The following is a 57,118-nucleotide window of genomic DNA, read 5'->3' on the forward strand; positions in this document are numbered from 1 at the left end:
GGCGTAGAAGGTCGAGCGGGCGAGTTTGCGGGCGCTGCGCTCCACGTAGCGCAGATGGGTGGAGAGGTCGGGGTGGCCGCCGGGGTGGAAGGCCCGGTAGGTGCCGGGGACCTGGCCGGGGCCGGTGGCGAGCTTGGGCAGCCAGCGGGCGTAGAACCCGGCGGCGCGGGCTCCCGCCTTCGCCTTGTCGCCGAGTGCCTTCTCGGGGTCGATGAGGTCGCCCGCCACCGAGAGGTGGGCGTCGACGGCCTCGCGGGCGATCAGCAGGTGCATGATCTCGGTGGAGCCCTCGAAGATCCGGTTGATGCGCAGGTCGCGGAGCATCTGCTCGGCGGGGACGGCGCGTTCGCCGCGGGCGGCCAGGGACTCGGCGGTCTCGAAGCCGCGCCCGCCGCGGATCTGGACCAGTTCGTCGGCCATCAGGCAGGCCATCTCGGAGCCGTAGAGCTTGGCGAGGGCGGCCTCGATGCGGATGTCGTTGCGGTCCTCGTCGGCCATCTGGGAGGCGAGATCGACCACCGCTTCGAGGGCGAAGGTGGTGGCGGCGATGAAGGAGATCTTGGCGCCGACCGCCTCGTGCCGTGCGACCGGCCGGCCCCACTGCTCGCGGACGCCGGACCACTCGCGGGCGATCTTCAGGCACCACTTCCCGGCGCCGACGCACATGGCGGGCAGGGACAGCCGGCCGGTGTTGAGCGTGGTCAGGGCGATCTTGAGCCCGGCGCCCTCGGCGCCGATGCGCTGCGAGGCGGGTACCCGTACCCGGTGGAAGCGGGTCACTCCGTTCTCCAGGCCGCGCAGGCCCATGAAGGCGTTGCGGTGCTCGACGGTGATGCCGGGCGAGTCGGCCTCGACGACGAAGGCGGTGATCCCGCCGCGATGGTGCTCGGACTTCGGGACGCGGGCCATCACGACGAGCAGGTCCGCGACGACCCCGTTGGTCGTCCACAGCTTCACGCCGTCGAGCACGTACGCGTCGTCCCCGTCCGGGACGGCCGTGGTGGCCAGGCGCGCCGGGTCCGACCCCACGTCGGGCTCGGTGAGCAGGAAGGCGCTGATGGCGGTGGTGGCGCAGCGGGGCAGGTAGGCGTCCTTCTGCTCCTGCGTGCCGAACATCTTCAGCGGCTGGGGCACGCCGATCGACTGGTGGGCGGAGAGCAGGGCCCCGATGGCCGGGCTCACCGAGCCGACGAGGGCCAGCGCCTTGTTGTAGTAGACCTGGGTGAGACCGAGGCCGCCGTACTTGGGGTCGATCTTCATGCCGAGGGCGCCGAGCTCCTTGAGACCGCGCACGGTCTCGTCGGGGATCTTCGCCTCGCGCTCGATGCGGGCCCCGTCGATGCGGGTCTCGCAGAACTCCCGCAGCCGGGCCAGGAAGGCCTCGCCCCGCCGGACGTCCTCGTCGGCGGGGAGCGGGTGGGGGTGGATCAGGTCGAGCCGGAAGCGTCCGAGGAACAGTTCCTTGGCGAAACTGGGTTTGCGCCAGTCCTGTTCCCGGGCCGCCTCAGCGACCTGCCGTGCCTCGCGCTCGGTCACCTTGGGCTGTGTTGCGGACATGAGGGGACTCACCTCGCCGCCGGAGTCGGGGGTCCACCGGCACTACCAGCCGGTGCTACCTGTGAGTCGTACCCTGTCCGGCCCGCCGGGAAAAGCCGGGCCGTCCGAGCGAGCGAAATCCGGCCCGTCGGCGCGCCTACGCCCGGGCGAGTGAGCCGAAGGGGCGCGCCGGCGGAGGACGGCGAGCGCCCGCAGGAACCGCGAGGAACGAGCGGTTCCGAGGACGCACGGCGTCCTGGAGCCAGCAGAAGCGCCCCGGAGGCGAACCGAGCCGGGAAAAGAAAAGGGGACGGCCGGAGCCCCCGCACAGTAGGCTCCGGCCGTCGGCTTTTAGGCCGTACGAAATCAGATGTCGAGGCCGGTCAGGACCAGGACCCGCTCGTACGTGTAGTCGTCCATCGCGTAGCGGACGCCCTCGCGGCCCACACCGGACTGCTTGACGCCGCCGTACGGCATCTGGTCGGCGCGGTAGGACGGCGCGTCGCCGATGATCACACCGCCGACCTCGAGCTCGCGGTGGGCGCGGAACGCGGTCTGGACGTTGCGGGTGAAGACGCCGGTCTGCAGACCGAACTTCGAGTCGTTGACGGCGGCGAAGGCCTCGTCGGTGTTCTCGACCTTCTTCAGCGTCAGGACCGGCCCGAAGACCTCCTCGGTGGCGAGCTTGACGCCGTCCGGCACGTGGGCCAGGACGGTGGGCTCGTACGAGGCACCCGCGCGCTTGCCGCCGGCGAGCAGCTTGGCCCCGCCGGCCACGGCCTCGTCGACCCAGGACTCGACGCGCTGGGCGGCGGCCTCGGAGACGAGGGGGCCGACGTCGGTGGCGGAGTCGGACGGGTCGCCGGTGACCTGGGCCTGGACCTTCTCGACGACCTTCTCGACGAGGCGGTCGTAGACGGAGGCGTCGGCGATCACGCGCTGCACGGAGATGCAGGACTGGCCGGCCTGGTAGTTGGAGAAGGTCGCGATGCGGGTCGCGGCCCAGTCGAGGTCGGCCTCGGAGGACCAGTCGTCCAGGACGACGGCCGCGGCGTTGCCGCCGAGCTCCAGGGTGCAGTGCTTGTGGGGCACCGACTGCTGGATGGCGTAGCCGACGGTGTCGGAGCCGGTGAAGGAGATGACGGGCAGGCGCTCGTCCTTCACCAGGGCCGGCATCTTGTCGTTGGCGACCGGCAGGACCGACCAGGAGCCGGCCGGGAGGTCGGTCTCGGCGAGCAGCTCGCCCAGGATCAGCCCGGACAGGGGCGTGGCCGGGGCGGGCTTGAGGATGATCGGCGCGCCGACGGCGATGGCCGGGGCCACCTTGTGGGCGCACAGGTTCAGCGGGAAGTTGAACGGCGCGATGCCGAGGACCGGGCCCTTGACGAAGCGGCGGGTCAGCGCGAGACGGCCGACGCCACCGGCGTCGGTGTCGAGGCGCTGGGCCTCTCCGCCGTTGAAGCGGCGGGCCTCTTCGGCGGCGAAGCGGAACACGGACACCGCACGGCCGACCTCACCGCGGGCCCACTTGACGGGCTTGCCGTTCTCGGCGGAGATCAGCTGGGCGATCTCCTCGGTGCGCTCGGCGAGCCGCTTGGACACGTGGTCCAGGGCCGCGGCCCGTACGTGGGCGGGGGTCGCGGAGAACTCCGCCGTCACGGCGTACGCCGCGGCCACGGCCTCTTCGACCTGCTCGTCGGTGGGCACGCTGACGGTGCCGACCAGGCGGCCGTCCCACGGGGAGTGGACGTCGAAGCTGTCCTCGCCGGTGGCCTGGCGGCCGGCGAGCCAGAAGGCGTGGGTGGAAGTCATGCGAATCCCGGCCCTTCGGAAGTGTGCGGTGGGTCCTGACCCCTCCACCGTAGAACTCCGTCGACGTTTCGGCGTTTGTCCCTGATGGAGCGGCGGGTCGTCGCGCTTCGCCGCTTTGTCACTGTCCGGCCCGCCGGGTGCGCGCCCTGCGGGCCGATTCCCGACAGGGCCTAGGCCGGGGTCGAGGTCGCCTTGAGGGCGAGCCACAGTTCCATGCGGACGTCGGGGTCCTCCAGGGAGCGGCCGAGGATCTCCTCGACCCGCTTCATCCGGTAGCGCAGGGTGTGCCGGTGCACGCCGAGGTCGGCGGCGGCCGCGTCCCACTGCCCGTGGCGGGAGAGCCAGGCCTGGAGCGAGGCCACCAGGTCGCCGCGCCCGGTCGCGTCGTGCTCCCGCAGGGCCCGCAGGGTGCCGTCCGCGAAGGCCCGTACGGCGTCGTCGGCCAGCAGCGGCAGGACCGAGCCCGCCGCCATGTCCTCGTGCTCCACCATCGGCCGGCCGCGGCGCCGGGCCACGGCCAGGGCCTGGTCGGCCTGCTTGAGGGCCGCCGCCACACCCCCCGGTCCGGCCGGCGCGGACAGGCCGACCACCAGCTCGTCCGGCTCCGGTCCGGCCGCGTCCCGACCGCGCCGCGCCTCCAGTGCCTCCGCGTGGTCCGTGCACGCCTGTACGGCCGAGCCGCCGTCGGAGGCCAGGACCACGAGCCGGCCCGCCTCCGGGACGACGAGCAGCGCCTCCCCGGTCCGGGCCGCCGCCGACTCCACCGTGTCGGACAGCAGCGCCAGGCCTTCCGGCTGCGCGGTCCCCGCCAGGGCCGGCTCGGCCACGACGAGCCGGAACGGCGCTTCCAGCAGGGACCCGTACAGGTCCCCGGCCACGGACCGCGCGTGGTCCGCCTCCCCCGCGAGCAGCATCCGCAGCACCGCCGCCCCCAGCCGGGACTCGGCGTCGTGCAGCGAGCGCGAGCGCTCGGTGGTGAGGGTGAGCAGCGCGACGGCGGAGTGGACGGCGTACCGCTCGGCCGTGCCCAGCGGGGCCGCGGTGCCGACGGCGAGGGCACCGCGCGCCCGCCGGCCCGTACCCAGGGACTGGAGTTCCACGCGGTCCTCGGAGCCGCCGACCACGGCGCTCGCGGGGGCCGGGCGCTCCCGCAGCCGTTCCACGTCGGGGGTGAGCCGTGCGGCGCGTCGCGCGGCCCAGTCGGGGGCGGCCGCCACGACCGCGCCGGAGGTGTCGTACAGCGCGGCCCAGCCGTGCACGTGCGCGGCCAGCTTCACCAGCAGCTCGGTGGGGCCGTCGACGGAGAGCGCGGCGCGCGTCAGCTCCCGCTGGGCCTCGAAACCGGCGGTGACGGCCCGGTACTGGTCCGCGGCGAGGGCCGCGGAGACCGCCTTGCTGATCGCCAGGAAGGGGGTGCGCCGCGGTACCTCCAGCAGCGGCATGTCCTCGGTCCGCGCGGCCTCGACCAGTGCTTCGGGGATCTCCTCGTAGTTGACGCCGATCGCGAAGCCGATGCCGACGACCCCGGCCGCGGCGAGGCGGCGCACATAGGCGCGCATCTCCTCCGGGTCCCCCGCGTCCAGCTTCATCGCGGTGATCAGGAGCAGCTCCCCGCCCTCCATGTAGGGGACGGGGTCGGCGAGCTCACTGACGTGGGCCCAGCGCACCGGGGTATCGAGGCGCCCCTCCCCGGCCCGGACGCTGAGCTTCAGCGCCGAGTGCTGGACGAGTGAGGCGAGGGTGAGCGGCATCGGATACCAGTGGCCTTAGCGGGAGGGGGCGAGGGGGAGGGTCAGCGGGCAGACCGCCCGGCCGCCCACGGTTTTCGCCGTGTCGTACGAACGACTCCCCTCGATTCTGCCATCCCGTACGGGTCGGGGCGCGGGTCAGGACGTTCCGGACAGGCGGACCAGTAGCGGAGTCGCCCGGTCCCCGCGCACCGAGGTCAGCGACAGCACCGCGTGCCCCGGCGGCACCGCGTGCGCCAGATCCGAAGCGGACCACCGCTCCCGCTCCACCTGACGCACGGTCACCGCGTCCGTGGTGACCGCCTTGCCGGTGACGAGCTTGCGGAAGGAGTGCATCAGGCGGGTGAGCGGCTGGTCGGCGAAGACGGTCCGGTGGGTGACGTCCCGCGTCTCCACCCACTCCGTGCCCCAGGCCTCGGCGAACCGCTTGCCGTCCCAGGTGGTGACCCCGGAGAAGGCCATCCGGCAGCCGACCGCCCCGAGCAGCGGGGTCCGCAGCGCCTCCGGTACGTCGTCCAGCGTGCGCAGCGTGAGCAGGACGCCCGCATGGGCCGAGCGCAGCTGCTGGATGCCCCGCACGGTCTCTGCGGTCAGGGTGTGGGAGGCGTCGTCGAAGGCGAGGAACGCGAAGAGGGAGCGGTCGGTGCGGGCGGCTGCGGCGGCGTTGAACTGGGCGAGCAGCAGCCGGGCCAGCATGCGGGAGGCGTCCGCGTGCCCGCGTTCGGGCAGGTCCACGCGGACACGGATCGGGTGCTCCAGGGCACGCAGCGAGAACGGCCGGCCCTGGCCGGTGGTGTCGAAGAAGCCGGCGAACGCGGGCCGGTCCAGCAGGGCCACCCGGTCCGCGAGGGCCTGACCGGGGTCCAGGTGGGACCCGTGCTGGCGAGCCCGGGCGTCGAGCTCGCGCAGCATGGCGTGCTGCCCGGCGAGGTCGCGGCGCAGCGCGTCGAAGGCGGTGGGGACCTGGTCGAGCAGCTCGCGCAGTTCGGGGACGGTCGGGAAGCGGTCGTAGGCCGCCCGGAACGGCCCGAGGAGCTGGGCGAGGGCGGTCGCGGCCCGGCGTACGTCGACCCCGGGAACGTCTCCGACGAAGGCCTCCGCGAGCAGGGTGGCGGCCTCGTCGGGGTCGGTTGCGCCGCCGTAGAGATCGAGGTCGTAGACGGAGGCGGGGTCGCCGACCCGGACCACGACGTCGAAGGCGGCGTCCGGCCCGAGCTGGGCGCCGGCCGCGCCGACGGCGACGACCGCGGCCTGGCCGGCGAGGGCCTGGAGCGAGAGCGACTCGACGACGGGCCGCACCAGCCGCCGGGTCTTGCCGGCGCCGGAGGGCCCGACGGCGAGCAGGGAGGTACCGAGCACGTCGGGATCGAGGGCGAGGGCGGTGCCGCGGCGGGAGTACGGGTTGCGGGCACCCTCTTCCACGGTGCCCAGCAGCACCTGCCGGACCAGCAGATCGTGCCGGGCGGCCCGCACGGGCAGGTCTCGCGCCCCGGACGGGTGCACACAGGCCCCGGCGCCCTTGTCGCGCACGGCGTCGGCGAAGGCCCGCATCCGCGAGGGGTCGACGCGCACGGAGTCCCACGCCCGCCGGATCCGGGCGTAGTCGACATCGTTCATCCGCCCGCCCCCGGCCTCCGATTCCAGCCGATCAGCGGCCTCCACCAACCCCGCGGCGCGTACTTGCGGCCACATAGCGGGGTCTTCAAGCGGATTCTCGGCAGGGAACCGCTGCGGGCGATCCGAACCTCCCACGATCGTCGGCGCCGTCGACCGCGAGGTGGCGGGCGAGGAAAGCCTCGCCAGTCGGCGCAGCAGCCGGGCGCCGCCACCGAGCCCTGCGAATGCCGCGATCAGAACCACATCGATCACGGTCCTGGCCGTGCTCATGAGATTGCGGTTGGCCTCTCGGTCGCCCCCCGGACTGCGGTCGAAGTCGAGGAAGCCCTCCACCAGCTGCCGCAGCGGCAATTGGTAGTTGTGGACGAGCAGCAACGTCACATAAGCGAGCGGTACGACCGCCAGGGCCTGCGCCCATGGACCCCGGGCGACGACCAGGCGGCTCCAAGCGGCCTTCCAGCTGCCGAGCCGGCCGAAGCCGTAGAGGAGCACCAAGACGAACAGCAGCTCGTAGATCGGTTTGGCCTGGACTCCCCCCGTTTCCAGGACCGGCTCGCCGTTCGCCGACCACCAACTGTGAGGTGTGAAGAGCTTGAGCGGCGCGTCCCAGAACGGGATGTAGGTGTTGCGCATGAGGGACCAGACGAGGACGCAGGCCAGGAAGGAAATGACGGCTCCGCTGGCGAGGGCCCGGTCGGGGGTCTGCGCGGCTTCCACGGTCGGACGCGGGGTGTGGCCGTACCTCCAGACACCCGGCTCGGCGACGGGGCGGGCGATGCGCAGCCAGTCGGCGAGGGTCGGCCCCTGGCCGGGGGCGTGGCTGGGCTTCGGAGGGTGCGTGGGGGGGCCGGCAGGTCTCGGTACCTGACCCGCACGGGTCGCCTGTCCCTCGTACGCACCGTCGGTGTCCATGAACCCCTGCCCCCTGCCCGTGCCATGCGCTGCGGCGCTCAATCTAGTGCCCGACGGGGGCCTTGGACCTGCACCCCGCAATGATCCACAAGATGTGCGGCGCATCCTCCCTATGGCCGTCACGGACAAGGACACGCGGTGATCACTACCGAACGGAGCATGCAGGACCCCCGCTCCCGGGCCTAGCCTGCGGACAAAGAGACAAGTGCGTCCGAAAACACCCCCCAGGAGCCCCCTATGACCGCTGTTCCGCAGGAGCGCAAGATCGTCACCGCGATCCCCGGCCCCAAGTCGCAGGAGCTGCAGGCCCGCCGCCTCCAGACCGTGGCCGGTGGCGTGGGCTCCGTGCTGCCCGTCTTCACGGCCCGCGCGGGCGGCGGCATCATCGAGGACGTCGACGGCAACCGTCTGATCGACTTCGGTTCCGGCATCGCCGTGACCTCGGTCGGCGCCTCCGCCGAGGCCGTGGTGCGCCGCGCCTCCGCGCAGCTCGCCGACTTCACCCACACCTGTTTCATGGTCACCCCGTACGAGGGCTACGTCGAGGTCTGCGAGGCCCTCGCCGAGCTGACCCCGGGCACCCACTCCAAGAAGTCGGCCCTGTTCAACTCCGGCGCCGAGGCCGTCGAGAACGCCGTCAAGATCGCCCGTTCGTACACCAAGCGCCAGGCCGTCGTCGTCTTCGACCACGGCTACCACGGCCGCACGAACCTCACCATGGCGCTGACGGCGAAGAACATGCCGTACAAGCAGGGCTTCGGTCCGTTCGCCCCCGAGGTCTACCGCGTCCCGGTCGCCTACGGCTACCGCTGGCCCACCGGTGCCGAGAACTGCGGCCCCGAGGCCGCCGCCCAGGCGATCGACCAGATCACCAAGCAGATCGGCGCCGAGAACGTCGCCGCGATCATCATCGAGCCGGTCCTCGGCGAGGGCGGCTTCATCGAGCCGGCCAAGGGCTTCCTGCCCGCGATCGTGAAGTTTGCCAACGACAACGGCATCGTCTTCGTCGCCGACGAGATCCAGTCCGGCTTCTGCCGCACCGGCCAGTGGTTCGCGTGCGAGGACGAGGGCATCGTCCCGGACCTGATCACCACCGCCAAGGGCATCGCGGGCGGTCTGCCGCTGGCCGCCGTGACCGGCCGCGCCGAGATCATGGACGCCGCGCACGCGGGTGGCCTGGGTGGCACCTACGGCGGCAACCCGGTGGCCTGCGCCGGTGCGCTCGGCTCCATCGAGACCATGAAGGAGCTCGACCTCAACGCCGCGGCGAAGAAGATCGAGTCCGTCATGAAGGCCCGCCTGACGGCCATGCAGGAGAAGTACGACATCATCGGCGACATCCGCGGCCGCGGCGCCATGATCGCGATCGAGCTGGTCAAGGACCCGGTGTCCAAGACCCCGTTCCCGGAGGCGGCCGGCGCGCTCGCCAAGGCCTGCCACGCCGAGGGCCTGCTCGTCCTCACCTGCGGCACCTACGGCAACGTGCTCCGCTTCCTCCCGCCGATCGTCATCGGCGAGGACCTGCTGAACGAGGGCCTGGACCTCATCGAGGCCGCGTTCGCGGCCATCGGCACGGCCATCTGATCGAACGTCTAGAACGTTCGCACGCAGCGACCGGCCCCTACCGGCGGTAACGGGCGGACGCTGTGAAGAAGCTGTGGGGGGCCGATGGCGGGAGCGCGATCCTGCTGTCGGTCCCCCTTTCACTGCCGTACGGTTTCTGCAGATGAGTGAGACACCCCGCTCCAGGGAAACCGGGGGCGACACCAGTACTGGGCTTCCCCAGCACCGTACTGGGCATGCGTTCGCGCACACTCCTCACCGATCGGACAGCCGTTCGCCCCAAACCCCCCGGGGCGCCCGGCAACCCGATCCGGGCGGCCGTCCCGGAACCATCCCCCCTGTTCCGGGACGGCCGGCCACTCCTCTCCTGATCGCCGCGCTCTGCGGCCTCCTCTTCTCCCTGGTCACCTGGCAGGTGCTGGTATCCGGCCCGCTGCTGACCCCGGACCACTCGCTGAGCCGCGCCCTGGTGCGCACGGTCCCGGACTCCGTCACCGAGCGCCTCTCCGACCTCGGCAACGTCCCGGTCGCCGTGCCCGTCCTCGTCCTGGCCATGGCCTACGCCGCCCGGCGCGGGCGGGCGCTGGCCGCCGGGGCCGCGGGCCTGGCGATGGCCCTGGTGCCGGCCCTGGTCATCCCGTTCAAGGCGTGGACCGCCCGGCCGGGACCCCTGGAACCCTGGGCCGCCGGCTACTTCCCCTCGGGCCACACGGCCACCGCGGCCGTCGCCTACCTCGGCGCGGCCCTGCTCGTGCGCCCGTACACCCGCCGGGCATGGCCGACGGCCGCCGCCCTGGTCCTCACGGGGGCGACGGCCGTCGGGCTGGTCCTGCGGGGGTGGCACTGGCCGCTGGACGTCCTGGCCAGCCTGCTGCTCTGCACTCCCCTCCTGCTCGGCGTGGCGTGGGCCGTCCGGACGGGCCGGCCGGGCCGGCCGAGCCAGCTGGGCCGGCCCGGCCAGCCGGCTCAGCCGCCGAAGTAGGCGTCGAAGTTCCGGCTGAACTCCCAGCCTCCGAAGCGGTCCCAGTTGATCGACCAGGTCATCAGGCCGCGCAGACCCGGCCAGGTGCCGTGGGTCTGGTAGGTCCCGCAGTCGGTCTTCTTCGTCAGGCAGTTCAGCGCCTTGTTCACCTCCGCGGGCGAGGTGTGACCGTTGCCCGCGTTGGTCGTGGCCGGGAGGCCGATGGCGACCTGGTCCGGGCGCAGGGCCGGGAAGACCCGGGTCGCGTTCCCGGCGACCGGGAAGCCGGTGAGCAGCATGTCGGTCATGGCGATGTGGAAGTCGGCGCCGCCCATGGAGTGGTACTGGTTGTCGAGGCCCATGATCGAGCCCGAGTTGTAGTCCTGCACGTGGAGCAGGGTGAGGTCGTCGCGCAGGGCGTGGATGACCGGGAGGTACGCGCCGGCGCGCGGGTCCTGGCCGCCCCAGGGGCCGGAGCCGTAGTACTGGTAGCCCAGCTGGACGAAGAAGGTCTCCGGAGCCATGGTCAGGACGAAGTCCGGGCCGTACTTGGCCGTCAGGGCCTTCACGGCCGAGATCAGGTTGACGACGACCGCGGTGGTGGGAGCCCGGAAATCGGTGTCCCCGGTCGCGAGGGACAGGGAGTGGCCCTCGAAGTCGATGTCCAGGCCGTTGAGGCCGTACTCGTCGATGATCTTGCTGACGGAGGAGACGAAGGCGTCCCGGGCGGCCGTGGTCGCGAGCTGGACCTGGCCGTTCTGGCCGCCGATCGAGATCAGCACCTTCTTGCCGGCGGCCTGCTTGGCCTTGATCGCCGCTTTGAACTCCGCCGGGGATTCGACGTTCGGGCATTCCGCGACCGGGCAGAGCCGGAAGCGGATGTCGCCCGAGGTCACCGAGGTCGGTTCGCCGAAGGCGAGGTTGATGACGTCCCAGGAGACGGGCACGTCGGCCATCCGGACGTATCCGGACCCGTTGGCGAAGCTCGCGTGCAGGTAGCCGACGAGTGCGTGGGCGGGCAGGCCACCACCGCCGCCACCGCCGCCGGGCGTGGTCGCGGAGGCGGGCGCGCTCTGCGGGGACTCACCCGCCGCGTTCACCGCGCTGACCCGGAAGGTGTACGTGGTGGCCGCGGCGAGGCCGGTCACGGCAGCCGAGACGGACGTGACGCTCAAGGGCGCCGCGCCGTCCCGGTGGACGGTGTACGAGGTGGCGCCCGGCACCGCCGACCAGGACAGTGCGACCGCGTTCGAGGAGGTGGCGGAGGCGGTCAGGCCGGTGGGGGCGGCCGGGGGCTGGGGCTGCCCGGGACCGCCGGGGTCCGGGCCGACCAGGGTGAGGTCGTCGGTGACATGGGCGGGCTGGCCGTACCAACCGTGGGTGTAGACGGTCACCGAGGTCGTGGACGGGCCGGTGCGGAAGGTTGTGGTCAGCTGCTTCCAGGCCCCCGGCGACTGCGTCCAGGTCGACGCGTCGGTGGTGCCGGTGCCGGTCGCGCCGAGGTAGACGTACGCGCCCTGCACCCATGCGCCGAGCGCGTACGTCGAGTCGGGCTTGACGGTGACGGTCTGGGAGCAGCGGGCGTTGTCCTGGCCGGCCGGGGTGGCCCGCAGGGCGGAACTTCCCCCGTGGACGGGTGTGGTGACGACGGCTCCGCTGCCGCCCGAGCAGCTCCAGCCGTCGAGGCCGGCCTCGAAGCCTCCGTTGCGTACGAGGTCGGCGTCGGCCGCCGCGGCCGGCGGGCCCGCGGCGAGGAAACCGGCCGCCGCGAGGGCGGCGGCCGTGAGGAGGGGTATGGCTCTGCGCACAACTGCCTCCGGGGCATGGGGGGATGGAGGGGGTCAGCGGCGCCCAAGATGGTCCAGACCAATGCCCTTGTCAAGACGTCCGGCCTCCTCCGTCAGCACGCGCGCGGCCGCCTCGTGCATCGCCAGCTCCAGCACGGCCGGATCGGTGAGCGTCCCCTCGCCGTCCGGGAGCACCAGCCAGCGCACCCCGCCGATCGTCCGGCCGGGGTACGGGACCACGATCCAACTCCCGTGCCCGACACCCCGTACGCCCGTACCGAGCCACCCCGACGCCGTGCCGGCCGGTACGAAGAAACCCAACCGGGGCATCGATGTGCGGCTCCGCCGCGTGGCACCGAAATCGGCGAGCACCGGGCCGGGCCGGTCGATCAGCATGTTGAGCACGTCAAGGGTGGGCCGCCCCAGCTCCTCGGGCAGGATCAGTACGTCCCAGCCGCGGCCGGCGGGCAGCAGGGCGACCCCGAGGGGGTTGCGCTCCCACTCCCACCGGCAGGCGTCCGGATCCGGCGCCACCGATACCAGCCATTCCACCGCCGTCTTGGCCCCCGGGATCGTCATCGCCCGGCCTCCGTTCCCTGTAGGTGAGGGGTTCTCACCTGGAGAGAGCGGGGCCGGGCGCAGGTATGACGCGGGTTCCGTTACTCCATGGCAGTGAATCGGGTCACACGGTGACGGCCGGCCCGGTGCCGGGGGGGGTGCGCTCAGGACGCCCTAGCTGTCGAAGCCGAGGCCGAAGCGGTCCAGCGTCTTGAGCCACAGGTTCCGGTGTCCGCCGCGGGCGTCCGCGCGGGCCAGCGACCACTTGGTGAGCGCGATCCCGGTCCAGGCGAAGGGCTCGGGCGGGAACGGCATCGGCTTGGACTTCACCATCTCCAGCCGGGTGCGCTCGGTGGTGAGCCCGTCCAGCAGGTCCAGCATCACGTCCGCCCCGAAGCGGGTGGCCCCCACGCCGAGGCCGGTGTAGCCGGCGGCGTAGGCCACCTTGCCCGCATGCGCCGTGCCGAAGAAGGCGGAGAAGCGCGAGCAGGTGTCGATCGCGCCGCCCCAGGCGTGGCTGAACTTCAACCCCTCCAGCTGCGGGAACGCCGTGAAGAAGTGCTCCGCGAGCTTGAGGTAGGTCTCGGGACGGTGGTCGTACTCGGAGTCGAGCTTCCCCCGGTAGGGGTAGATCGCGTCGTAGCCGCCCCACAGGATCCGGTTGTCGCGGGTGATCCGGAAGTAGTGGAACTGGTTGGCGCTGTCGCCGAGCCCCTGCCGCCCCTTCCAGCCGATCGCGGCCAGCTGGGCCTCGTCGAGGGGCTCGCTCATCAGCGCGTAGTCGTAGACCGGGACGGTGAACGGGCGGACCCGGCGGACCAGCGAGGGGAAGATGTTGGTGCCGAGGGCGACCCGGCGCGCGAGGATCGTGCCGTAGGGGGTCGTCACGGTCATCCCGGAGCCGGCCGCGGCCAGCTTGAGGCCGCGGGTGTTCTCGTAGATCCGCACCCCGAGCTCCAGGCAGGCCCGCTTGAGGCCCCAGGCCAGCTTCGCCGGGTTGAGCATGGCGACGCCGTCGCGGTCCCAGAGGCCCGCGAGGAAGGTCGGCGAGTCGACCTCGGCGCGCACCGCCTCGCCGTCCAGCCATTCGGAGCCGTCGGCGAGGCCCAGGCGCATCGCCTCCTCGTGCAGTTCGCGCAGCTCCTCGACCTGGTGCGGTTCCGTGGCGACGTCGATCTCGCCGGTCCGCTCGAAGTCGCAGTCGATGCCGTAGCGGGCGACGGCCTCCTCGATGGCGTCGAGGTTGCGGGCGCCCAGCTCCTCCAGCTTGGCCAGCTCGCCGGGCCAGCGGGCCAGCCCGTTGCTGAGGCCGTGGGTGAGGGAGGCGGCGCAGAATCCGCCGTTGCGGCCGGAGGCGGCCCAGCCCGCCTCCTTGCTCTCGATCAGCACGACGTCCCGTCCGGGGTCGCGCTCCTTGGCGATCAGGGCGGTCCACAGTCCGCTGTAGCCGCCGCCGATGACCAGCAGGTCGCAGCGCTCGTCGGAGGTGAGCGCCGGCTCGGCGGCGGGCTTGCCGGGGTCGTCCAGCCAGTACGAGACCGGCTTCGCTTCGGAAAGTGATGCAGCAACACTACGCATGGCGACTGGGGCCATGGCTTCCAACTCCCTACGGAACTGATGACGTGCTTTCCCGAATTACTTCGGTTGTGCCTTCTTGCGGCGGTTGCCGACCAGCTGGCCGGTGAGGACCACCAGCACCGCGATGACGAACATCGCCGTACCGATGACGTTGATCTGCACGGGCGTACCGCGCTGGGCCGATCCCCACACGAACATGGGGAAGGTGACGGTGTTGCCCGAGTTGAAGTTGGTGATGATGAAGTCGTCGAACGAGAGCGCGAAGGACAGCAGCGCGCCCGCCGCGATACCGGGTGCCGCGATCGGCAGGGTGACCCGTACGAAGGTCTGCACCGGGCCGGCGTAGAGGTCGCGGGCGGCCTCCTCCAGCCGCGGGTCCATGGACAGGACGCGCGCCTTGACGGCGGCGACGACGAAGCTGAGGCAGAACATGATGTGGGCGATCAGGATCGTCCAGAAGCCCAGCTGGATGCCCATGTTGAGGAAGAGCGCGAGCAGCGACGCCGCCATCACGATCTCGGGCATGGCCATGGGCAGGAAGATCAGCGAGTTGACCGCCCCGCGCGCCCGGAAGCGGTAGCGCACGAGCGCGAAGGCGATCGCGGTGCCCAGCGCGGTCGCCACCAGGGTGGACCAGAGGGCGATCTGCAGCGAGAGGGACAAGGAGCCGCACATGTCGGCGACCCCGCAGGGGTCCTTCCACGCGTCGAGGGAGAACTCCTGCCAGGCGTAGTTGAACCGCCCGGTGGGGTTGTTGAAGGAGAAGACGGTGACGACGACGTTCGGCAGGATCATGTACGCGAGCGTGCCGAGGCCCGCGATGACGACCAGGTTGCGCCGGAGCCAGGTAAGGGGATTGCGCATCAGACCAGGTCCTCCGTCCCCGCTCGGCGGATGTAGATGGTGACCATGATCAGCACGATGGCCATGAGAATGAAGGACAGCGCGGCCGCCGTCGGGTAGTCGAGGATCCGCAGGTACTGCGACTGGATGACGTTGCCGATCATCCGGGTGTCCGTGGACCCGAGCAGTTCGGCGTTCACGTAGTCACCGCTCGCCGGGATGAAGGTGAGCAGGGTCCCGGAGACCACGCCCGGCATCGAGAGCGGGAAGGTCACCTTCCGGAAGACCGTGGCGGGGCGGGCGTACAGGTCCCCGGCCGCCTCGTGGAGGCGGGTGTCGATGCGCTCCAGCGAGGAGTACAGCGGCAGGATCATGAAGGGGAGGAAGTTGTACGTCAGACCGCAGACCACTGCGAGCGGCGTGGCCAGCACCCGGTCGCCCTCGGTCATGCCGAGCCAGCTGGTGACGTCGAGGAAGCCGATGTTGTTGAGGACGCCGACCACCGGGCCGCCGTCGGCCAGGATCGTCTTCCAGGCCAGCGTGCGGATCAGGAAGCTGGTGAAGAACGGGGCGATCACCAGGACGAGCAGCAGGTTGCGCCAGCGGCCGGCCTTGAAGGCGATCAGGTAGGCCAGCGGGTACCCGAGCAGCAGGCACAGGGCGGTCGCGGTGCCCGCGTAGAGCAGGGAGCGAAGGAACTGCGGGTAGTACTCGGTGAAGGCGTCCCAGTAGGTCCCGAAGTGCCAGGTGACCTGGAAGCCCTCTTCGAGGGAGCCGGTCTGCACCGAGGTGGAGGCCTGGTAGACCATCGGCAGTACGAAGAACACCAGCAGCCACAGGATGCCGGGGAGCAGCAGCCAGTACGGGACCAGCCGCTTGCGCAGGGACGCCTTGTGCACCGGGGGTTCGGTGGAGGCGGGCGCCTGGGGCGGCGCCGCGGTGGTCGTCATGCGCCCTCCTCCACCGTCTCGATGCCCGCGTCGATGTCCTGGGCCGCGTCGAGGCCGAAGGTGTGCTCCGGGTTCCAGTGCAGGACCACCTCGGCGCCCGGCACGAGGCGGCTGTCGCGCTCGATGTTCTGGACGTAGACCTCGAGCTCGGGGCAGACGGGGCTGTCGATGACGAACTGGGTGGAGACTCCGATGAAGGAGGAGGCGGCTATGCGGCCGGTGATCTTGTTCCGGCCCGTCGCGATGGCGTCCTCCTCCTCGACCGGGACCAGGGACACCTTCTCCGGGCGCACACCGACCAGCAGCTTTCCGCCGGCGCGGGGCGTGGTCGAACATCGGGCGGCGGGCAGCCTGAGGGTGGTGCCGGAGGCAGAGACGACAACGTCGGAGCCGGCGGATTCCACCGACGCCTCGATGAGGTTCGAGGTGCCGAGGAAGTTGGCCACGAAGGTGGTGCCCGGGTTCTCGTACAGCTCGGCGGGGGCGCCCAGCTGCTCGACGCGGCCGCCGTTCATCACGGCGACGGTGTCGGCCATGGTCATGGCCTCCTCCTGGTCGTGCGTGACGTGCACGAAGGTGATGCCGACCTCGGTCTGGATCCGCTTGAGCTCCAGCTGCATCTGGCGGCGCAGCTTGAGGTCGAGGGCGCCGAGCGGCTCGTCGAGGAGGAGCACCTGGGGGTGGTTGATCAGGGCACGGGCGACGGCGACGCGCTGCTGCTGACCACCGGAGAGCTGGTGCGGCTTGCGCTGGGCGAACTGGCCGAGCTGGACCAGCTCCAGCATGTCGTCGACCTGCTTCTTGACCGACTTGATGCCGCGGCGGCGCAGCCCGAAGGCGACGTTCTCGAAGATGCTCAGGTGCGGGAAGAGCGCGTAGCTCTGGAAGACCGTGTTGACCGGGCGCTTGTACGGCTGCAGGTCGGTGACCTCCCGGTCGCCGAGGTGCACCGTGCCGGTGGAGGGTTCCTCCAGGCCGGCGATCATGCGCAGCGTGGTGGTCTTCCCGCAGCCCGAGGCGCCGAGCAGGGCGAAGAAGGAGCCCTGGGGGATGGTCAGGTCCAGCGGGTGCACGGCGGTGAAGGTGCCGTAGTGCTTGCTGATCCCGGAGAGGCGGACATCGCCGCCCGCGGTCTTGTCAGTCATGAATGGTCCCGGGGTTGGGTGGGGCAAGGGGTCGAAGGCTCGGCGGAACGGGCCGGTCCGCGCCGCCGCCGGAGGGGTCCGGCGGCGGCGCCGCGGTCCGGCGGGATCGGCTCGCCGCGGGGCGTGCGTCAGGCGCCGATGAGCTTGGCGAACTTCTCTTCGTACGCCGTCTCTTCCTCGCTGGTGAGGGAGCGGAAGGCGTGGGCCTTGGCGGCCATCGCCTTGTCCGGGACGATCAAGGGGTTGTCCGCGAGCGCGGGGTCGATCTTGGCCAGCTCGTCCTTGACGCCCTCGACCGGGCAGACGTAGCTGATGTACGCGGCCAGCTGGGCGGCGATCTCGGGCTCGTAGTAGAAGTCGATGAGCTTCTCCGCGTTGGCCTTGTGCCGGGCCTTGGCGGGGACCAGCAGGTTGTCGCTGGAGGTGATGTATCCGGGGGCCGGGATGGCGTACTTGATGTCCGGGTTTCCGGCCTGGAGCTGGATGACGTCGCCGGCCCAGGCGAGGCAGGCGGCGAGGTCGCCCTTGTCGAGGTCGGAGGTGTAGTCGTTGCCGGTGAAGCGGCGTATCTGGTTCTTGTCCACGCCCTTCTGGAGCCGGCCGATGGCCTCGTCGAAGTCGGCGGTGGTGAAGGTCGCCGGGTCCTTGCCCTGGTCGAGCAGGGTCATGCCGACGCTGTCGCGCATCTCGGTGAGGAAGCCGACGCGGCCCTTGAGGGAGGGGTCGTCGAGCAGCTGGGTGACGGAGTCGACCTTCTTGCCGCCGGTCGCCTTCTCGTTGTAGGCGATGACGGTGTCGATGCCGGTCCAGGGATAGCTGTAGGACCGTCCCGGGTCCCAGTCGGGGGTGCGGAACTGCGGGATCAGGTTGGCGTAGGCGTGCGGGAGGTGCGCGGGGTCCAGCTTCTGCGCCCAGCCGAGGCGGATGATGCGGGCGGCGAGCCAGTCGGTGACGACGATCAGGTCGCGGCCGGTGTCCTGGCCGGCCGCGAGCTGGGGGCGGATCTTGCCGAAGAACTCGACGTTGTCGTTGATGTCCTCGGTGTACTTGACCTTGATGCCGGTCCGCTTGGTGAACTCCTCCAGCGTGGGACGGCTCTTCTCGTCCTCGCTGGTGTCCATGTACTCGGTCCAGTTGGAGAAGTTGATCTCCTTCTCCTGGGCCGAGTGGTCGTCGGAGGCCGCTGCCGCGTCGCCCTCGCGTTTGGCGGGCGGAATCCCGCACGCGGTGAGGGCGGACAGCCCTCCGAGGGTGAGCGCTCCGACTCCGGAGGCGCGCAGCAGCGAGCGGCGGGTGAGGGCCCCGCGCCCGCTGGTGAGGCTGCGCCGCATCGCGGCGAGTTGCGCCGCCGAGAGGCGGTCGGGCTCGAACTGCTCCATGCGCTGTGCCCTTTCGGGAGGTGTACCGCTGGTCAGGCGGTGGGCCCACGCGGCGTCGGCCGCGGATGGTTACGGACGGTCCCCGAAGATCGTGCGGTGCCAGTCCTTCTCGGCTACCGCGGTGTTGTCGTACATCACGTGCTTGACCTGCGTGTACTCCTCGAAGGAGTAGGTCGACATGTCCTTTCCGAAGCCGCTGGCCTTGTAGCCCCCGTGGGGCATCTCGCTGATGATCGGAATGTGGTCGTTGACCCAGACGCAGCCCGCCTTGATCTCGCGGGTGGCCCGGTTCGCCCGGTAGAGGTCACGGCTCCAGGCGGAGGCCGCGAGTCCGTACGGGGTGTCGTTGGCCAGCGCGAGACCCTCGTCGTCGGTGTCGAAGGGCAGGACGACGAGGACCGGGCCGAAGATCTCGGACTGGACCACCTCGCTGTCCTGGGCGGCGCCGGCGATGAGGGTGGGCCGGTAGTACGCGCCTTCGGCGAGGTCTCCGGCCGGGATCTCGCCGCCGGTGACGACGGTGGCGTAGGCGCGGGCGCGCTCGACGAAGGCGGCGACCCGGTCGCGCTGGGCGTGCGAGACCAGCGGGCCCAGGTCGGTGGTGGGCGCGAAGGGGTCGCCGAGGCGGACGCTCTCCATCAGCTCGGCCACCCGGGCGACGAAGGCGTCGTGCAGGGGGCGCTGGACGTAGGCACGGGTGGCGGCCGTGCAGTCCTGGCCGGTGTTGATGAGGGAGGCGGCGACGGCGCCGTGCGCGGCGGCCTCCAGGTCGGCGTCGTCGAAGACGAGGAAGGGGGCCTTGCCGCCGAGCTCCAGGTGGAGCCGCTTGACGGTGGCGGTGGCGATCTCGGCGACCCGCTTGCCGACGGCGGTGGAGCCGGTGAAGGAGGTCATCACCACGTCGGGGTGGCCCACCAGGTGCTCTCCGGCCTCGCGGCCGGCACCGGTGACGATGTTGATCACGCCGTCGGGCAGGCCCGCGTCCTTGGCCGCCTGCGCGAACATCAGGGAGGTCAGCGGGGTGAGCTCGGCGGGCTTGAGGACGATGGTGTTGCCCGCGGCGATCGCCGGAAGGATCTTCCAGGCAGCCATCTGGAGGGGATAGTTCCAGGGCGCGATCGAGCCGACGACCCCGATGGCCTCACGGCGTACGTACGAGGTGTGGTCGCCCGAGTACTCGGCGGCCGCCTGCCCCTGGAGGTGGCGGGCGGCGCCCGCGAAGAAGGCGGTGTTGTCGATGGTCCCCGGTACGTCGAACTCCGTGGACAGCTTGATCGGCTTGCCGCACTGGAGGGACTCGGCGTACGCGAAGTCCTCCGCCTGCTCGGCCAGTACGGCCGCCAGCCGGTGCAGGGCGTCCGAACGCTCGCCGGGGGTGGCGCCGGACCAGCCCGGGAAGGCCCTCTTGGCGGCGGCGACGGCCTCGTCGACGTCCGCGGTGCTCGCGAGCTCGTAGGTCAGGACCTCGTCGCCGGTCGCCGGATCGACCACGGTGTGTGACTGTCCGGAGGTGCCGGACCTCAGTCGCCCGTCGATGTACTGCGCGCCGTCCGCGAAGCGGTCTTTGACCTGGAAGCGGTTGCCCATAACGCTCTCACGCTCTCCGTAGCTACAGTTCGAGCTACAGCTCGAATTGAGTGCCGATCCTGGCAGAGGTGATGCCCTCGGCCAAGTGATTCCGTTGTTGCCTTTTGATTACGCGACGGAATCGGTCGACCATGTGTCGAGGCACACCGAAAATCCCGTACGAAGTGTCAGTGGCGACTGTCAGACTCGCGTGCATGGAGATGATGGACGAACTGATCAAGCAGGTCAGCCGCGGTGAACGGGTGAAGTACCTGCCGTTCTGGGGGCACCGGCCACAGCCGGACGGCAGGCTCGGTCCGAGCTGCCTGAGCCAGTGGTGGCCCGCTTCCTTCACTGTCGGTGACGTCCGTTATGCGACTGCGGAGCACTGGATGATGGCCGGCAAGGCCCGGCTGTTCGGAGACCCCGGGGCGGAGCGCGCCGCGGTGGAGGCCAAGAGCCCGGCCGAGGCGAAGAAGATCGGTCGGCTCGTGCGCGGCTTCGACAACGCGATATGGGAGCGGGAGCGGTTCGCCCTGGTCGTGGAGGGCAGCGTGCACAAGTTCGACTCCGACCCGGCGCTGCGCGGGTACCTGCTGGGCACCGGGAACCGGGTGCTGGTGGAGGCGAGCCCGATGGACCGGATCTGGGGCATCGGGCTGGCGGCCGACGACGAGCGAGCCCTGGACCCGGCGCGCTGGCGCGGACTGAACCTGCTGGGCTTCGCCCTCATGGAGGCCCGCGACCGGCTGCGCGAAGCGGGCGGGTGACGCGCAGCGGCGCGGGTCCCGGGTAAATGCGTGGCGGCGGCCCGGACGGGCCGCCTAACGTGATCAGCGTCCAGGTGTGAAGGCGAGACCTACTTCGGCTGCCGCGGGTTCGAGTCCCGTCGCCGGCTTCGGGCCGGTGTAGCTCAGTTGGTAGAGCACCTCATGGTTTCGTCGACTTCGATCTCTGGACACCTACGTCACGCACCTCCCGGTGCGCAGGCTGCGGCTCCTTCTTTTGCAAAGAAACCCAGGCCGCCGCCACCTTGATCTCGGGAGGCCGGCGTGGGGGATGCCCGGTGCGCAGGCGACGGTTACTTCTGGGGACCCGGAGGTCGTGGGTTCGAATCCCACCCGGCTCGTCACCCGCAAGGGAACGGGCCGGTGGAGCAGCCAGGCAGCTCGTCGGGCATAAAGTCCGCCGCCGACTCCCGATCTCGGGCATCCCTCACGCAACGCCTCCCCCGCTTCCATCGAATTCGGGGGGATTCTCATGGCTCGCTTCAACCAGCGCGCGCCCAAGTCGGCGCCCGCCCCGCCCACTTCGCCGGTGCGCTCCACCGGCCCCGCCCGCACCGCTCAGGGCGGCCCGGGCCACCTGCGCGACCCGCGCTCCGAACTGTTCCTGCTGGCCGTCGCCAACTTCGTCACGCAGCAGACCGCCTACGAAGGCGGCGAGGCGCGCGACGACCGGTTCGCGGCGCTCGTGCGCACCCTCGCCGTCGAGGATCCCGCCTGGACGGCCGGCCTGCTGGGCTGGCTCCGCGGGGACGCGAACATGCGGACCGCCTCCCTCGTCGGCGCCGCCGAATACGTGAAGGCCCGGCTCGACGCGGGCGCCACCGACGGGCCTTCGAACCGTCAGGTGGTCGACTCCGTGCTGCGGCGCGCGGACGAGCCCGGTGAGCTGCTGGCCTATTGGACGGCGACGTACGGGCGCAACGTGCCCAAGCCCGTCAAGCGCGGCATCGCCGACGCCGTACGCCGGCTCTACTCCGGCACCTCGCTGCTGAAGTACGACACCGACTCCAAGGCCTTCCGCTTCGGCGACGTCCTCAACCTCGTGCACGCCTCTCCCGACCCGGCCAAGCCCTGGCAGGGCGAGCTGTTCCGCTACGCCCTCGACCGCAGGCACAACCCGGAGGGCGCCGAGGTCCCGGCGGGCAACCGGACCCTCGCGGCCCACCGGGCGCTGATGGAGCTGCCGGTGCAGGAGCGTCGGGCGCAGATCACCGCCCCGGACGGGGCGGAGCGGCTCGCGGCGGCGGGCATGACCTGGGAGTCGCTGGCCGGTTGGCTGCAGGGGCCGATGGACGCGGCCGCCTGGGAGGCGGTCATCCCGTCCATGGGTGCGATGGCGCTCCTGCGCAACCTGCGCAACTTCGACCGGGCCGGGGTCTCGGACGCGGTGGCCGCACGGGTCGCGGCGAGGATCTCCGACCCGGAGGTCGTCGCCCGGTCCCGGCAGTTCCCCTTCCGCTACCTGGCCGCCTATCAGCACGCGCCCTCGCTGCGCTGGTCGTACCCGCTGGAGCAGGCGCTCGGCCACTCGCTGGCCAACGTACCTGCGCTGCCGGGCCGGACCCTGGTCCTCGTCGACCGGTCCGGGTCGATGTGGTCGCCGCTGTCGGACCGATCCGAGCTCAACCGGGCGGACGCCGCGGCCATTTTCGGAACGGCGCTGGCGCTGCGGGCCGAGCGGGCCGACCTGGTGCAGTTCGGTACGACCAGCGAGGCGGTCCCGTGCCGCCGCGGCGAGTCCGTGCTGAAGGTGCTGGAGCGGTTCGGGCAGCTCGGCGGGACCTACACGGCCAAGGCGGTGAAGAAGTACTACGACGGCCACGACCGGGTGTTGATCGTCACCGACGAGCAGGTCGCCGCGTGGGGCCACGGCGGCGATCCGACCGCCGAGGTGCCGCCCGCGGTTCCGGTCTACACCTGGAACCTGGCCGGCTACCGGGTGGGGCACGCGCCCTCCGGCACCGCGAACCGGCACACCTTCGGCGGGCTCACCGACGGGGCCTTCCGGATGGTGTCCCTGATCGAGGCCGGCCGCGACGCCGACTGGCCGTGGGCCTCCTGAGGCGGCCCGGTCAGACCTTCTCGCGCACCTGGGAGTTGTCGTAGGGGCTGTCGTAGGGCGAGTGGTCGACGGACCCCCGCTCCATGAAACCGGCGAATATGAGCGCGATCATCACGGCACCCAGCAGGACGCCGATCGAGCCCAGGATGATGCCGGCGAGCGCCATCCCGCCGTTGTCCGCCTCGCCCCGGCTCGCCTTGCCGCGGCCCAGCGCGCCGAAGACGATCGCGGCCGCCCCGAGCACGACCGCGAAGAAGCTGGTGATGCAGCCGACGACCGCGAGGATCCCGAGGACGAGCGCGGTGATGCCGAAGCCGTTGCTGCGCTGCACCCCGTAGGGCGGGTACCCGCCCTGGCCCGGGTATCCCTGGTACCCGGGGTATCCCGGGTGACCGGCCTGCGCGGGGTATCCGGCGTCGCCGGGGTACCCGTAGCCGGGCTGGGCCGGATACCCGTACGCAGCGGACGCGGGCGGCCCGGTCATCGGGGGCGGGGTCGGCGTCGGTATCGGAGCCGGGATCGGAGTCGGAGTCGGCGCGGACGGGGTGAACTGGTCGCCCGGCATCCCCGCGAGCGTCGGCTGGTCGTGCACGGACGGCGGGCCCGACACGCCCGGCGTCCCCGGCCCGCCCTGCGACTTGCCCAGCTCCACCGCCGGCCGCTCAAGCGGCGCCCACGGGTCTCGCGGCTCGGGACTGCTGTTGGTCATACGGCGCCCCCCTCTCGTACAGCCATGCTAAGCGCTGCCACCGACAGTCACGGGCGTGCCTACGATGAATCCCGACCTGCCCGCACCCGCGTCCTCCCGGAGGCACCCCCATGACCGACCTGCACCCCTTCATCGCGGGACTGCCCAAGGCCGAACTCCACGTCCACCACGTAGGCTCGGCATCCCCGCGCATCGTGGCCGAGCTCGCCTCCCGGCACCCCGACTCGAAGGTCCCCACCGACCCCGAGGCCCTCGCCGACTACTTCACCTTCACCGACTTCGCGCACTTCATCGAGGTCTACCTGTCGGTGGTCGACCTGGTCCGCACCCCGGACGACGTGCGCACCCTCACCTTCGAAGTCGCCCGCGACATGGCCCGGCAGAACATCCGCTACGCCGAACTGACCATCACCCCGTACTCCTCCACCCGCCGCGGCATCGACGAGAAGGCCTTCATGGAGGCCATCGAGGACGCCCGCCGGGCCGCCGAGACCGAACTCGGCGTCATCCTGCGCTGGTGCTTCGACATCCCCGGCGAGGCCGGCCTGGAGGCCGCCGCCGAGACCGCCCGGCTCGCCGTCGACCACCGCCCCGAGGGCCTGGTCTCCTTCGGCCTCGGCGGCCCCGAGATCGGCGTCCCGCGCCCGCAGTTCAAGCCGTACTTCGACGCCGCCCGCGCCGTCGGTCTGCGCAGCGTCCCGCACGCCGGCGAGACCACCGGCCCGGAGACGATCTGGGACGCCATCCGCGAGCTCGGCGCCGAGCGCATCGGCCACGGCACCAGCGCCACCCAGGACCCGGAACTGCTGGCGTACCTCGCCGAGCACCGGATCGCGCTGGAGGTCTGCCCGACCTCCAACATCGCGACCCGCGCGGTGACCGACCTCGACCGGCACCCCGTCAAGGAGATGGTCGCGGCGGGCGTGCTCGTCACCATCAACAGCGACGACCCGCCGATGTTCGGCTCCGACCTGAACAACGAGTACGCGGTGGCCGCCCGCCTCCTCGACCTCGACGAGCGCGGGCTCGCGCAGCTCGCCAAGAACGCCGTCGAGGCCTCCTTCCTGGACCCGGCCGGCAAGGCGAAGCTGAACGCGGAGATCGACACGTACACCGCCGAATGGCTCGCGCGCTGACGCGTTCCGGGCAACTGCGCCCCTGAGAATGGGGACATGAGCACTCTGACTGCCGTCGGCCACCGCGGCGATCCCTACCGTGTCCGTGAGAACACCCTGGCCTCGCTCCGCTCCGCCTTCGCGCGCGGGGCGGACGCCGTCGAGATCGACGTACGGCTGACCCGGGACGGAGTGCCGGTCCTCCTCCACGACGCGACGCTCCAGCGGCTGTGGGGCCACGACCTACGCCTCGACGAGGTCACGGCCCCACAGCTGAAGGGACTGACGCTGGGCGGCGTTCCCACGCTGCGCGACGCCCTGACGGCCGCCGGGTCGGGCCGGCTGATGCTCGACCTGCCCGGCGCCACGCCCGAGGCGGTGCGGATCGTCGTGGGCGAGGTCCGCGAGTGCGGGGCGCGCGAGCGGACGTACTACTGCGCGGGCCCGAACACGATGCTGGCGGTCCGCGCCGCCGATCCGGGCGCGGAGATCGCGCTGACCTGGACCTCGCTGTCGCCGCCGCGGCGGGCGCTGATCGATGCCGTGGCGCCGCGCTGGCTCAACTACCGCTTCGGGCTGGTGAGCCGGGAGCTGGTGGACGCGCTCCACCGGGACGGCCTGCTGGTGTCGGCCTGGACCGCGGACACCAAACGGACGATGAAGGGCCTCGTCGCGGCGGGGGTCGACTCGATCACCACGAACCGGCTGGACGCGCTGACGGCGGTGCGGACCGGGCTCGGGCGGTGATACGGGCCTTCCGGGAGGGCATCCGCGGCGCCGATCCGCGGTGGCAGGACCTGGGCCTGACCCTGCTGGTGCAGCTGGCCGTCACGATGCCGTTCGTCGTGCCCAGGTCGCCCGATCTCCCTCCCGTGACCTGGCTCTCGTACGCGATGACCACGGCCGGCGTGCTGCCCCTGATCTGGCGCCGCCGGGCACCCGTGGCGGTACTGGCGGCGGTCCTGGCCGTCGGGGGGATCTACAAGGTCGCCGTCGACGGGCCGGGGCAGCCGCTGCCGTACGCGGGCCTCATCGCCTTCTACACGGTCGCCCTGCAGTGCGCCCTGCGGGTGCGCGTGGCCGTGGGGCTGGCCGCCTTGGTGGTCGTGGCCGCGTCAGTGGGCTGGGAGACGGGGACGGCGCGGGAACTGCTGTTCACGCTGTTCGTCTCGGCGGCGGCCTACGCCCTGGGGCGGCTCCAGCACGCGCGGCAGGCCTACACCGAGGCCGTTCTGGCCCGCGCCGCCGAGCTGGAGCGGGCCAACCGGATCGAGGCGGAGCAGGCTGCCGCACGCGAACGGGCCAGGATCGCGCGGGAGATGCACGACATCCTCTCGCACGCGGTCAGCATCATGATCGTGCAGGCGGAGGCCGGACCGGTGGCCGTGCGCAGGGCCCCGGAGCGGGCCGAGGCGGCCTTCGAGGCGATCGCGGAGACGGGGCGGGACGCAATGGCGCAGCTGCGCGCGATGCTGGGTGTGCTGCGCACCGACGAAGCCGCGCCCCGGAGCCCACAGCCGGGGATCTCCGGCCTGACGGAGCTGGTGGACCGGGTACGGGCCAGCGGACTGCGGGTGGGGTACGAACGGACCGGCGCGGTGCGCGAGCTGCCGGCCGCATTGCAGGCGACCGTGTACCGGGTGGTGCAGGAAGCCCTGACCAACGTGGTCAAGCACGCCGGGGCATCGGCGGCGGACGTCACGCTCGCGTACGGACCGGGAACGCTCACGGTGACGGTCACGGACGACGGCCGGGGACCCGGTGGCGCCTCGGGCGGGCACGGGCTGATCGGCATCCGCGAGCGGGCGGCGGCCCACGGCGGAACTGCCGAGTCCGGACCGGGCCCGGACGGGGCCGGGTACTCGGTGCGGGTGTCCCTTGTAACCTCGCCGCTGGAGGTGGGGAATTGACGATCCGTGTGGTGGTGGCCGATGACCAGGAGCTGGTGCGCAGCGGCTTCGCGATGATCCTGGACGTCCAGGAGGACATCGAGGTCGTGGCGGAGGTGGGGGACGGCGCGGCGGCGGTGGAGGCGGTGGCCCGGCTCGCGCCGGACGTGGCGCTGCTGGACATCCGGATGCCGGTGCTGGACGGGATCGAGGCCTGCCGGGCGATTTCGACCGGGAGCGCGTGCCGCACGGTGATGCTCACGACCTTCGATTCGGACGAGTACGTGTACGAGGCGCTGCACGCGGGGGCGAGCGGGTTCCTGCTGAAGGACGTGCGGCGGGACGACCTGGTGCACGCGGTGCGGGTGGTGGCGGCGGGCGAGTCGCTGCTGGCGCCGTCGGTGGCGCGGCGGCTGATCGAGGAGTACACGACGGCGACGGTGCGGCCCGCCCTTCCGGCGGACCGGCTGGAGGTGCTGACGGCGCGGGAACGGGAGACGCTGCTGCACCTGGGGCGGGGCCTGTCCAACGCGGAGATCGCGGCGTCGCTGGTGGTGAGCGAGCACACCGTGAAGTCGCACGTGGGGAACGTGCTGGCGAAGCTGGGGCTGCGGGACCGGATCCAGGCGGTGATCTGCGCGTACGAGACGGGCCTGATCGCGGCGGGTACTCCCTCTGGGGAGTGAGGGGACGGCGTGTCGCCTCCCCCGCGCCGGGTAGTTGTCGTACCGGTGAAGACCCCTCTGGATGGTGATCCGCAACTACCCCTCTGACCTGGAGCATTGAGGTCATCGGGGCAGACCGCGCCGATGACCTCACAGGGGGAGCACACCACCATGAACACACGTACGCGCACGCTGATCGCAGCCGCCCTGGTCCTGGGGATCGCATCCGGTCCGGCCGTCGCGCACGCCGCTTCGGTTCCCGCGCCGGCGGGGAGCGCGGCGGGCGTCTCGGCGCCCCTCGTCCCGTCCCCGCCGAATGCGGCGGCACTGGAGCGGGCGATTGCCGGTCTCGGGGCGGAACACAAGGACGCGACCGCCGCGCTGGTCCGCGTCGGGGGTACGAGCGGCAGCTGGCGGGGCAGTTCCGGGGTCGCGGACATCGTCACCGGGCGGGCGGTCGTCGAGCAGGGGAGGTTCCGGGCGGGGTCGGTGACCAAGACCTTCACCGCGGCGGTGGTCCTCCAGCTGGCGGCCGAGGGCCGGGTGGACCTCGACCGGCCGGTCCGGCGGTACCTGCCCGGGACCGTTCCCGATGCCTACGGCGCGGTCACCGTCCGGCAGTTGCTCGACCACACGAGCGGCATACCGGCGGCGGACGGACCGGGCGACTCGTTCCAGGCGCAGTGGGAGCACCGCTTCGATGTGACCGACCCGCACGACCAGCTGGTCAATGCCCTCGCGAAGAAGCCGGAGTTCACTCCGGGCTCGGCCCAGCACTACCTGAACATCAATTACACCTTGCTGGGCGTGCTCGTCGAGAAGGTGACGGGCACCTCGTACGAGGAGGCGGTCGGCCGGCGGATCCTGAGGCCGCTCGGTCTGCATCAGACCTCGTTCCCGTCCCGGACGCAGACGAGGATCTACGGTCCGCACAACCGTGGGTACCAGGCGATAGCCGGGGCGGACGGCTCCCGGGAGCTGCGGGACGTGACCGAGTGGAACTCCTCGGACCGTTGGGCGGCCGGGGACATCATCTCGACCACGGCCGATCTGGAGCGGTTCACCAAGGCCCTGTTCAGCGGGCGGGTCGTGCCGGCGGCCCAGCTGGAGGAGATGTTCACGGTGCCGGCGGTGAAGACCTTCGGCACCGGGGAGGCCGCCACGATGACTGCGGGAATGTCCAGGATCGCCCTGCCGGACGGCACGGTGCTGTGGGGCAAGTCCGGGGGCCGGCACGGGTACAACACCGGCATGGGCGCGACCCGGGACCTGTCCCGCACCTTGGTCTACTCGGTCAACTCCACGAACGCCAAGGGCGAGGACATGAACCCGGTGGTCTTGGGCGTCGTGATGGCGGCCTTCGCCAAGTAGGCATCAGGCGGGCGTCGCCTCAAGTCGCTTGATCATGCGGCGGAGCACCAGCAAGGGGATCACCCCGAAGACTCCGAACGACATGTCGATGACGCTCCACCAGATGGGGATGCCCCGGATCGGTGCGCATATCAGGGCCAGCGGAATCACTCCGGCGCAGGCGATCATGCCGGCTTCGACGATCCAGATGTTGCGGACCGGGTCGCGGTGGACCCCGTAGAAGAAGACGGCGATGACGAGGTGGGCGAAGGCGAGCCAGTCGGTGCCGTAGAGGAGGAAGGGGTATTCGGCGTCGGCCCGCTCCAGCCCGTCGCCCACACGTCGCAGCCACTCGTTGTCGATCAGCGCGTTGGCCCAACGGAGCTCGCTGACCAGGGGGAAGGCCGTCAGGCCGCTGAGCACCAGGCAGATCAGGAACAGGGTCAACCAGGCACGGATTCGCCGCTCAAGGGCGCTTCTCTCGCTCATGGAAGGAAGCCTACGCCTGTTTCTGAACACGTTCAGCCAATTCGCTGAACGCGTTCAACACCCGCCGCCGGGTGCGCGGTCAGAGGCCGACGATCGCGTTCCAGCGCTTGGCGAGGGACCGGCGTTCGGCCGAGGAGATGTCCCGGGCCACGACCAGCCTCTTGCGCATGTCGTCGTCCGGGAAGATCAGCGGGTTCTCGGCCAGTTCAGCGGTCTCCTGGTCGTCGGAGGCGGCCAGGACTTCCCGGGCGGCCGGGACGGGGCAGACGTAGTTGACGGAGGCGGCGAGCGAGGCGGCCACCTCGGGCGCGTAGTAGTAGTCGATGAGGGCCTCGGCATTCGCCTTGTGCCGGGCCAGGTTGGGGACGAGCAGGCTCTCGGCCCAGAGTTCGGCTCCCTCTTCCGGGACGACGAACTCGATGTCCGGGTTGTCGGCCTGGAGTTGGATGGCGTCCCCGGAGTAGGCCTGACAAGCGAGGACATCACCCTTGCTCAGATCGGAGGTGTAGTCGTTGCCCGTGAACCGGCGGATGTGCTTCTTCTTCACCATGCTCTCGACCTGGTCGCACATCCGGTGGAAGTCGGACTCGGTCCAGCGGGTGACGTCCACGCCATTGCCCTGCATGAGCAGCGCGAAGGACTCGTCCAGCCCGGAGAAGAGGGTGACCTTGCCCGCAAGGTCCGGCTGCCACAGGTCCTTGACCGACCTGATCTCCCGCCCCAGGGCCTTGCGGTTGTAGGCGATGCCGGTGATCCCCGACTGCCAGGGGACGGTGTGCAGCCGACCCTCGTCGAAGGCGGGGGAACGCAGCTGCGGGTCGAGGTGCCGGGCCACGTTGGGCTGGGCCGACCGGTCCAGCTTCTGGGCCCAGCCCAGGTGGACGAAGCGGGCGGCCATCCAGTCGCTGACCACGATCAGGTCGTGGCCGGTCTCCTGGCGGTTCATCAGGGCCGGGCTGACCTTGCCGAAGAACTCGTCGTTGTCGTTGATCTCCTCGGTGTACCGGACCTCGATGCCGGTCTGCTCCGAGAAGGCCTCCAGCGTCGGGCGGCGCTCCTCGTCCTCTTCATCGGTGTCGATGTACAGCGGCCAGTTGGAGAACACGACGCTGCGGTCCCGCTCCGAACGGTCCGGACCCTCGCGCCCTTCTTCGGGAACGTAGGCGGCGGGCACGCCGCAGCCGGCGAGGGCAGCCGTGAGGCCCGCGGCACCGAGGCCGTACAGCGCAGAACGGCGGGAGAAGGCGAGTTCGGGCATGGGCACAGCCTCGGCGAACGCGAGGGGGCGGGCAATAGACATGTTGTCTACTGCCCGCCCCGTCAACGCTGTGCTGTGATCGATGCGGCCGATCAGCCGTCGAGCGAGGTCATCACGTGCTTGATGCGCGTGTAGTCCTCGAAGCCGTAGGCGGAGAGGTCCTTGCCGTAGCCGGACTTCTTGAAGCCGCCGTGCGGCATCTCGGCGACGAGCGGGATGTGGGTGTTGATCCACACGCAGCCGAAGTCGAGGTTCTTGGACATCCGCATCGCGCGGCCGTGGTCCTTGGTCCACACGGAGGAGGCGAGGGCGAACTCGACGCCGTTCGCGTACTCCAGGGCCTGACCCTCGCTCGTGAAGGACTGGACGGTGATGACGGGGCCGAAGACCTCGTTCTGGATGATCTCGTCGTCCTGCTTGAGGCCGGAGACCACGGTCGGGGCATAGAAGTAGCCCTTCTCGCCGACCTGGTGGCCACCCGCCTCGACCTTGGCGTGGGCGGGGAGGCGCTCGATGAAGCCCGCGACCTGCTTGAGCTGGTTCGGGTTGTTCAGCGGGCCGTACAGCACGTCCTCGTCGTCCGGCTGGCCGGTCTTGGTGTCGGCGGCGGCCTTGGCGAGCGCGGCCACGAACTCGTCGTGGATCGACTCGTGCACGAGCACGCGGGTCGCAGCGGTACAGTCCTGGCCCGCGTTGAAGTAGCCGGCGACCGCGATGTCCTCGACGGCCTTGGCGATGTCGGCGTCCTCGAAGACCACGACCGGGGCCTTGCCACCGAGCTCCAGGTGGACGCGCTTGACGTCCTTGGAGGCGCTCTCGGCGACCTGCATGCCCGCGCGCACGGAGCCGGTGATGGAGGCCATCGCCGGGGTGGAGTGCTCGACCATCGTCTTGCCGGTCTCGCGGTCACCGCAGATGACGTTGAATACGCCCTTGGGCAGCACGGAGTCGATGATCTCCGCCATCAGGACGGTGGAGGCCGGGGTGGTGTCCGAGGGCTTGAGCACGACGGTGTTGCCCGCCGCGATGGCCGGGGCGAACTTCCACACGGCCATCATCATCGGGTAGTTCCACGGCGCTACCTGGGCGCAGACGCCGACCGGCTCACGGCGGATGATCGAGGTCATCCCCTCCATGTACTCACCGGCCGAGCGACCCTCCAGGAGCCGTGCGGCACCCGCGAAGAAGCGGATCTGGTCCACCATCGGGGGCAGCTCCTCGCTGGCCGTGAGGGCCAGCGGCTTGCCGGTGTTCTCCGACTCGGCGGCGACGAGCTCGTCCGCGCGCGCCTCGAAGGCGTCCGCGATCTTCAGCAGGGCCTTCTGGCGCTCCGCGGGCGTGGTGTCGCGCCAGCCCGGGAAGGCGGCCGCGGCAGCGGCCATGGCGGCGTCCACATCGGCCTGGCCCGAGAGCGGGGCGGTGGCGTACACCTCGCCGGTGGCCGGGTTGACCACCTCGGTGGTCCGCCCGTCGGCGGCGTCCTTGAACTCCCCGCCGATGTAGTTGCGCAGACGACGCAGTTCGGTGGTCACTACAGCCACACTCCTGATCACATGTCCAACGATTGAGACGAATACCAAGCCTAGCCTCTCGGCGGAGGCTTTCGACAGACCCAGACGCCACCAACTACGAAATCAGTGAGATCCGAGTCCTCAAACAACGAATTTCATCGATTCCGTCTTGCGGAACAGACGACCCTCGTGCACAGTGAGGTCGTGGTCAGTCGAAGCGCAGATTCCAGGAACAGACAACCGTCCCCTTCGGTCGATGCTGTGTCCCTGGCGATCATCGAGCAACTGCAGGAGGACGGTCGCCGTCCCTACGCCTCGATCGGCAAGGCCGTGGGCCTCTCCGAAGCCGCTGTGCGCCAGCGCGTGCAGAAGCTGCTCGACCAGGGCGTCATGCAGATCGTCGCCGTCACCGACCCGCTCACCGTGGGCCTGCGACGCCAGGCCATGGTCGGCATCAACGTCGAGGGCGACCTCGATCCGGTGGCCGACGCACTGACCGCCATGGCCGAGTGCGAGTACGTGGTCATGACCGCAGGTTCGTTCGACCTGATGGTGGAGATCGTCTGCGAGGACGACGACCACTTGCTCGAAACGATCAACAAGAAGATCCGCACGCTCCCCGGCGTGCGATCAACCGAAAGCTTCGTTTATCTGAAGCTGAAGAAGCAGACCTACATGTGGGGAACTCGATAGCCCGTGAGCCAGGACCTCTCCAAGACCGCATACGACCACCTGTGGATGCACTTCACCCGCATGTCGTCGTACGAGAACGCACCCGTCCCCACCATCGTGCGTGGTGAGGGCACCTACATCTTCGACGACAAGGGCAAGCGCTACCTCGACGGTCTTGCCGGACTGTTCGTGGTCAACGCAGGTCACGGCCGCAAGGAACTGGCCGAGGTCGCCTACAACCAGGCTCAGCAGCTCGCCTTCTTCCCGGTGTGGTCGTACGCCCACCCGAAGGCCGTGGAACTCGCCGAGCGCCTCGCGAACTACGCCCCGGGCGACCTGAACAAGGTCTTCTTCACCACCGGTGGCGGCGAGGCCGTCGAGACCGCCTGGAAGCTCGCCAAGCAGTTCTACAAGCTGCAGGGCAAGCACACGAAGTACAAGGTCATCTCGCGTGCGGTCGCCTACCACGGCACCCCGCAGGGCGCCCTGTCCATCACGGGCCTGCCGGCCCTGAAGGCTCCCTTCGAGCCGCTGGTGCCCGGCGCGCACAAGGTGCCGAACACCAACATCTACCGTGCCCCGATCTACGGCGACGACCCGGAGGCCTTCGGCCGCTGGTGCGCCGACCAGATCGAGCAGGAGATCCTCTTCGAGGGCGCCGACACCGTCGCGGCCGTCTTCCTGGAGCCGGTGCAGAACGCCGGTGGTTGCTTCCCGCCGCCGCCCGGGTACTTCCAGCGCGTCCGCGAGATCTGCGACGAGTACGACGTGCTGCTCGTCTCCGACGAGACGATCTGCGCGTTCGGCCGCCTCGGCACGATGTTCGCCTGCGACAAGTTCGGCTACGTGCCGGACATGATCACCTGCGCCAAGGGCATGACCTCGGGCTACTCCCCGATCGGTGCCTGCATCGTCTCGGACCGCATCGCGGAGCCGTTCTACAAGGGCGAGAACACCTTCCTGCACGGCTACACCTTCGGCGGACACCCGGTGTCCTCGGCGGTGGCGATCGCCAACCTCGACATCTTCGACAAGGAAGGCCTCAATCAGCACGTGCTGAACAACGAGGACGCCTTCCGCACCACGCTGGAGAAGCTGCACGACCTGCCGATCGTCGGCGACGTCCGCGGCAACGGCTACTTCTACGGCATCGAGCTCGTCAAGGACAAGGACACCAAGGAGTCCTTCACGGACGAGGAGACGGAGCGCGTGCTCTACGGCTTCCTCTCCAAGGCGCTCTTCGAGAACGGCCTGTACTGCCGGGCCGACGACCGCGGTGACCCGGTCATCCAGCTCGCGCCGCCGCTGATCGCCGACCAGGGCACCTTCGACGAGATCGAAGGAATCCTGCGCTCGGTGCTCACCGAGGCATGGACCAAGCTGTAACCGGGGCCTTAGGCCGACCGAGCCGCAGTAGTCCAACCACACGGCCCGGATCCTCCGTTCGAGTGAGAACGCGAGGGTCCGGGCCGTGTGCTGTCACCATCCAAGACGTTCATCTCTTTACATCTCAGTGTGGCGCCAGTGACTTCGACCGGCTCCGCTTCGTTCCCTCGGACGGAGGTGTACGCCATGGTGGCTCCACCGGACAATGCTCCGCCTGACAATGACGTCCTGTGGACTCGGTCCCTGCACTACTCCCACAGCGGGTCCCCCCGGACGAAGTCCGGGGGAGGCTCCCCCGCCCTCGTCGAGATCTCCGTCGGTGTCCGTCAGGGCGAGATCCTCGCCCTGACCGGTCCCCGCGGCAGTGGCAAGACCACCCTGCTCCGCTGTCTGTCCGGGCAGCTGCGGCCCCAGCAGGGCGAGGTCTGGTTCAACAGCGTCCCCGTGCACACCATGGGCGCGCTCGTCCGCGAACGGCTGCGCCGCGACCGGTTCGGCTGGATCGGCCACGAGCCCCAGCTGCTGCCCGAGCTGAAGGTCTGGGAGAACGCGGCCCTGCCCCTGCTGCTCGCCGGAGCCTCCCACCGCAGCGCCCGCACGGCTGCCTGCGAATGGTTGGAACGCCTGGACATCGCCGGCTTCGCCCGCAAGCGCCCCGGCGCCCTGACCCGCGCCGAGTGCCAGCGCGTCGCACTCGCCCGGGCGCTGGTCAACGAGCCCGCGGTGATCTTCGCCGACGAGCCCACGGCCCCGCTCCACCGCACCGAGCGTGCCCTGCTGCTGCGCACGCTGACCACCGCGGCCCGCTCCCACGACATCACCGTGCTGCTGGCCACCCATGACGAGGCCACCGCGGACGTCGCGGACCGCCGGATCGCCCTGCTCGACGGCCGCCTCGCGGGGGCCGCGGCCGCCGACTCCCCCGTCGCCGACACCACGGAGGACCAGGCCGCGTGCTCGCTCTCCGCCTAGCCCGTGGTTCCCGGCCGCTCGTCCAGCTGCGGCGGCTCCTCGTCGCCGCGGCCTCGGCCGGAACCGGATTCCTGCTCCTCTATGTACTCGTCGGTGCCGTGGCCCAGCCCGCCGGATCGTTCCCTCGCCTGCTGTGGGCCCTGATCCCGTTGGCCGTCACCGGGCACTTCGCCGTCGTCGTGGCCCGGGCCGACCCCGCGACCCAGCCCCGCGAGGGACTGGACGCCGTCGGGCTGGGACCCGTTCGGCTCATGCTGGCCGCCGCGATCTCCACCGCCGTCGCCTGCGCCCTGGGCAGCGCCGTGGCCCTGGCCGCCTTCCTCCACCTGCGCGGGGAACTGGCAGGTCTGCCGTTCGACGGGACCGGGGCCGAACTGCTCCATGCCGACCAGCCGCTGCCGGTGGCGGGCGCCCTCACCCTGTTGGCGCTGATCCCGCTGACCGCCTCGGCCGCCACCGCCCTCGCCCTGCGACCGCACCCGCCGCTGGCCCCCCAGACCGGACTGCCCTGGGGCATCGCGCTGACCGCCTGCGGACTCGCCGCCTCCGCCTACGCGGGCCGGGGCGATGCCGGGGCGCTCATCGGCTGGTCGCTGACCGCGGTCGGGCTCGCCCTGGCCGGACCGGGGCTCGCCTACGCCTGCGGGAGCCTGGTCCAGGCCGTGCGCCCCGGAGCACTGCGGCTGCTGGCCGGACGGACCCTCCAGGAGGAGGCCCCCCGGATCGGCCCCCCGCTCGGAGTGCTCTGCTCGGTGGCCGCAGGTGCCCTGACCGCGTTCGCCCTGCGCGACCGGGGCGGGCTGCCCGTCCCGCTGGGCCCGCTGACCTGGCCGGCCGTCGCCCTGGTGGCCCTGTGCGCCGCCGCGACCCTTCTCACATCCGTGGTGGAGGCCCGCCGGAGTCGGCAGCCCGGACGCACGGCCCTGCTCGACCTGGGTGCCCCGTCCAACGTCCTGCGCAGCGCCGCGAGTCTGCGGGCCACCGCCCTGCTGGCCGTGTGCGTACCGCTCAGCTGGGGTGTGGCGCAGCTGACGTCGCTGGCATTGACCCGCTGACACGAGCAGCCCTTAGGGTGGGCCGAATGGTCAACCCAGACATCGAGATCGAGACGCTCGCCGAATTCGACCAGGTCGTGGCACGCGGCTCGCTCAGCGGCTACCGGATCCAGTCGGTCAACCTGCTGGAGCGGACCTTCGCGCTGCTGGCCGCCGACACCTCGGCGGCCGTGTTCCTGGGCTGCGCGATGGAGCCCGACGCGGCGGCGAAGGTCCGCGCCGACGGCGCGCTGGTCTTCCCGCCGATACCGGACCTGCCGTTCGACCCGTACCGGGGCCTGCTCTACACGCCCGAGGAGCTCTTCGCCGGGCTGCCCGACGGGTACGAAACCACCCCCGACGCCGAGGCGTACGCCTGGTTCCAGGAGACGAAGTCCGACGGAGACGTCTTCTCCTCGATGCTCCGTTCCGTCCATGACGACGCCATCTCCGACGCCCTCGACGAGCACCTCCGCGGTGTCCGGGTCGTCGGTGTGATGGGCGGCCACGCGATGGCCCGCGGCGGTACGGACTACCGCGGCGCGGCGGAGCTGGGCCGGGCACTGACCCGGTCCGGGTTGACGGTGGCCACCGGCGGTGGCCCGGGTGCGATGGAGGCCGCCAACCTCGGCGCCTACCTGGCCCCGGCCCCGGACGAGGCCCTCGCCGAGGCCCTGGAGATGCTGGCCAAGGCCCCCTCCTTCGCGCCGTCGGTGTCCGACTGGGCGCGCGCGGCCTTCGCCGTGCGCGAGCGCTTCCCCGCCGGCGGCGACTCGGTGGGCATCCCCACCTGGTTCTACGGGCACGAGCCGCCGAACGCCTTCGCGGGCCACATCGCGAAGTACTTCGCCAACGCCACCCGCGAGGACGGGCTGCTGGCCCGCTCGACCGCGGGCGTGGTCTTCCTGCCCGGCGCGGCGGGCACCGTCCAGGAGATCTTCGACAACGGGACTCCGAACTACTACGAGTCCCGGGGCGAGCCGGCCCCGATGATCCTCGTCGGCCGCACCCACTGGACCGAGCACCTTCCGGCCTGGCCGCTGCTGCGGGCACTGGCGCGGGGCCGTGCGATGGAGTCGCGCATCGCGCTCGTCGATTCGGTGGACGAGGTCCCCGGCGTCCTCGCTTCGATGAGCTGAGCTCCAGAAGCAACTTCCCGGCCCGTTCTGACGTCTGGCAGAGGTACCGCAAAACCTGCCAGACGTGAACGGAGCCCTTGGTGCTCATAGGCCTGCTGACCGCTGTCGCGGCGTCCATCTGCTACGGCACGGGATCCGTGCTGCAAGCCGTCGGATCGCGCCGCGCCGCACGCATGTCCCCGACCGCTGCCGGGGTGACCGCCCATGGCGGTCCCAACCTGTCGTCCACCGCGAAAGCGGCGATGACCTGGGAGTTCATCGTCGGCACCATCCTGGACTTCGTGGGCTTCGGACTCGGCGCCCTGGCCGCCCGGCTGCTTCCCCTCTTCCTCTCCCAGACGGTGATCAGCGCCAACCTGGTGATCACGGCCGTGCTGAGCGTCAAGATGCTCGGCATCCGGCTGAGCCGGAAGGAATGGACCTCGATCGGGGTCGTCTGCACCGCGCTGGTGCTGCTGGCGACGGCCGCGGGCCACGAGGGCGGCCACCACGCGCCGATGTCCACGCACTGGTGGCTGCTGGGGATCACCGTGCTGCTGATGGTGGGCGGCACGGTGGCCGTACGCCTCCTCGGAGGCAGCGCCGCGATCCTGGCGGGCCTGCTGTCGGGCCTGGGCTTCGGCGCGCTCGGCGTCGGCGTCCGGATCCTGAACGGCGTGGACCCGTTCGACCTCGGCACCTTCCTCACCGACCCGGCCCTCTACGCCATCCTGGTGGCGGGCATCGGCGGCATGTACCTGCACACGGTCGCCCTCCAGATCGGCTCGGTGAACGGCGCCACGGCGGCCCTGGTCGTCGGCGAGACGGTTCTGCCCGGCGCGATCGGCGTCCTGTGGCTCGGTGACGCCTCCCGCCCGGGCCTCGCCTGGCTCGCGGTCCTCGGCTTCGTCATGGCCGTCGCCGGAGCGGTGGCCGTCGCCTGGTACGGCAAGCACGAGGGGGCCGACGAGGGCGCCGTCGCCCCGGTGCCGGAGCCGGTCGGCTGACCCACCGGCCGGCCGGGCTCCCTCACCCGGTCGGCCGCCCCCCGGTGGTGGCGCGGCAGTGACTGCCGCTTGCTGGACCAGGGGAGAGAGTGAGGGTTCGTGAGTTCCACGACCGATCGGCTCGATACGCCACGCGCGGCCGGGATGGCCGGAATCGCCTTCGCCCTGCTGCTCGGGGCGGCGATCGTCCTGATGCGGATCGCCGTCCCGTCGGGCAGCGCCGTCGACATGCCCATCGACCAGGACAAGCGCTGGGCCGTCCAAGTGTCACTGGAGATCGTGCCCTTCGCGGGCATCTTCTTCCTCTGGTTCATGGGCGCCCTGCGCGCGCATACGGGCGCGGCCGAGGACCGGTTCGTCGCCACCGTGTTCCTCGGCAGCGGATTCGTCTTCGTGGCCACCCTGTTCGCCTCCGCCGCGGCGGCGGGCACCGTGCTGGCCGAGGGAACGCCCTCCGATTTCGGCCGCCACTACGCCTACACCCTCCTCGCGACGTACGCCATGCGGATGGCGGCCGTCTTCGCCCTCGCGACCTCGACCATCGGGCGGATGCTCGGCGTCTTCCCGCGGCCACTGGCCCTGCTGGGCACCGTCGTCGGCCTGGTCCTGCTCGTGATCGGTTCCGGAGTGCCCTGGTCCGAGCTGGTGTTCCCGCTCTGGGCACTGATCCTCAGCCTGTACATCCTGCGCGTCCGGCGCGGCACCACCCACCGGCCTCCGACCCCCACCGAACCGCCCTGACCTGCGGATCCGTACTCCGGCAGGCGCCCTGTAAGCGCCGCGTGCATGCTGGTGGGAAGGGGAGGGCCCGGGGGGTCCGGGGGGTGACGGGGAGGGACGGCCAAGGGAAAGGCAGAACCGTCATGAGGCTTGTCGTCGACCTCAACCGCTGCCAGGGATACGCCCAGTGCGCATTCCTCGCTCCCGATGTCTTCGCCATGCACGGCGACGAGTCACTGCTCTACAACCCGGAGGCGGATCCGGCGCAGCGCGAGGACGTCATGCGTGCCGTGGCCGCCTGCCCGGTCCAGGCCATCCTTCTGGAGATCACGGACGAGGACATGGCGAACATGGTGGCCCCGGACGCCGTGGCCGGCGCCGGATCTCCTTCCGGAGGCGCGCGGTGACGAGTACAGGAACGCACGACGGATCCCTGGAGCGCCTCAAGCGCGAGGGCCGCATCGTCGTCGTCGGCGCATCCCTGGCCGGTCTGCGGGCCGCGGAAACCATGCGCGAGAAGGGTTTCGCCGGTTCGCTGACGATGATCGGCGACGAACCGTACGAGCCGTACGACCGGCCCCCGCTGTCCAAGCAGGTCCTGCTGGGCAACGCGGTCGCCGACCACACGGCGCTGCCCCGCCGCCGGGCGATCGACGCCGACTGGCGCCTCGGGGTCCCGGCCACGGGCCTGGACATGGCCGCCCGCCGGGTCGAGCTCGGCAACGGCGACGCGGTCGAGTACGACCGGCTGCTGATCGCCACCGGCGTGCGCGCCAGGCCCTGGCCCAACGCGGAGGAAGGCGCCCTCAAGGGCGTCTTCGTGCTGCGCACCCGCGACGACGGCGAAGGGCTGCAACGGGCCCTGGCCGCAGGTCCCCGCCGGGTGTTGGTCATCGGAGCCGGATTCACCGGGTCCGAGATCGCCTCCGCGTGCCGGGAGCGCGGCCTGGACGTCACCGTCGCCGAACGGGGCGATGCTCCGTTGGTCGGTGCGCTGGGCGGGGTGATCGGCGCGGTGGCAGCCGAGATGCACCGCGAGAACGGCGTCGACCTGCGTACGGGCGTCATGGTGACCTCGTTGGAGGGGGACCCCTCCGGGCGGGTCCGCGCCGCGCACTTCTCCGACGGGTCCACCGTGGAGGCGGACGTGGTGGTCGTCTCGCTGGGCGCACAACGCAACACCGAGTGGCTCTCCGGCTCCGGGCTGGGCGCGGGTCCGCGGGGCATCGCCTGCGACGCCGGCTGCCGGGCCTTCGACGTCCGGGGCATCGTCACCGACGACATCTACGTGGCGGGTGACGTGGCACGTTCCCCGCACGCCCTGTTCGGCTACCAGTTCCTGTCGCTGGAGCACTGGGGCAACGCCGTCGCCCAGGCCGACACCGCCGCGCACAACATGCTCAGCGCGAGCGCCGACCGCCGTCCCCACCTGTGGGTTCCGGCGTTCTGGTCCTCCCAGTTCGGCGTGAACATCAAGTCGGTCGGGGTGCCGCCGATGGGGACCGAGATCCTCATCACCCAGGGCTCGCTCGCCGAGCGCCGGTTCGCGGCCGCGTACGGGTACCAGGGGCGACTGATCGCCGCCGTCACCTTCGACAACTGCCGGTGGCTGCCGTTCTACGAGCAGCAGATCGAGGCCACCGCGCCGTTCCCGCCGCCGTTCTCCACGGTGGACCGCAGGCCCGAGGGAACCAAGCCGATGCCGGCCGACTTCCCCGACCCCTCCGTCCCGACCCACGGGCCGACCATCACGCTGAGCGGCTACTCGCCGGCGGACCGGAAGATGACCTTCACCCCCGGAAGATGACCTGTACCCCCGCGCACCGCCGGCCGCGCCGCACCGCGCCCTCCCCCGAGGATCACGAGGACCTGTAATGACACAAGCCCTGCTGCGGGAGATCATCGACTACGCGAACCGCGCGAATCCGTACCCCCTGTACGAGGAGCTCCGCAAGACCCCGGTCTCCCACGACGGGGACGGCCCGTACGTCATCAGCACGTACTACGAGATCCACAGCCTCCTGCACGACCCGCGGATCAGCTCCGACGCCAAGAACCTGAAGGCGACCGGGAACGATCCGCTCGGGGAGCAGCCCGACGAGGAGGGGGCGACGCTGCCCCCGTCCTTCCTCAAGCTCGACCCGCCCGACCACGACCGGCTGCGGCGTATGACGAACCGCCCGTTCGGGCCGCCGCACGCCCCCCACCGGGTGCACGACATGCGCGACGAACTCGGCGGCCTCGTCTCCGGGCTCATCGACGGCATCGCGGACACCGGACAGCTGGACCGGATCGACCTCGTCGACCAGTTCGCGTACCCCTTCCCGGTCACCGTCATCTGCCGGCTGCTCGGCATCCCCCGCGAGGACGAACCCCGCTTCCACGTGTGGGCGGAGACCCTGGCCGCCAGCCTGGACCCCGACCCGGACGCGGACCCCACGCAGCACGGCAAGGGCACGATGGACGCCCGCATGGAGCTGGGCATGTACTTGGCCGGGCTGATCGAGGAGCGCCGCAAGAAGCCGGGCGACGACATGCTGTCCCAGCTGGCGACGGCGGACGGCCCCGACGGCGCGATGACGACCATGGAGGCCCTCAGCACCTCCGCACTGCTGCTGATCGCGGGCCACGAGACCACGGTCAACCTCATCACCAACGGGATGCTGACGCTGCTGCGCCACCCGGAGGTCCTCCAGCGGCTGCGCGACGATCCGGACCTGGCCGTCCCGATCGTCGAGGAGCTGCTGCGGTACGAGCCGCCCGTGCAGCTGCTGCCCCAGCGCACCACCCTCTCCGACATCGAGGTCGCCGGGGTCACCATCCCCAAGGGCGCGTCCCTGTGGCTGATGCTGGCCTCCGGGAACCGCGACCCGAAGCGGTTCGAGGACCCGAACCGCTTCGACCCGGACCGCAAGGACATCCAGCACCTCGGCCTCGGCAGCGGGATCCACAGCTGCTTCGGGGCGCCGTTGGCCCGGCAGGAGGCCCAGCTGGCGCTGAGCGAGCTGGCCCGCAGGCTGGAGAATCCGCGGCTGCTGGAGGACCCGCCCCCGTACCGACAGAACGCGGTCCTGCGCGGCCCGCGCCACCTGCCGATCGCCTGCGACGGCATCCGCCCCTAGCCCCTAGAAGTCCTGTCGTGCGGCCCCTTCGGGCAGAACGACCACCTCGGCGGGGGTGAAGGCCACCTCGACCCGGTCCCCCACGTCCGGCGCCCCCGCCAGCCCGCACTCCGCCTCCAGCACCGGTCCCGTCTCGGGCCGCAGCACCAGCGCGACGTGCGTCCCGCGGAAGGTGCGGGAGACCACCTCGCACTTCAGGCCCGCCGCGCAGAGCACGACGCCGGCCGGGCGGATCAGCAGCCGCTGCTCCCCCTCGGGGGACCCCTCCGGTACCGGGACCTTGCCCCACGCGGTGGCGGCCCGCGTGCCCGAGACCACGGCCGGGACCACGTTCTCGAAGCCGAGGAACCGCGCCACGAACTCCGACGCGGGCCGCTGCCACACCTCCAGCGGGGTCCCGGCCTGCGCGATCCGGCCGTCCCGCATCACCACCACCCGATCGGCCAGGGCGAAGGCCTCGCCCTGGTCGTGCGTGACGGCCAGCACGGTCGTGCCCAGTCGGGAGAACAGCCCCCGCAGCTCCACCACGAGCCGCTCCCGCAGCCCCCGGTCGAGCTGCCCCAGCGGTTCGTCGAGCATCAGCAGCCGCGGCGACGGTGCCAGCGCCCGGGCCAGCGCCACCCGCTGCTGCTCGCCGCCCGACAGGGACGCCACCGCCCGGCCCTGGGCCCCGGGGAGCCCGACCAGTTCCAGCAGTTGCGCGACCCGGTCCGCGGACGAGGCCCGCCCGGCTCCCCGCATCCGCAGCCCGAAGCAGACGTTCCCGCCGACGTCGCGGTGCGGGAAGAGCTGGTGGTCCTGGAACATCAGGCCCACGCCCCGCCGGTGCACGGGGACCTCCGCCTGGTCGGCCCCGCCCAGCAACACCCGGCCGGCGGACACCTGCTGGAGTCCGGCGACGACCCGCAGCAGCGTGGACTTGCCGCTTCCGCTCGGCCCCAGCACGCACACGACCTCGTGCTCGGATACCGCGAGGTCCACGCCGTCCAGGGCATACTGGGCCGCGCGCTCACCGAAGCGGACCGACACCCCCTCCAGCTGAAGCAGTGTCATCAGAACTCTCCGGAGGTCTTGTCGGGCCGCAGTCGCTCCAGCAGCAGCAGGGACACCGCGCACACCAGCATCAAAATCGTGCTCAGGGCCATCGCCTGGCCGTAGTTCAGCTCTCCGGCCCGCCCCAGCAGCCGCGCCACGGCCACCGGCAGAGTCGGCCGGTCCGCCCGCGCGATGAACACGGTCGCGCCGAACTCCCCCAGGGACACCGCGAAGGCGAACCCGGCCGCGATCAGCAGCGCCCGCCGCACCAGCGGCAGGTCCACCTCCCGCCAAGCCCGCAGCGGTGACGCGCCGAGCACCGCGGCGGCCTCCCGCAGCCGCCCGTCCACCGCGCGCAGCACCGGCAGCATGGTCCGTACGACGAAGGGCACGCCCACCAGGGCCTGCGCCAGCGGGACCAGGATCCACGAGGTCCGCAGATCCAGCGGCGGCTCGTCCAAGGTGATCAGGAACCCGAAGCCCACGGTCACGGCGGACACCCCGAGCGGGAGCATGAGCAGCGCGTCGAAGCCGCGTACGAAGCGGCCGCCGCGCCGGGTCAGCGCCGCGGCCGCGAGCCCCCCGATGACCAGGGCGATCGCGGTGGCGGCGAGCGCGTACTGCAGGGAGTTCCAGATCGCCTCCAGCGGCGCCACCAAGAAGGTCCCGCCACCGGCGCCGGCGTCCTGCAGTGCCCGGTAGTAGCCGAGGCCGTAGCCGTCGGGGGTGTCGAAGGACCGCTCGACGAGCACGCCCAGCGGCGCCACGATCAGCAGCGCGACGGTCAGCAGCACCCCGCCCAGCAGCGTGCGCTGCGCCCAGCCGCGCGGCCGGTGCGTGGTGCGGCCCGGATCGACCAACCGCAATGCGGTCTCGCGCTTGCGGACGGTCCAGGCGTGCACGGCGAGGATCGCGCCGATCGTGGCGAACTGCACCATCGTCAGGACGGCCGCCGTCGGCAGGTCCAGGAGCTGCGCGGTCTGCCGGTAGACCTCCACCTCCAGGGTGGAGTACGCGGGTCCGCCGAGGATCAGTACGACGCCGAAGGAGCTGAAGGTGAACAGGAACACCATCAGCGCGGCAGCGGCCACGGCCGGGGCGAGCGCGGGCAGCGTCACCCGCCGCCAGGCGGTGAACCGCCCGGCGCCCAACACCCGGGCGGCCTCTTCCTGGCGCGGATCCAGCTGGGCCCACAGCCCGCCGACCGTGCGGACGACGACGGCGTAGTTGAAGAAGACGTGCGCGAGCAGGATCGCCCAGACGGTGGTGTCGAGCCGGACGCCCACCAGTTCGTCCAGCAGCCCGCCCCGCCCCAGCAGCGCGAGGAAGGCCGTGCCGACCACCACGGTCGGCAGCACGAAGGGAACGGTCACCACGGCGCGCAGCAGCTGCTTTCCCGGGAACTCGAAGCGCGCGAAGACGTACGCGGCGGGAAGCGCGATCAGCAGCGTGAGCAGGGTGGAGGCGAACGCCTGCCAGGTGGTGAACCACAGCACGTCGACGATGTCGGGCCGGGCCAGCACCTCCGCGAACCGGCCGAACTGCCACCCTTCGTCGGTCTTCAGGCCGCGCCCGACGATCGCGGCGACGGGGTAGGCGAAGAACAGCCCGAAGAAGGCGAGGGGGACGGCCATCAGGGCGAGCCGCACGGCGGTCGCCCGCGCCCCCTCGCGGGGGCCGGAGCCCGGCGCGGCGTCCCCCAACGCCGTGCCCGGCTCCTTGGTACCGCTTACTTCACGACGAGCGCGGTCCATGCCTTGACCCACTGCTCACGGTTCTTGGCGATGGTCTCGGGAGCCACGTCCTCCGGCTTCTCGACCACCACACCGTGCTTGGTGAACAGCTCCGGCAGGACGGCGTCCTTCGTCACGGGGTTCACGAACATCTGGAGCGGCATGTCCTCCTGGAACTTCTTGCTGACCAGGAAGTCCACGAGGGCCTTGCCGCCCTCCTCGTTCTTGGCGCCCTTGAGCAGGCCCGCGAACTCGATCTGGCGGAAGCAGGTGCCGGTGGAGACGCCCGTGGGGGCCTCGGTGGGCTGGGGCTCGCCGTACAGGACCTCGACCGGCGGGCTGGAGGCGTAGGAGACGACCAGCGGGCGGTCGCCCTTGGCCTTCTTGCCGCCCGCGGAGCCGGAGAAGCGCTCGTTGTAGGCCTGCTCCCAACCGTCGACGACCTCGACGCCGTTGGCCTTCAGCTTGCTCCAGTAGTCCTTCCAGCCGTCCTCGCCGTACTTGCCGACGGAGGCGAGCAGGAAGCCGAGACCGGGCGAGGAGGTCGCGGCGTTCTCGGTGACCAGCAGGTTCTTGTACTCCGGCTTGATCAGGTCGTCCAGCGTCTGCGGCGGGGCGATCTTCTTCTCGGCGAAGTACGCCTTGTCGTAGTTGACGCAGATGTCACCGGAGTCGATCGGGGTGACCCGGTGCTCCTTGTCGAGCACGTACTCGGGCTTCACCTCGGCCAGGCCCTTGGCCTCGTACGGCGTGAAGATGCCGTTGTCGAGCGCGCGCGAGAGGAGGGTGTTGTCCACGCCGAAGAAGACGTCACCGCGCGGGGAGCCCTTGGTGAGGATCTCCTGGTTCAGGGCGGCGCCCGCGTCCCCGGACTTCAGCACCTTCACGGTGTAGCCGCTCTGCTGCTCGAACTCCTTGAGGACCGTGTCGGTCACGTTGAAGGAGTCGTGGGAGACCAGCGTCACGGTCTTGGACTTCGGGGCGTCGCTCACGCCGGCGGGCTTGTCCTTGGTGTCGCCGCCGCCGCAGGCACTGAGCGTGGTGACGCCCAGCGCGGCCGCGAGCGCGACGCCCGCGATCTTCTTGGTGGTGCTCATCGGTGAATTCCTCCTGGGATGTCCAGGAGAAGACGCGGCCCTGCCCGGCGCTCTGTGGGAGCGGACGCCGGGCAGGGCGCAACAGCAAGAGTGGTGACCGAACTTCCTACCCCGAATGACCGGGGCGAGGTTCAGAGGGTCTGCGGATGACGGATACCGCACTCTCAGCGCTGTGGCGCTCCCCTGTCGGAATATGAAATTGGTTCGGCCACAGGGTACCCCGTGGCCGAATCGCATCGAACAGAACCGGAATCTAGCGCTCCGAGGCGGCCAGCTGGCCGCACGCGCCGTCGATCTCCTGGCCCCGGGTGTCCCGTACGGTCACCGGCACGCCGTGCCGGGCGATGGCCTCCACGAAGGCCTTCTCGTCCTCGGGCCGCGAGGCGGTCCACTTGGAGCCCGGCGTCGGGTTGAGCGGGATGAGGTTGACGTGCACGCGCTTGCCCTTGAGCAGCTTGCCCAGGAGGTCACCGCGCCAGGCCTGGTCGTTGATGTCGCGGATCAGGGCGTACTCGATCGAGATCCGCCGGCCGGACTTCTCGGCGTACTCCCAGGCCGCACCGAGCACCTCGCGGACGTTCCAGCGGGTGTTCACGGGGACGAGGGTGTCGCGCAGCTCGTCGTCGGGCGCGTGCAGCGAGACGGCGAGGCGGCACTTGAAGCCCTCGTCGGCGAAGCGCAGCATGGCCGGGACCAGGCCGACCGTGGAGACCGTGATGCCGCGCTGCGACAGGCCCAGGCCGTCGGGCTCCGGGTCGGTCAGCCGGCGGATGGCGCCGACCACGCGGTTGTAGTTGGCCAGCGGCTCGCCCATGCCCATGAAGACGATGTTCGACAGCCGCGCCGGGCCGCCGGGGACCTCGCCGTCGCGCAGCGCGCGCATGCCGTCGACGATCTGGTGCACGATCTCGGCAGTGGACAGGTTGCGGTCCAGACCCGCCTGGCCGGTGGCGCAGAACGGACAGTTCATGCCGCAGCCGGCCTGCGAGGAGATGCACATGGTGACCCGGTCGGGGTAGCGCATCAGCACGGACTCGACGAGCGTTCCGTCGTGCAGCTTCCACAGGGTCTTGCGGGTGGTGTCGTCGTCGCACGAGATGTGCCGGATGACGCTCATCAGGTCCGGCAGCAGCTCCTGCTGGAGCTTCTCCCGCGAGCCGGCCGGGATGTCGGTCCACTCGGCCGGGTCGTGCGCGTACCGGGCGAAGTAGTGCTGGGAGAGCTGCTTGGCCCGGAACGGCTTCTCGCCGATCGCGGCGACCGCCTCGCGGCGCTCGGCCGGGGTCAGGTCGGCAAGGTGCCGGGGCGGCTTCTTGGCCCCGCGAGGGGCGACGAAAGTAAGCTCACCCGGGACAGGACGGGGGGCCATGAGTGGTACTCCTCAAGTCTGACGAACCCTGGGCGGGCGATCTCCGCACACGAGCGGAGTCGACGTGATGCCACGCCCGGTGCCCGGAGAGCTCACGGGTCCATCCCGTAGAAACGGGAAAGCGCACCACGTATCAGTGGCGCGCTTTCCAGGATAACCCGGACGGGTCAGCCGGTGCCTACGAAGGCCGCCAGCAGCAGCCACACCACCGGGGCCGTCGGAAGCAGGGAGTCCAGCCGGTCCATGATGCCGCCGTGTCCCGGCAGCAGGGTGCCCATGTCCTTGATGCCCAGGTCCCGCTTGATCATCGACTCGCCCAGGTCACCCAGGGTGGCGCTGACCGCGACCGCGAGGCCGAGCAGCAGGCCCTGCCACCAGGAGCCGCCGTCGATCAGGAACTCCATGCACAGCGCGCCGGCCGCCATCGCGAAGGCCACCGCGCCGAACAGTCCCTCGCGGGTCTTGCCGGGGCTGATGCGCGGCGCGAGCTTGGTCTTGCCGAAGCGCCAGCCGACCGCGTAGGCCCCGGTATCGCTGACCACGGTCAGGAGCAGGAAGGTGATCACGCGCTCGGGACCGTCGTCGGCGGTGAGCAGCATCGCGACGAAGGTGGCCAGGAAGGGCACGTAGAACGCCGCGAAGGCGCCCGCCGTGACGTCCTTGAGGTAGTCCTCGGGCGGTTCGGTCATCCGCCACACCAGGACCGCCAGCACGGTCAGGGCCATGGCGACCCAGGCGCCCTCGGCCCCCCGGACGTATCCGGCGATGACCATGGCGGCGCCACCGACCGCGAGCGGGACCAGCGGGGCCTTGATGCCCTTCTGCTCCTGCAGCCGGGAGGTGAGCTCCCACAGGCCGACGACGACCGCGACGACGACGACGCCGACGAAGACGGCCTTGACGATCAACAGCGACGCGAAGATCACCGCACCGAGACCCACCCCCACCCCTATGGCGGCACGCAGATCCCGGCCCGCGCGCTTCTTCGGCGGCGGGGGCGAGGCGTCCTGCGGCTGCTGGGCATGCGGAGGCGGGGGGCTGGGCATGGGCTCCTGCGGCGGCGTATCGGCGCGGAAGAGGGGGCCGCTGTCTGCGGCGACCCCCCGATCGCGTGCTTCCCGGTCGTCGAAGTCACGGCCGGCGGCATCGGGCACGATGGGCATGGGCCGAGTGTGCGGGCCCACCTGCGCATCGTATGCGGGACCCGCCGGAACCGGCTCCGGCTGCCAGGAAGAGTCGTTCATCAGACTTCGAGGAGCTCGGCTTCCTTGTGCTTGAGGAGCTCGTCCACCTGCGCGACGTACTTCGCGGTGGTGTCGTCGAGCTCCTTCTCCGCGCGGCGCACCTCGTCCTCGCCGGCCTCCTTGTCCTTGACCAGCTTGTCAAGGGCGTCCTTGGCCTTGCGGCGGACGGCGCGGAGCGAGATCTTCGAGTCCTCGGCCTTGGTGCGCGCGACCTTGATGTACTCCTTGCGGCGGTCCTGCGTCAGCTCGGGGAAGGTCACCCGGATGATGCTGCCGTCGTTGCTCGGGTTGACACCGAGGTCGGAGTCGCGGATGGCCTGCTCGATGTTGCGCAGGGCGCTCTTGTCGAACGGGGTCACGATCGCCATGCGCGGCTCGGGCACCGAGAAGGAGGCGAGCTGGTTGATGGGCGTGATGGCGCCGTAGTACTCCGCCACGATCTTGTTGAACATCGCCGGGTGCGCACGGCCGGTGCGAATCGCGGCGAAGTCTTCCTTGGCGACGACGACGGCCTTTTCCATCTTCTCCTCGGCCTCGAGGAGGATCTCTTCGGTCACCACGTGCTCCTGCATGTCAGATATGGATGGTTCAGGCGGGCGGGCGGACCCGGCGGGCCCGGTCAGGGGCTCGCTCGGTCCGGCTGCGGACTGCTCAGGCCCGGGTTTCCTGGTCGCTCACGAGCGTGCCGATCTTCTCACCCTTGACGGCGCGGGCGATATTGCCCTCGGCGAGGAGCTCGAAAACGAGGATCGGCAGCTTGTTGTCGCGGCAGAGCGTGATCGCGGTGGCGTCGGCGACCTTGAGGTCGCGGGAGAGGACCTCGCTGTACTCCAGCGCGTCGAACTTCACCGCGTCCGGGTTCTTCTTCGGGTCGGAGTCGTACACCCCGTCGACACCGTTCTTGCCCATGAGCAGGGCCTCGGCGTCGATCTCCAGGGCACGCTGGGCGGCCGTGGTGTCGGTGGAGAAGTAGGGCATGCCCATGCCGGCGCCGAAGATCACGACGCGGCCCTTCTCCAGGTGCCGCACGGCACGCAGCGGAATGTACGGCTCCGCGACCTGGCCCATGGTGATCGCGGTCTGCACGCGGGAGTCGATGCCCTCCTTCTCCAGGAAGTCCTGGAGCGCGAGGCAGTTCATGACGGTACCGAGCATGCCCATGTAGTCGGACCGGGCCCGGTCCATGCCGCGCTGCTGGAGTTCGGCGCCGCGGAAGAAGTTGCCGCCGCCGATCACGACGGCGATCTCCGCGCCGTCGCGGACCACCGCGGCGATCTCACGCGCGATGGCGTGGACGACGTCGGGGTCGACGCCCAGTCCTCCGCCACCGGAGAAGGCCTCGCCCGACAGCTTCAGCATGAAGCGGCGGCCCTTCTCGTCCTGGTCGCTCTTGTCGTCGGATGCGGTGTGGGGGTCCACGCCCTGATTCATGGAGATCTCCTCGTGCACATACGAAGAAGGCCATTGCCGGTGGGTCCTTGCGGTTCCCTCTACGGCAATGGCCTCCTCGTCAGATCTGCGGTCGCCTCGCGCGAGCGCGGACGACTGCCTCAGACCCTACCGGGGTCCGGTGTCCGTCGCGTACGGACGGACTCAGATGCCGACCTTGATGCGCGAGAAGCGCACCAGGGTGACACCGGCCTCGTCCAGAACCTTCTGGACGGACTTCTTGTTGTCCAGCGCGTAGGCCTGGCCGAGCAGCGTGGCGTCCTTGAAGAAGCCGTTGACGCGACCCTCGACGATCTTCGCGATCGCAGCCTCGGGCTTGCCCTCCTGGCGGGTGACCTCTTCGGCGATGCGCCGCTCGGACTCGACCTTCTCGGCCGGGACGTCCTCGGCGGACAGCCACTGCGGGGCGAACGCGGCGATGTGCTGCGCGACGCCGCGGGCGACCTCGGCGTTCTCCTTGTCGAGCTCGACCAGGACGCCGATCTGGAACGGCAGGTCGGGCATCGTGCGGTGCATGTACGCAGCCACGTAGCCGCCGCTGAACTGCGCGAAGCGGTCCAGGACGATCTTCTCGCCGAGGTTGGCGTTGGCCTCGTCGACGAAGGCGGTGACGGTCTGGCCCGGCTTGATCTCGGACGCGAGCAGCGCCTCGATGTCGGCCGGGGAGGTGGCGGCGACGTGCGCGGCCAGCTCGTTGGCGACGGCCAGGAACTTCTCGCCCTTGGCGACGAAGTCGGTCTCGCACTTCAGCTCGACGATGACACCGGAGGTGTTGTCGTCGGCGATGAGGGAGACGACGGCGCCGTTCTCGGCAGAACGGCCCTCGCGCTTGGCGACGCCCTTCTGACCCTTGATGCGGAGGGCTTCCTGGGCCTTGTCGACGTCACCGTCGGCGTCCACGAGCGCGTTCTTGCAGTCCAGCATGCCGGCGCCGGTGAGCTCGCGGAGCTTCTTGACGTCAGCGGCGGTGTAGTTCGCCATGAGTCTGTGATTCTCTCTCGAAGTCGTAGATCTACGGGTGAACGGCGGAGGCGCCGCGCTTGTGGCGCGGCTCCCCCGCCGTCATCGTCCGTGCTGTGAGTGCCCGGCGCGTGAACGCCGGGCGCTCTCAGTGGGTCAGGCCTGCTCGGCGTCGGCGGCCGGGGCCTCGACAGCCTCGGCGGCCGGGGCGGCAGCGGCCTCGGCCGGGGCGGCCTCGGCGTCGTCGGCCTTCTTCTCGCCCTCGAGCAGGTCGCGCTCCCACTCGGCGAGCGGCTCGGCGGCGGCCTTCTCGCCCGGCTTCGAGTCACCGGTCGCAGCGCCGGAGCGGGCGATGAGGCCCTCGGCGACGGCGTCGGCGATCACGCGGGTGAGCAGGGTGACGGAACGGATCGCGTCGTCGTTGCCCGGGATCTTGTAGTCGACCTCGTCGGGGTCGCAGTTGGTGTCGAGGATCGCGACGACCGGGATGTGGAGCTTGCGCGCCTCACCGACGGCGATGTGCTCCTTCTTGGTGTCGACGATCCAGACGGCGCTGGGAACCTTCGACATCTCGCGGATACCACCGAGGGTCTTCTCCAGCTTGGTCTTCTCGCGGGAGAGGACCAGGAGCTCCTTCTTGGTGAGACCCGAGGCGGCGACGTCCTCGAAGTCGATCGCCTCAAGCTCCTTCAGACGCTGAAGGCGCTTGTAGACGGTGGAGAAGTTGGTGAGCATGCCACCCAGCCAGCGCTGGTTGACGTACGGCATACCAACGCGCGTCGCCTGCTCGGCGATGGCCTCCTGGGCCTGCTTCTTGGTACCGACGAACATGATGGAGCCACCGTGCGCGACGGTCTCCTTCACGAACTCGTAGGCGCGGTCGATGTACGACAGCGACTGCAGCAGGTCGATGATGTAGATGCCGTTGCGCTCCGTGAAGATGAAGCGCTTCATCTTCGGGTTCCAACGGCGGGTCTGGTGACCGAAGTGGACGCCGCTTTCCAGCAGCTCCCGCATCGTGACGACGGCCATGGCCATCTCCTTGGTTTCTCGGTTTGGTTCCTGACGCCCCACCGCGCCCTGCCCCCATGAGGGACCGAGAGACGCTGTCACCTGGCTGTTTCAGCCTGGCGCCGGGGCGTGCGAAGTCGACCCGGTGACCCGGATCGCCACAAGAAGTGTACGGGACCCGGCGGTATGCCGGGTGACGCCGTTGTCCACAGTGCCGCGGCCGTCCACAGGACGGGGCGGCTGCCCGGGCGTGCGCGGGACGCTGGGTTCCATGACGACCTTGCTGCTCAGCCTGCTCCTGGCCCTGGCCCAGGCGACCCTTCCCGGGGTCCGTCCGCTGCCCGCTCCCCTGTCGGTGGCCCGCTGGTGGGACCCGCCGCCGACCCCCTACGCGGCCGGTCACCGCGGTGTGGACCTGTCCGCGCCGGTGGGCGCGGAGCTCCGGGCGGTCGCGGCCGGCCGGGTCCACCACGCCGGACCCGTCGCCGGGCGCGGCGTGCTCTCGCTGGCCCTGCCGAACGGGCTGCGCACCACCTACGAGCCGGTCCGACCCCTGGTCACGGAGGGCGAGCAGGTCGTGGCGGGCCAGGTGGTGGCGGTTTTGACGGACGGCTCGCACTGCCCGGCGTCATGCCTGCACTGGGGCCTCCTGGCGGGCGAGGTGTACCTCAACCCGCTCACCCTCCTCCCGCGCCCGACACCACGTCTCCTACCGGCCGGGCACCCCGCCGACGATTGAGGTACGGGGCCGCGGGGCGCAGCCCGCGGGGCCTCAGCCCCGGACGCCCCGCAGGGCCATGGCGACGGCGGCCTCCGTCACGACGGCCGGATCCTCCGCCGCGCCGAGCTCGATCCGCCGCACAGCAGCATCGACGACCCCCTGCAACAGCATGGCGGCCAGTCGCGGCTCGGCGTGCCCCAGGCCGCCCAGCGCCTCGACGATCATCGCCACCAGTCCGCCGTGGGCCGCGCGGATCTTCTCGCGGGCCCCCGCGTCCAGTTCGCTGGCCGAGATGGCCACGACCGCCCGGTGCCGCCGGTCGCCCACCAGCCCCAACTGGCTGCGCACGTAGGCCTCGATCTTCGCCTCCGGAGACTCCGCCTGCTCCATCGCCGCTTCGATCTCGGCGGCCCACACGGGGAAGTCCACGGCGCACAGTTCTTCGACCACGGCGGCACGGGAGCGGAAGTACTCGTACACGGAGGAACGGGCGAGCCCGGTCCGCTCCGCGAGGGCGGGGAAGGTCAGCGCCTCCGTCCCACCTTCGGACAGCAGAGAACGCGCAGCGTCCAAGAGGGCGCCGCGCTGCATCGACCGGTGCTCGGCCACGGAGGCCGCTCGAATCCTGGGCACGCGTCCACTCTACGGAGGTAGTGCAAGCTCACCTCCCCACATCTGCCAACTTTGCGCGCAACTGCAAAACGGACTTGGTGTGGATCTGGCTGACCCGGCTCTCGGTGACGCCGAGGACATTGCCGATCTCGGCCAGCGTGAGGCCCTCGTAGTAGTAGAGGGTCACCACGGTCTTCTCCCGCTCGGGCAGCGTGTTGATGGCCCGCGCCAACAGGCGCCGCAGCTCGCGGTCCTCGGCCACCGCCACCGGGTTGTCGGCGGCGGTGTCCTCCAAGGTGTCCATCAGCGAGAGGCGGTCGCCGCCCTCCCCTCCGACGTGCAGCAGCTCTTCCAGGGCGACCACGTTGGCCAGCGACAACTGGCTGAAGACGGTGTGGAGGTCCTCCACACCGATCCCCATCTCCCCGGCGACCTCGCTCTCCGTCGGGGTGCGCCGCAGTTGGGCCTCCAGCGTGGCGTAGGCCCGTTCCACGGCGCGCGCCTTCTGCCGGACCGAGCGCGGGATCCAGTCCAGCGCCCGCAGCTCGTCGATCATCGCGCCGCGGATCCGGGTGATCGCGTACGTCTCGAACTTGATCGACCGGTCGACGTCGAACTTCTCGATGGCGTCGATCAGCCCGAAGACCCCGGAGGAGACGAAGTCGGCCTGCTCCACGTTGGGCGGCAGGCCCACGCTGACGCGGCCCGCCACGTACTTCACCAGGGGCGAGTAGTGCAAGATCAGCTGCTCCCGCAGCCGCTCGTCACCCGACTCCTTGTACGAGCGCCACAGCACCTCCAGGGACGAGGGCGCGGTGGACCGCACGCTGCCACGGGCAGCGGGGGGCACCGCAGCGCGGTCGGACCCTGAGGTGTGCTGGGGCATGCTTCGCCTTTGCCGGAGCCGGATTCCTTGGGAGCGTAGCGTGACGAGATTGTCGCGGTGCGCGAAGAGTACGGGATGGCGCGGGGGCCGGGAGGCGCCCGAACTCGCGCGGGCGCCCCGGGACCGGCGCCTGGCGCTCGGTCCCGGCGACCGCCACCGGGAAGACCGCGTCTCTCATCGCTTTCACTCTTTCACCGGAACGCCCCAGGTCAACGACCGCCTCGCCGGGCGGCTCCGGTTTGTGTGCCTCCTCCAGCCGTTTGTCTGCTCAACTGCCAGCCGTCGCCCTGCCGTTCGACGAACCCCAGAGAGTGAAGTTCGTACAGTCTGCCGATGACTTCATCGACGCCGGTGCCGGAGGCAAGTGCCACCTCGGCCACGTCCGCCGGACGGCCGGCGGGCAGCGCTTCGAGCACACGGGTGGCATCCGGGTCCAGCAGGTCCCGGGCGAGCACCGGGCCGCGCCGCTCGGGAGCCAGCTCGCCCATGGCCCCGACCAGCTCGACCACCTCGGCCGCGTCGGTGACGACCACGGCCTCGCCCCGCAGCAGTTCGTGCACCCCGGCGGAGAGCCCGCTGGTGGCGGGCCCGGGGACGCCCATGGTGAACCGTCCCAGGCGCTGCGCCCGCCGGGCCGTGACCAGGGAGCCGCTGCGGTGTGCTGCCTCCACGACGACCGTGCCCCGGGTGAGGGCGGCGATGACCCGGTTGCGCAGGACGAACCGGCTGGGCGTCGGATGGCTACCCGGTGGCAGCTCCCCGATGATCAGCCCCTGCCCGGCGATCCGGCCGAGCAGCCCGGCGTGTCCGCGCGGGTAGGCGACGTCCACCCCGCAGGCCAGCACCGCCGCGGTCGCGCCGCCCGAGGCGAGGGCCCCCCGGTGGGCGGCGCCGTCGATCCCGAACGCGGCGCCGGACACCACGACCCAGCCCCGCTCGGCGAGTCCGGCGGCCAGGACCTGGGCCATGTGTGCGCCGTACGGGGTGCAGGCACGGGCCCCGACCACGGAGACCGAACGCAGCGCCCAGGTGCGGAGGTTCGGCCGGCCCCGCAGCCACAGTCCGACGGGCCGCTCGTCGCCCAGGTCGTCGAGCTGGGTCGGCCACTGGGCCGATCCCGGGTGGACGAACCGGCCTCCGGCCTCGGCGACATCCGCCAGGTCCCGCTCGGGTTCGGCCAGCTCGGCCCGTCTGCGGTACCCGGCGAGCCGCTCGGGCCCCACCCCGGACAGGGTGTCAGGCTCCGTCCCGGGGGCGGTCAGCAGCTGCATCAGCCGGACCGCGCCGAACTCCCGCAGCCACCGCCCGCCGTGCGCGTCGCCGGGCTCCAGCACCCGGGTGAGCGCCGCCCGCGCCAGCAGTTCCGCGTCCTCGGAGCCGGTCATGTCCCGGCCCCCGGCAGCGACATCGCCCCGCGGGCGATCCCGGTCCGCAGCTCCAGCGCCACGGCCACGTCCAGCGCCTCGGGCCTCTCCCGCCCCCGCAGGTCGGCCACCGTCCAGGCGACCCGCAGCACCCGGTCCAGCCCGCGCGCGGTGAGCAGCCCGCGTTCCAGGTCGCGCTCGGCGGGAGCCAGGGCGCCGGGCCCGGCCTGCCACCGGGTGCGCAGTTGCTGCCCGGGCACCTCGGAGTTGAGCCGCCACGGCGTGTCGGCGAGCCGGGCCGCGGCACGCTCCCGGGCCTGACGCACCCGGTCGACGACCACCGCGGTGGATTCCCCGCGGCCGCCCTGCCCCAGCAGGTCGCAGCGGGTCACCGGCTCGACCTCCACCCGCAGGTCGACCCGGTCGAGCAACGGCCCCGACAGCCGCGCCTGGTAACGGCGGATCACCGAAGGCGGGCATTCGCAGCCGGCTCCGTGCAGGGTGTGGCGCCCGCACGGGCACGGGTTGGCGGCGAGCACCATCAGGAACCGGGCGGGCAGCCTTACCACTCCGGCGGCGCGGGCGATGACCACGTGCCCCGATTCGAGGGGCTGCCGCAGCGCGTCCAGCGCCCGGCTGTGGAACTCCGCGGCCTCGTCCAGGAAGAGCACGCCCCGGTGGGCCAGGGAGACCGCCCCGGGCCTGGGGATCCCGGTCCCGCCGCCCACCAGCGACTGCATGGTCGCCGAATGGTGCGGCGCGCAGTAGGGCGGCCGGGCGACCAGCGGTTCGCCGGGCGGGAGGATTCCCGCGACCGAGTGGACGGCCGTGACCTCCACGGAATCCTGACGGGTGAGCGGCGGCAGGAGCCAGGGCAGCCGCTCGGCGAGCATGGTCTTGCCCGCTCCGGGCGGTCCGCTGAGGAAGAGGTGGTGCCCTCCGGCGGCCGCCACCTCCAGGGCGCGGCGCGCCGTGTGCTGCCCCGCCACGTCGGCGAGGTCGGGGAAGTCCGTGCCGTCCTCCCGGCCGGGCCGGCCCCGGGCGAGGCCCGTACCCAGTTCCGCCCCGGGGACGAGCAGTCCGGCCAGTATCGGGTCCGGCCTGCCGGGCGGGTCGCCCGGCTCCTCCTCGGGGACCTCACCGCCGGTCAGGACCGCGATGAGCTGGCGCAGGCTGCGAACGCCGAGGACCGAGACGTCCGGTACGAGCGCGGCCTCGGCCGCGCACTGCTGCGGCACCACCACCTGCCGGTAGCCGGCCTCCGCCGCTGCGAGGACCGCCGGGAGGATCCCGCGGACCGGGCGCACGCGGCCGTCCAGCCCCAGTTCCCCGATCAGGACGAGGTCGGCGATCGCGCCCGGGTCGACCACCTCGGCGGCCCCGAGCACGGCCGCCGCGACGGCCAGGTCGAAGCCGGCGCCGGATTTCGGTACGGAGGCCGGGCTCAGCCCGACCGTGAGCTTCTTCTGCGGCCAGGCCGCTCCCGAGTTGACCACGGCCGCCCGCACCCGGTCCCGGCTCTCGACCAGGGTCTTGTCCGGCAACCCGACCAGGGTGAAGGCCGCCACGCCGGGCTCCAGGTCGGCCTGTACCTCGACCACCACGCCGTCGACGCCGACAAGGGCCACCGAGCAGGCTCGCGCGAACCCCATCAGGCCACCCCCTTGGCGTGTTCCACCAGGGGGGCGCCGCGCCGCGGCACCAGGACCCCGACGAGGTCGATGCGCACCCCGCCCGGGGGTGGTCCGCCGTGGTCGGCGAGCCAGCGCCCGGCGAGGGTGCGCAAGCGCTCGGCCTTGGCGGGCCGCACGGCGG

Annotated in this window: 50 protein-coding genes (2 of these 50 only partly in view); 20 read left to right on the forward strand and 30 right to left on the reverse strand. The window is 71.1% G+C overall.

All coding sequences use genetic code 11. The annotated features are described in order from the left end of the window. From OG386_RS14360 to OG386_RS14375, 4 genes are all read right to left on the reverse strand, one after another. On the reverse strand, positions 1–1,557 hold the 5' portion of the coding sequence (locus OG386_RS14360; RefSeq protein WP_328788500.1) for an acyl-CoA dehydrogenase family protein. The gene continues 378 nt to the left of window position 1, outside the view; 1,557 of the gene's 1,935 nt are visible here — the first part of the coding sequence; the start codon lies at positions 1,555–1,557; its stop codon lies off the left edge, out of view. 345 nt (positions 1,558–1,902) lie between these two features. Next, positions 1,903–3,348, reverse strand: a complete 1,446-nt coding sequence (locus OG386_RS14365; protein WP_328788501.1) for an aldehyde dehydrogenase family protein — start codon at positions 3,346–3,348, stop codon at positions 1,903–1,905. Between the two features lie 170 nt (positions 3,349–3,518). Further along, positions 3,519–5,099 carry a PucR family transcriptional regulator gene (locus OG386_RS14370; RefSeq protein WP_328788502.1) on the reverse strand — a complete coding sequence of 527 codons (1,581 nt, stop codon included), beginning with the start codon at positions 5,097–5,099 and terminating at the stop codon, positions 3,519–3,521. 135 nt (positions 5,100–5,234) lie between these two features. Next, positions 5,235–7,625, reverse strand: a complete 2,391-nt coding sequence (locus OG386_RS14375) for an ATP/GTP-binding protein (protein ID WP_328788503.1) — start codon at positions 7,623–7,625, stop codon at positions 5,235–5,237. A 237-nt stretch (positions 7,626–7,862) separates the two neighbouring features. Here OG386_RS14375 and gabT point away from each other — a divergent pair, with 237 nt between their 5' ends. Continuing rightward, complete coding sequence (gene gabT, locus OG386_RS14380; RefSeq protein WP_328788505.1) at positions 7,863–9,209, forward strand: 4-aminobutyrate--2-oxoglutarate transaminase; 1,347 nt, start codon at positions 7,863–7,865, stop codon at positions 9,207–9,209. Positions 9,210–9,603: 394 nt separating this feature from the next. Then, positions 9,604–10,170 (forward strand): phosphatase PAP2 family protein, encoded by a 567-nt coding sequence (locus tag OG386_RS14385; protein ID WP_328788506.1) that lies wholly within the window; start codon positions 9,604–9,606, stop codon positions 10,168–10,170. Here the strand turns inward: OG386_RS14385 and OG386_RS14390 are convergent. The 8 genes from OG386_RS14390 to OG386_RS14425 all read right to left on the reverse strand — a co-directional run bounded on the left by OG386_RS14390 (position 10,155) and on the right by OG386_RS14425 (position 19,976). Continuing rightward, complete coding sequence (locus OG386_RS14390; RefSeq protein ID WP_405790818.1) at positions 10,155–11,945, reverse strand: chitinase; 1,791 nt, start codon at positions 11,943–11,945, stop codon at positions 10,155–10,157. The genes OG386_RS14385 and OG386_RS14390 overlap by 16 nt on opposite strands. A gap of 45 nt (positions 11,946–11,990) precedes the next feature. Next, entirely contained in the window at positions 11,991–12,515 is a 525-nt protein-coding gene (locus OG386_RS14395; protein WP_328788508.1) for a hypothetical protein, read from the reverse strand. Between the two features lie 153 nt (positions 12,516–12,668). Next, the gene (locus OG386_RS14400; RefSeq protein WP_328788509.1) at positions 12,669–14,087 is read right to left on the reverse strand and encodes an NAD(P)/FAD-dependent oxidoreductase; all 1,419 of its coding nucleotides are present in this window, start codon (positions 14,085–14,087) and stop codon (positions 12,669–12,671) included. Between the two features lie 42 nt (positions 14,088–14,129). After that, positions 14,130–14,936 (reverse strand): ABC transporter permease, encoded by an 807-nt coding sequence (locus tag OG386_RS14405; protein WP_328788510.1) that lies wholly within the window; start codon positions 14,934–14,936, stop codon positions 14,130–14,132. Further along, entirely contained in the window at positions 14,936–15,865 is a 930-nt protein-coding gene (locus tag OG386_RS14410) for an ABC transporter permease (RefSeq protein ID WP_328788511.1), read from the reverse strand. Before OG386_RS14410 ends, OG386_RS14405 begins: the two co-directional genes overlap by 1 nt. Continuing rightward, the gene (locus OG386_RS14415) at positions 15,862–17,010 is read right to left on the reverse strand and encodes an ABC transporter ATP-binding protein (RefSeq protein WP_328788512.1); all 1,149 of its coding nucleotides are present in this window, start codon (positions 17,008–17,010) and stop codon (positions 15,862–15,864) included. The genes OG386_RS14410 and OG386_RS14415 overlap by 4 nt, the downstream gene beginning before the upstream one ends. 128 nt (positions 17,011–17,138) lie before the next feature. Continuing rightward, positions 17,139–18,389, reverse strand: a complete 1,251-nt coding sequence (locus tag OG386_RS14420; RefSeq protein WP_328788513.1) for a polyamine ABC transporter substrate-binding protein — start codon at positions 18,387–18,389, stop codon at positions 17,139–17,141. A 69-nt stretch (positions 18,390–18,458) separates the two neighbouring features. After that, on the reverse strand, positions 18,459–19,976 hold the full coding sequence (locus OG386_RS14425) for a gamma-aminobutyraldehyde dehydrogenase (protein ID WP_327383004.1): 1,518 nt from the start codon (positions 19,974–19,976) through the stop codon (positions 18,459–18,461). 194 nt (positions 19,977–20,170) lie between these two features. Between OG386_RS14425 and OG386_RS14430 the strand changes: the two genes are divergently transcribed. Both OG386_RS14430 and OG386_RS14435 read left to right on the forward strand, forming a co-directional pair. Beyond that, positions 20,171–20,725, forward strand: coding sequence for an NADAR family protein (locus tag OG386_RS14430; protein WP_328788514.1), 555 nt, complete (start codon positions 20,171–20,173; stop codon positions 20,723–20,725). 490 nt (positions 20,726–21,215) lie between these two features. Then, positions 21,216–22,805 carry a TROVE domain-containing protein gene (locus tag OG386_RS14435; RefSeq protein ID WP_328788515.1) on the forward strand — a complete coding sequence of 530 codons (1,590 nt, stop codon included), beginning with the start codon at positions 21,216–21,218 and terminating at the stop codon, positions 22,803–22,805. Positions 22,806–22,815: 10 nt separating this feature from the next. On the opposite strand, the gene OG386_RS14440 is transcribed toward OG386_RS14435, so the two are convergent. After that, positions 22,816–23,514 carry a DUF4190 domain-containing protein gene (locus OG386_RS14440; protein WP_328788516.1) on the reverse strand — a complete coding sequence of 233 codons (699 nt, stop codon included), beginning with the start codon at positions 23,512–23,514 and terminating at the stop codon, positions 22,816–22,818. A gap of 110 nt (positions 23,515–23,624) precedes the next feature. On the opposite strand from OG386_RS14440, the gene OG386_RS14445 reads away from it, so the two are divergent. From OG386_RS14445 to OG386_RS14465, 5 genes are all read left to right on the forward strand, one after another. After that, a complete protein-coding gene (locus OG386_RS14445; RefSeq protein WP_328788517.1) occupies positions 23,625–24,650 on the forward strand; it encodes an adenosine deaminase in 1,026 nt (341 codons plus the stop codon). Between the two features lie 36 nt (positions 24,651–24,686). After that, on the forward strand, positions 24,687–25,376 hold the full coding sequence (locus tag OG386_RS14450; RefSeq protein ID WP_328788518.1) for a glycerophosphodiester phosphodiesterase: 690 nt from the start codon (positions 24,687–24,689) through the stop codon (positions 25,374–25,376). After that, a complete protein-coding gene (locus OG386_RS14455; RefSeq protein ID WP_443053170.1) occupies positions 25,373–26,539 on the forward strand; it encodes a sensor histidine kinase in 1,167 nt (388 codons plus the stop codon). Before OG386_RS14450 ends, OG386_RS14455 begins: the two co-directional genes overlap by 4 nt. Then, on the forward strand, positions 26,536–27,204 hold the full coding sequence (locus OG386_RS14460; protein WP_328788519.1) for a response regulator transcription factor: 669 nt from the start codon (positions 26,536–26,538) through the stop codon (positions 27,202–27,204). The genes OG386_RS14455 and OG386_RS14460 overlap by 4 nt, the downstream gene beginning before the upstream one ends. Positions 27,205–27,354: 150 nt before the next feature. Continuing rightward, on the forward strand, positions 27,355–28,554 hold the full coding sequence (locus tag OG386_RS14465) for a serine hydrolase domain-containing protein (RefSeq protein ID WP_328788520.1): 1,200 nt from the start codon (positions 27,355–27,357) through the stop codon (positions 28,552–28,554). A 3-nt stretch (positions 28,555–28,557) separates the two neighbouring features. On the opposite strand, the gene OG386_RS14470 is transcribed toward OG386_RS14465, so the two are convergent. From OG386_RS14470 to OG386_RS14480, 3 genes are all read right to left on the reverse strand, one after another. After that, positions 28,558–29,022: a hypothetical protein gene (locus tag OG386_RS14470; RefSeq protein WP_328788521.1), complete on the reverse strand. Its 465-nt coding sequence runs from the start codon at positions 29,020–29,022 to the stop codon at positions 28,558–28,560. Positions 29,023–29,101: 79 nt separating this feature from the next. Next, positions 29,102–30,322, reverse strand: coding sequence for a polyamine ABC transporter substrate-binding protein (locus OG386_RS14475; protein ID WP_405788851.1), 1,221 nt, complete (start codon positions 30,320–30,322; stop codon positions 29,102–29,104). A 50-nt stretch (positions 30,323–30,372) separates the two neighbouring features. Beyond that, on the reverse strand, positions 30,373–31,812 hold the full coding sequence (locus OG386_RS14480; RefSeq protein WP_328788522.1) for a gamma-aminobutyraldehyde dehydrogenase: 1,440 nt from the start codon (positions 31,810–31,812) through the stop codon (positions 30,373–30,375). A 168-nt stretch (positions 31,813–31,980) separates the two neighbouring features. Between OG386_RS14480 and OG386_RS14485 the strand changes: the two genes are divergently transcribed. The 10 genes from OG386_RS14485 to OG386_RS14530 all read left to right on the forward strand — a co-directional run bounded on the left by OG386_RS14485 (position 31,981) and on the right by OG386_RS14530 (position 41,822). Continuing rightward, positions 31,981–32,484, forward strand: coding sequence for an Lrp/AsnC family transcriptional regulator (locus OG386_RS14485; RefSeq protein ID WP_007266859.1), 504 nt, complete (start codon positions 31,981–31,983; stop codon positions 32,482–32,484). 3 nt (positions 32,485–32,487) lie between these two features. Then, on the forward strand, positions 32,488–33,849 hold the full coding sequence (locus OG386_RS14490) for an aspartate aminotransferase family protein (protein ID WP_030008595.1): 1,362 nt from the start codon (positions 32,488–32,490) through the stop codon (positions 33,847–33,849). A 186-nt stretch (positions 33,850–34,035) separates the two neighbouring features. Further along, entirely contained in the window at positions 34,036–34,821 is a 786-nt protein-coding gene (locus tag OG386_RS14495; RefSeq protein WP_328788523.1) for an ABC transporter ATP-binding protein, read from the forward strand. Continuing rightward, positions 34,803–35,876 (forward strand): hypothetical protein, encoded by a 1,074-nt coding sequence (locus tag OG386_RS14500; protein ID WP_328788524.1) that lies wholly within the window; start codon positions 34,803–34,805, stop codon positions 35,874–35,876. Before OG386_RS14495 ends, OG386_RS14500 begins: the two co-directional genes overlap by 19 nt. A gap of 26 nt (positions 35,877–35,902) precedes the next feature. Continuing rightward, on the forward strand, positions 35,903–36,994 hold the full coding sequence (locus OG386_RS14505; protein WP_328788525.1) for an LOG family protein: 1,092 nt from the start codon (positions 35,903–35,905) through the stop codon (positions 36,992–36,994). A gap of 80 nt (positions 36,995–37,074) precedes the next feature. After that, on the forward strand, positions 37,075–37,980 hold the full coding sequence (locus OG386_RS14510) for a hypothetical protein (RefSeq protein ID WP_327383018.1): 906 nt from the start codon (positions 37,075–37,077) through the stop codon (positions 37,978–37,980). 99 nt (positions 37,981–38,079) lie between these two features. Beyond that, complete coding sequence (locus OG386_RS14515; protein ID WP_328788526.1) at positions 38,080–38,721, forward strand: hypothetical protein; 642 nt, start codon at positions 38,080–38,082, stop codon at positions 38,719–38,721. A gap of 122 nt (positions 38,722–38,843) precedes the next feature. Then, entirely contained in the window at positions 38,844–39,107 is a 264-nt protein-coding gene (locus OG386_RS14520) for a ferredoxin (protein WP_030016402.1), read from the forward strand. Beyond that, positions 39,104–40,507 carry an NAD(P)/FAD-dependent oxidoreductase gene (locus OG386_RS14525; protein WP_328788527.1) on the forward strand — a complete coding sequence of 468 codons (1,404 nt, stop codon included), beginning with the start codon at positions 39,104–39,106 and terminating at the stop codon, positions 40,505–40,507. The genes OG386_RS14520 and OG386_RS14525 overlap by 4 nt, the downstream gene beginning before the upstream one ends. Positions 40,508–40,574: 67 nt before the next feature. Beyond that, entirely contained in the window at positions 40,575–41,822 is a 1,248-nt protein-coding gene (locus OG386_RS14530; RefSeq protein WP_328788528.1) for a cytochrome P450, read from the forward strand. 3 nt (positions 41,823–41,825) lie between these two features. Here OG386_RS14530 and OG386_RS14535 read toward each other — a convergent pair whose 3' ends face one another. The 9 genes from OG386_RS14535 to rpsB form a co-directional block, all read right to left on the reverse strand. After that, positions 41,826–42,875: an ABC transporter ATP-binding protein gene (locus OG386_RS14535; RefSeq protein WP_328788529.1), complete on the reverse strand. Its 1,050-nt coding sequence runs from the start codon at positions 42,873–42,875 to the stop codon at positions 41,826–41,828. Continuing rightward, positions 42,875–44,491 (reverse strand): ABC transporter permease, encoded by a 1,617-nt coding sequence (locus tag OG386_RS14540; RefSeq protein ID WP_328793255.1) that lies wholly within the window; start codon positions 44,489–44,491, stop codon positions 42,875–42,877. The genes OG386_RS14535 and OG386_RS14540 overlap by 1 nt, the downstream gene beginning before the upstream one ends. Positions 44,492–44,586: 95 nt before the next feature. Further along, positions 44,587–45,687, reverse strand: coding sequence for a thiamine ABC transporter substrate-binding protein (locus OG386_RS14545; protein ID WP_328788530.1), 1,101 nt, complete (start codon positions 45,685–45,687; stop codon positions 44,587–44,589). Between the two features lie 253 nt (positions 45,688–45,940). Further along, on the reverse strand, positions 45,941–47,056 hold the full coding sequence (rlmN, locus tag OG386_RS14550; protein WP_301366221.1) for a 23S rRNA (adenine(2503)-C(2))-methyltransferase RlmN: 1,116 nt from the start codon (positions 47,054–47,056) through the stop codon (positions 45,941–45,943). A gap of 167 nt (positions 47,057–47,223) precedes the next feature. Further along, the gene (locus OG386_RS14555; RefSeq protein ID WP_328788532.1) at positions 47,224–48,300 is read right to left on the reverse strand and encodes a phosphatidate cytidylyltransferase; all 1,077 of its coding nucleotides are present in this window, start codon (positions 48,298–48,300) and stop codon (positions 47,224–47,226) included. Next, positions 48,300–48,857 (reverse strand): ribosome recycling factor, encoded by a 558-nt coding sequence (frr, locus tag OG386_RS14560; RefSeq protein WP_030016386.1) that lies wholly within the window; start codon positions 48,855–48,857, stop codon positions 48,300–48,302. Before frr ends, OG386_RS14555 begins: the two co-directional genes overlap by 1 nt. 94 nt (positions 48,858–48,951) lie before the next feature. Beyond that, on the reverse strand, positions 48,952–49,731 hold the full coding sequence (pyrH, locus tag OG386_RS14565; protein WP_229876761.1) for a UMP kinase: 780 nt from the start codon (positions 49,729–49,731) through the stop codon (positions 48,952–48,954). Between the two features lie 162 nt (positions 49,732–49,893). Continuing rightward, positions 49,894–50,730 (reverse strand): translation elongation factor Ts, encoded by an 837-nt coding sequence (tsf, locus tag OG386_RS14570; protein ID WP_328788533.1) that lies wholly within the window; start codon positions 50,728–50,730, stop codon positions 49,894–49,896. 135 nt (positions 50,731–50,865) lie between these two features. After that, positions 50,866–51,741 (reverse strand): 30S ribosomal protein S2, encoded by an 876-nt coding sequence (rpsB, locus tag OG386_RS14575; RefSeq protein WP_266605433.1) that lies wholly within the window; start codon positions 51,739–51,741, stop codon positions 50,866–50,868. Between the two features lie 250 nt (positions 51,742–51,991). On the opposite strand from rpsB, the gene OG386_RS14580 reads away from it, so the two are divergent. Then, the gene (locus tag OG386_RS14580) at positions 51,992–52,459 is read left to right on the forward strand and encodes a M23 family metallopeptidase (RefSeq protein WP_328788534.1); all 468 of its coding nucleotides are present in this window, start codon (positions 51,992–51,994) and stop codon (positions 52,457–52,459) included. 33 nt (positions 52,460–52,492) lie between these two features. Here the strand turns inward: OG386_RS14580 and OG386_RS14585 are convergent, their stop codons facing one another. The 5 genes from OG386_RS14585 to OG386_RS14605 all read right to left on the reverse strand — a co-directional run. Next, a complete protein-coding gene (locus tag OG386_RS14585) occupies positions 52,493–53,050 on the reverse strand; it encodes a TetR/AcrR family transcriptional regulator (protein ID WP_328793256.1) in 558 nt (185 codons plus the stop codon). Between the two features lie 52 nt (positions 53,051–53,102). Further along, complete coding sequence (whiG, locus tag OG386_RS14590; protein ID WP_328788535.1) at positions 53,103–53,939, reverse strand: RNA polymerase sigma factor WhiG; 837 nt, start codon at positions 53,937–53,939, stop codon at positions 53,103–53,105. Positions 53,940–54,148: 209 nt separating this feature from the next. Beyond that, positions 54,149–55,324 (reverse strand): DNA-processing protein DprA, encoded by a 1,176-nt coding sequence (dprA, locus tag OG386_RS14595; protein ID WP_328788536.1) that lies wholly within the window; start codon positions 55,322–55,324, stop codon positions 54,149–54,151. Beyond that, a complete protein-coding gene (locus OG386_RS14600) occupies positions 55,321–56,955 on the reverse strand; it encodes a YifB family Mg chelatase-like AAA ATPase (RefSeq protein WP_328788537.1) in 1,635 nt (544 codons plus the stop codon). The genes dprA and OG386_RS14600 overlap by 4 nt, the downstream gene beginning before the upstream one ends. Continuing rightward, on the reverse strand, positions 56,955–57,118 hold the 3' end of the coding sequence (locus OG386_RS14605) for a YraN family protein (RefSeq protein WP_327383031.1). It continues 208 nt past the right edge of the window; the window shows 164 of its 372 coding nt (coding positions 209–372); its start codon lies beyond the right edge, outside the window; its stop codon occupies positions 56,955–56,957. The genes OG386_RS14600 and OG386_RS14605 overlap by 1 nt, the downstream gene beginning before the upstream one ends.

The organism is Streptomyces sp. NBC_00273 (genome assembly GCF_036178145.1).
In the GTDB taxonomy this organism is placed as follows: Bacteria; Actinomycetota; Actinomycetes; order Streptomycetales; family Streptomycetaceae; genus Streptomyces.

Coding starts and splice junctions, on each gene's coding strand:
- OG386_RS14520 (WP_030016402.1), top strand. CDS start 38,844: ATGAGGCTTGTCGTCGACCTCAACCGCTGCCAGGGATACGCCCAGTGC.
- OG386_RS14415 (WP_328788512.1), bottom strand. CDS start 17,010: ATGACTGACAAGACCGCGGGCGGCGATGTCCGCCTCTCCGGGATCAGC.
- OG386_RS14435 (WP_328788515.1), top strand. CDS start 21,216: ATGGCTCGCTTCAACCAGCGCGCGCCCAAGTCGGCGCCCGCCCCGCCC.
- OG386_RS14445 (WP_328788517.1), top strand. CDS start 23,625: ATGACCGACCTGCACCCCTTCATCGCGGGACTGCCCAAGGCCGAACTC.
- OG386_RS14425 (WP_327383004.1), bottom strand. CDS start 19,976: ATGGGCAACCGCTTCCAGGTCAAAGACCGCTTCGCGGACGGCGCGCAG.
- OG386_RS14580 (WP_328788534.1), top strand. CDS start 51,992: ATGACGACCTTGCTGCTCAGCCTGCTCCTGGCCCTGGCCCAGGCGACC.
- rlmN (WP_301366221.1), bottom strand. CDS start 47,056: ATGGCCCCCCGTCCTGTCCCGGGTGAGCTTACTTTCGTCGCCCCTCGC.
- OG386_RS14535 (WP_328788529.1), bottom strand. CDS start 42,875: ATGACACTGCTTCAGCTGGAGGGGGTGTCGGTCCGCTTCGGTGAGCGC.
- tsf (WP_328788533.1), bottom strand. CDS start 50,730: ATGGCGAACTACACCGCCGCTGACGTCAAGAAGCTCCGCGAGCTCACC.
- OG386_RS14495 (WP_328788523.1), top strand. CDS start 34,036: ATGGTGGCTCCACCGGACAATGCTCCGCCTGACAATGACGTCCTGTGG.
- whiG (WP_328788535.1), bottom strand. CDS start 53,939: ATGCCCCAGCACACCTCAGGGTCCGACCGCGCTGCGGTGCCCCCCGCT.
- OG386_RS14600 (WP_328788537.1), bottom strand. CDS start 56,955: ATGGGGTTCGCGCGAGCCTGCTCGGTGGCCCTTGTCGGCGTCGACGGC.
- OG386_RS14555 (WP_328788532.1), bottom strand. CDS start 48,300: ATGAACGACTCTTCCTGGCAGCCGGAGCCGGTTCCGGCGGGTCCCGCA.
- dprA (WP_328788536.1), bottom strand. CDS start 55,324: ATGACCGGCTCCGAGGACGCGGAACTGCTGGCGCGGGCGGCGCTCACC.
- OG386_RS14475 (WP_405788851.1), bottom strand. CDS start 30,322: ATGTCTATTGCCCGCCCCCTCGCGTTCGCCGAGGCTGTGCCCATGCCC.
- OG386_RS14430 (WP_328788514.1), top strand. CDS start 20,171: ATGGAGATGATGGACGAACTGATCAAGCAGGTCAGCCGCGGTGAACGG.
- OG386_RS14420 (WP_328788513.1), bottom strand. CDS start 18,389: ATGGAGCAGTTCGAGCCCGACCGCCTCTCGGCGGCGCAACTCGCCGCG.
- OG386_RS14370 (WP_328788502.1), bottom strand. CDS start 5,099: ATGCCGCTCACCCTCGCCTCACTCGTCCAGCACTCGGCGCTGAAGCTC.
- OG386_RS14540 (WP_328793255.1), bottom strand. CDS start 44,491: ATGGCCGTCCCCCTCGCCTTCTTCGGGCTGTTCTTCGCCTACCCCGTC.
- OG386_RS14450 (WP_328788518.1), top strand. CDS start 24,687: ATGAGCACTCTGACTGCCGTCGGCCACCGCGGCGATCCCTACCGTGTC.
- OG386_RS14505 (WP_328788525.1), top strand. CDS start 35,903: ATGGTCAACCCAGACATCGAGATCGAGACGCTCGCCGAATTCGACCAG.
- OG386_RS14465 (WP_328788520.1), top strand. CDS start 27,355: ATGAACACACGTACGCGCACGCTGATCGCAGCCGCCCTGGTCCTGGGG.
- OG386_RS14400 (WP_328788509.1), bottom strand. CDS start 14,087: ATGGCCCCAGTCGCCATGCGTAGTGTTGCTGCATCACTTTCCGAAGCG.
- OG386_RS14405 (WP_328788510.1), bottom strand. CDS start 14,936: ATGCGCAATCCCCTTACCTGGCTCCGGCGCAACCTGGTCGTCATCGCG.
- OG386_RS14395 (WP_328788508.1), bottom strand. CDS start 12,515: ATGACGATCCCGGGGGCCAAGACGGCGGTGGAATGGCTGGTATCGGTG.
- pyrH (WP_229876761.1), bottom strand. CDS start 49,731: ATGAATCAGGGCGTGGACCCCCACACCGCATCCGACGACAAGAGCGAC.
- OG386_RS14545 (WP_328788530.1), bottom strand. CDS start 45,687: ATGAGCACCACCAAGAAGATCGCGGGCGTCGCGCTCGCGGCCGCGCTG.
- OG386_RS14440 (WP_328788516.1), bottom strand. CDS start 23,514: ATGACCAACAGCAGTCCCGAGCCGCGAGACCCGTGGGCGCCGCTTGAG.
- OG386_RS14530 (WP_328788528.1), top strand. CDS start 40,575: ATGACACAAGCCCTGCTGCGGGAGATCATCGACTACGCGAACCGCGCG.
- OG386_RS14365 (WP_328788501.1), bottom strand. CDS start 3,348: ATGACTTCCACCCACGCCTTCTGGCTCGCCGGCCGCCAGGCCACCGGC.
- OG386_RS14470 (WP_328788521.1), bottom strand. CDS start 29,022: ATGAGCGAGAGAAGCGCCCTTGAGCGGCGAATCCGTGCCTGGTTGACC.
- rpsB (WP_266605433.1), bottom strand. CDS start 51,741: ATGGCCGTCGTCACGATGCGGGAGCTGCTGGAAAGCGGCGTCCACTTC.
- gabT (WP_328788505.1), top strand. CDS start 7,863: ATGACCGCTGTTCCGCAGGAGCGCAAGATCGTCACCGCGATCCCCGGC.
- OG386_RS14410 (WP_328788511.1), bottom strand. CDS start 15,865: ATGACGACCACCGCGGCGCCGCCCCAGGCGCCCGCCTCCACCGAACCC.
- OG386_RS14375 (WP_328788503.1), bottom strand. CDS start 7,625: ATGGACACCGACGGTGCGTACGAGGGACAGGCGACCCGTGCGGGTCAG.